This is a genomic window from Symbiopectobacterium purcellii (assembly GCF_019797845.1).
In the GTDB taxonomy this organism is placed as follows: domain Bacteria; phylum Pseudomonadota; class Gammaproteobacteria; order Enterobacterales; family Enterobacteriaceae; genus Symbiopectobacterium; species Symbiopectobacterium purcellii.
Genome location: NZ_CP081864.1, coordinates 3394921 through 3452591, shown reverse-complemented (window position 1 = coordinate 3452591; position 57671 = coordinate 3394921). Strand labels below are relative to the sequence as shown.

The window sequence follows — 57671 nt, the reverse complement described above, 5'->3', positions numbered from 1 at the left end:
TATGGTGGCTTGTCAACGCTATAAGAGCAATCTGTTTCAGTGTGGAATCTGGTGGAAGCTTGAGAAATCTGTCAGGCAATTTTCATTGTTGAATCTGCTTGAAAGTAATCCGGTGAGTACATTTTCTTATTCCCTGGAGCAGTATTCATTGTGCGCTAAACAAGAGATTGACTTATTCTCCGCTTCTGTCTCCACGGCAATGAGAGAACGACTGCCATTATTGTTTTTTGCAGACAACGATGTGGAGAACGTACCGCCGATACCAATCGGTGATAATGAATTCGCAATGAGGATGGCTATTCAATATGCTCAAAGAAGTTGAGACATCATATGCCAATATGCTGCAAGAAAATGTGCTGCTAACAAACAAAAATCGTGTAGCACATAATCTGAGAATCAGCGTCGTGGCGCAGGCCAGGGAACATGCCAAAAAGATCATCAGCGATGCCAGTCGTGACGCCGAGGCAATACGCCAGCAGGCCTATCGCAATGGTTATGAACACGGCGTGGTGACGTCAATCGAAACAGTAACCGGTTTTATTCAGGATAAACAAGGCATTGTGAATGAACTCTATGGACAGGTACGCCAACGGGCAAAGCGCTTGTTGAGTGACACTGTCAATAAGGAAAGCGTGATCTGTGCCTTGTTTGAGAGTTGGGCCGATGAGATTGATGGCCGAGATGACAAAACGCCTTTTTATATTCTGCTGCCCAGCGACAGACGCCGCTATAAACGCAGATTAATGGCCTATATTGATAGTATGCACCGGGGAGGCGTTATTTTTGAGTATCATCAAGATTTGCGATATGTATTCAAGTATCGCGATCAACTGGTTGAATTTTTACCAGAGACGTTTGTTGATAATCAAATAGATACATTTTTTGACACGCAATCAATGCATGAAAGTTGTGAACAGCTTTCTCAGCAAACACTGGAAAAGCTTTACGCGCAACTTGGGACGTATTCACCGTTGCGTGAGATGTTGATATCGGATGATGATGATAATTAAGGAAAATAAGTGATGACAACGATTAATTCTTTATTAAATTCCACCACTGTGCTTTATGAAAATGATGGAAATATCAAAGAAATCAGCGAGATGGTCAAAGAACTAAGCGATGAGGAGCGCAATAATTATGCCATGCGGTTTATGTACAACGAGTGGATGCAAAAAGTCTTGTTATCAGATGGGCTCGATCCTGATGAAAATTATGACTGGTAAGCCCGTTTTTTTCGCTGCCAGCACTTTATTCTTATCGCTGTTGTTAGTAGGATGTCAGTCTGCGACACGCTCAGTTCCAGATAGCGCTGGGAGTAATAGCAGAAACAGTATCAGCCTTGACGGTGCAGGAAAAGCATGTCGTAGCGATCCCCTTTATAGTGCTTCAGGCGGGCCCAATGAGCTCTACGCTGAAATGACTGAATGCGTTCGTGCTCAGAAGTTCGACCGAGCCGTATTCCTTTATGCCCTGGCGGGAAGCTACACATGGTTCGATGCAAACCGTATTGGTACACAATATGCCAAGATGGCACATGGAAAACTCTTAGGTGAAGCCTTGGCGCAATTGTCCGAAAAGCAGGTGAGTCAATTTTGGGAGCGGATTCGTGCGACGATGCAAGATCCCGCCAAGAAATCCATGATATGTGACAGGGTGAAGCAGGCTGGCATGCCTTCGCATAGCATAGATTACATGCGTGTTGATAAGTCTTCGAGCGTGCCTGCCAAACCGAAAGAGCAGTACCAGTGGGATATGGCTGTCGATAATTACCTATTATGTAAGTAATATTGCCACTTGGCGATATTAAATTTTAATTTTTCCTATCTTTGTAGTATTTTATATTTATGAAGGTGTTGTTTTTTTTACTCGGGATTTTTAGTGCATTGGCCTGGACTTACCAATGAATTCGGTGATTAAAACTATCGATTCTCGTATATTATCTGTGACGTTGGCTCTGCCACTTTTGTTCTGCTGATATGCCTGAAAACGTTTTAAGCAGTATTTCATCTGTTTGCCCTAAAAAACCGAAGTAAAGTCATTACCGCTTGTGGGAATAGCACCTGTTAGGTGAGTTTATGTGTTATTCCTTTATTGCGCAAAGTTATGCCTCTATTTCGTAAGGAATAGTAAAAATGGAATTTCATCAATTTATATTTGAAGGTTTTTCTTTTCATAATGGTCAATTACTGACAAAAGATAAAGGCGCTATCTATTTAGCGCCTAAAGAGAGTGCGGTATTGTCCTTTATGCTACAAAACTCACATACCGTTATTTCAAAAGATGCAATAATTGAACATGTGTGGAAGGGGGGATTGGTCTCCGATGAGTCGTTGACGCGGTGTATTTATGTCTTGCGCCGCACGTTGGGTCACTCAAGAAAAAACAGATTCATCGATAACATCTACGGCAAGGGCTATCGTTTTGTCCCTGAGGTTCAAATCGCCAATCTCCCTACGAAAACGGCTCAGCCTGCCTTACCCGTGAGCCACAATGACATGACCGTCTCTGATGCTCCCGCTGAAAATAGAGCATGCAATATTGCATTGTTTATCTTTGAAATGCAGCATCGGTACCAAGCTATTTCACTTCACGATCAATTGATTGATTGGTTGCATTGTCTGGATTTGCCCATTAACGTTGTTTCGTCTTGTCTGACGCGTAGCGTCCAGGATTACAGTAGCTATCTGTCTGCAATCGAAAAGTCACAGGCAGACTATTATATTTCTGGTATGGAAATTCGGCATGGTGAAAAATCTATCATCCGTATTGAACTGACGCGTGCAAAGGACCACTCGGTGTTATATCGAGAAGGTGTCCATTTCACGAGCGATCATCACATCAATTACCGGCTGTTATGCAGGGCTATTCTTACGCTTCTGTCTGCGATTGATCCATCGATGGGGACGGATCCGGCAACGATCAATGCGCATCCTTTGAGCGCTAAAGTGGCGCAGCATGATGCATTGCAATTCTCACTTTCAGCGCTTGAGAAATTTATTCCTCAAGCAGTGAAATTAAGACGACATGGTGAAACCAGTATCAGTGACAGTATCAGTGAACTGTGTCGCATTGCCGGTTCTTACTATGCAGTAGCCAATCTGGGCTTGATGGATTATGAAAGTGTCCGACATGAAATGATGATCATTGTCGGCAAGATATTAGCGATTGAGCCTAATAACGTCATTGCCCTTTCTTTACAAGGGTTATTGCTTTGCGCTGAAAATAACAAGGAAGCAGCAAGTAAATTTCATTTGGCCATGTTATTATCACCCACTGTTGCAGAGGTGTATTATTATTATGCTTGTCATCTGGTGCGACAAGGTGATTTAGATAAAGCAATGCAGATGAATAATATGTGCATGGATCTCAATGACGCCTTTTATTCTCCTAAAATATTGTGTGTGATCATCAATTATCTCCTCGGTAATATCCAAGAGGCCGTGAGGTATGGCGAAGATACACTCAATACTGATTCCCCCGGAAATACGATAATGCGGGGATTGCTGGCGTTACTCTATGCGCGCCTTGGGGAGTTATGTAAAGCTCGGGCCATGGTAAAGGATATTGAAAAATATAAATGATCTTGTGAATTTATCGAGTATTGCTATAACGAAGTTGCTGGCGTTGTGTACCCAGGCACAACAAAACATTCAGCAATAAGCGCTGAACAAATGGGATTCTCGAGAGCCCATGCTGGGAATTCATTTTCCTTAGTATCTTGGATGATGTAAGGCCTGTGCTGATAATGAAGAGAGGGGGTTATTATTGATTTTAGTCTGTGAATTGAGATTAAATACCATTTAAAAATAGTGATGTCATCATTCGGTATTGTCTCCTTTCTTTGGGATTGCATTTATGGGGATGGTCGGGCGTGTTGATAGGGGATGGCCTGAATTTGTTAACTTACCGCCGAGTTTTCTAGGAAAGAAATCTCATCTTTCAACGCAAACTAAATGTGTATCACAATAAAATGATTAAGATACACGGTTTAATGCTATTTGTGCTATATAGCGATGTGAAGTTATAAAAATATAGGTGGATATTATATGGATATACATTACATCTGCTCTGCGTTTAAAACTGCCTACCAGATAGAAGATCTTGATTTCCTCGAGTTTGAAAGTAGTTTAGTGTTGTTTTCAAAAGAAAAAAGGATGATCTTCGAATTCCACTGCCAACCGGATAAAGCTGATGTGAAAAAGTGCATAGATGCATGGCTCTATCAGCGGGTTTTTGTACAAAGGATGCAGAAAAATTCTGAGCATGGGCTGGAAGTGAAGGAAATAATTAGGAAAATGACACATTAATTTTATTTAAGATTCAAGGTCGGGACGTGTTTTTTTTACTTAAAATTCAGTCTGTTATTTTAATTCTTGATGTTTCTTAATGAGAATGTTGATTTTTAATAACGTATTCTTTGGCCGAAATGAACTCAATGCAAGGTAATTGCTATGTTTATCATGATGATGAGCGTGTTTCATTCTTTTTGATATCCATGGCTGTGTTGCGTAAATGTAATCAAGAAACGCGGTTTGTTGACGATATTGCCTCTAGGCATCTATTCCTAGACCAAAGAGGCAAACCATGTTCAAAAACGTTAAAGTCATCACAGGGATTTCGATTGCCTTTGCTGTCTTTATTTTATTACAGATAATCACCAGCATACTGTTTTACTCCTCAGTAAATAACGATAAGCAAAACTTCCAAAAATCTGAAATCTTGAACTTTCAGCAAGAACAGCTTACTGATAGTTTTCAATCGCTTGTAAAGACTCGCGTTGTCATCACTCGCGTGGCCATCCGTTTTTTGAAAAACCAGAAAGATGAGAAATCCATTGCGGCAATCAATGCGCTTCTGGCAACCGCCAGCACGACGCTTGATACGGCCGAAAAACAGTTTAATCGCTATCAGTCTTCCCCCCGACTCGAAGGGCAAAGCGATGCCATTGCCAAAAAAGTTGAGAATGATTATCGCCAACTGCATGATATTTTTAAAATGTCGATCCAGTATCTGCAACGTGGCGACTATGACGCCTATGGCAATCTTGATGCTCAACTGGCGCAAGACAATTTAGAGCAGAGCTATAACACCTGGAGGGAGCAGAATAACAGGTTGGTCAGTGCCGGGCAGCGTGAAAATCTCTCCAGCTTTGTGTCAATGCAATGGACGATTGGGAGCATTGCGCTGGCATTGATTTTGGTTGTTGTGAGCGCGTGGGGTCTGCTACAACGCATTCTCTTCCAGCCGCTGAGCCGCGTTATCCATCATATTCGCGCGATATCCGGAGGCGATCTTACGCAGGCCATTGAGGCAGAAAGTAAGAATGAAATTGGCCAGCTCGCTTCACGTTTAAAAGAGATGCAAAGTTCCTTAATCACTACCGTGGGAGACGTTCGCACCAGTTCTGACAGTATCTATACCGGGGCCAGCGAAATCTCAGTGGGCAGTAACGATCTGTCGTCAAGAACCGAGCAGCAGGCTTCCGCATTGGAAGAAACGGCTGCAAGCATGGAACAGTTGACGGCAACAGTAAAACAGAACACCGACAATGCGCGACAAGCAGCTGCTTTGGCTAAAAATGCATCAGAAACAGCGCAGAAAGGTGGGAACGTCGTGAATACCGTTATTACCACCATGAAAGACATCTCTGAGAGTTCTACACAAATTGCGCATATTACCAATGTGATCGATGGCATCGCGTTTCAAACCAATATTCTGGCTCTGAATGCGGCGGTCGAAGCGGCGCGTGCCGGTGAGCAGGGGCGCGGGTTTGCAGTGGTGGCCGGAGAGGTGCGCAATTTAGCCCAAAGAAGCGCTCAAGCAGCAAAAGAGATAAAAAGCTTGATCGAAAATTCGGTTAGCCGTGTCAACACGGGGTCTGAGCAAGTCCAGGATGCGGGGGAAACCATGAAAGAGATCGTCACTGCGGTAACGCGTGTGACTGATATCATGGGCGAGATCGCTACCGCGTCAGATGAACAGAGCAGAGGCATTGAGCAGGTCAGTCAGGCTGTCGCAGAAATGGATGGGGTAACTCAGCAGAATGCGGCATTGGTAGAGCAATCTGCGGCAGCGGCAGTAGCGCTGGAAGATCAGGCTAACTATCTGCGTCAGGCCGTTGCGACCTTTAAAATTACTGAGGCAACGCGCGCTCAGGGGACGGCACAATCCTCGCAACGGGTGGTCTTGCCCGCCTCATTACCGGCATCCGCAAAGGTGCAGACCAAATCAGACAGTGGCAATTGGGAAACGTTTTAAACCTGTTGAACGCTGACCTTTTTCCCACCGTAGTATTCAGCAACTTACGGCGTTAGCGAGGGGGGATTTTATTCCCCCTTCTTCTCGGTCATTTGACCTATTTGCAGCATTTCATCCGCCCACAACGTGGCATCAAGCACGATGTGTATCATCTGTTGCTCGGTGATCTTCAGTTCCGTGATAAGCGTATTAACGTCTTGCCAATTCTGTTTTTCATATTCCGTTGCCAACATCAGGTAACGTGCATAGGTGCCGGTGTTTTCAAGCAGTGCCTGTTTTACCTCATTAGGCAGCTCTATTTCCGAGAGTAAAAGTGGCATCGGGCAGTCAAGGATGGCTTCCAGCGGGGAGAACAGGCCGCATAAAAACGCATTGATCGGGTCATCTTTCTTATTCTGATGTAGCGAAATCAGTTCACAGCACTTCGCTCTTAACAAACTCAACCGATACAGCTCAAAGGATTTATCTTTATCGCTTTGGCTGGTTATCGTGACCAGTGAGAGAAATCGGCGTAACTCTTTTTGTCCCAGCAGCATGGCAATGTAGCGGAAATTAGCCTGAAGTGGCATCAGGCTTAATTTGCTGCGCAGCCTGATATTATTGACATACCGCATTGCTTTGTAAGCGAGTGATACATCTTTGCTGAGCAGTTTTTCGATCTGTTCATAATTTAATTCTTGTTTGTTCACTTCGCTAAGTAGCTGTACTACGTTGTAATTATTCACAGAGAGTCGACGTGACTGGATGATCTCTGGTTTGCTAAAAAAGTACCCCTGAAAGAGGGAAATGCCTAATTGCTTTGCCTGTGAAAATTGTTCATGCGTCTCCACTTTTTCCGCGAGAAAGGTGATGTGTCGGTAGGGCAGTTTGTTGATGTAGGATGCAATGTCAGCAAAGGATGACAGCGTGAGATCGAATTTGAGCACATCAATGTAAGGTAGAAAACGATCCCATTCAGGTGCCATCAAAAAATCGTCCAGCGCGAGCTTAAAGCCTCGCTTTTTCAACCGTTTTACCGAGGCCAGCAAGGTGTCATCAGGCGGTGCATTTTCCAGAATTTCCAGTACCACCTTTTCTGGCGGTAGCGCCTCAACGAGACCATTGGTGAGCATCTGATGTGGAACGTTGATATAGCTGATGTGATCGTCAACCAGTCGACTTAGTGAATTCGTTAAAAACTGTTCCGTTATGATTTGTGCGGTGGCGTATTCCGGGGTGACATCAGGGAACGAATTGCGAATACCATCTCGGAAGAGCAGTTCATAAGCGACGGGCTGGAGGTTCTTATTTAAAATAGGCTGACGCGCAACAAATGAGTACATAGTAACCCTCTAGATAGGCTTAGTGACTATTTTATTATTTTTCAATTGACTAATCTTCTTTCTAGACGTTTAACCTGATTCCTATCTGGCAGTGCCCGACCCTGGACAATTTACATGTCACTAACCCTATATCGGCCAGAAACTGCTTTAATATTAGTCTTGTCAGGTAAGAATTACCGTAGTCTTACAAATATTTGACGTTGTTAGGGGATAGAACGCACCGAGAATCGGCGTGCAGTGGCGAAACACATGCCATGTATGGACAGGGGAAAGGGGGGGAAGGAGGCTGTCACTGGCAGGATCATGACGGCGACGACAACCTCCTTGGCAAATATCAGGCAATCTTTCTACTTTGTAGTGCGATACCGAGTGGCGGTGTCGTGACTGTCGGGTTTGCTCCGCCAGAGGGGCGTGACGCATTTACCTGGAATACGCTCATCAAGGAGACCAGGTGCTGCGCCTGATCGCGTAAACCGTCGGCAACGCTGCTTGATTCTTCCACCAATACCGTATTTTGCTGGGTGACGAGATCCAGTTGAGTGACAGCATCATTAATTTGTCTGACGCCTTGCTCCTGTTCTTGTGTGGTCACGCCAATCTCATTCACGCTCACCGCGACCTGGCGCGATTGTTTTACCAGTTCGTCAATGGTAGCCCCGGCCTGACTGACCAACTGTGAACCGTTATTAACACAGCTTACGCTATCCTGGATAAGCGTTTTAATTTCCTTTGCCGCGGATGCGGAACGTTGTGCCAGAGAACGAACTTCTCCAGCCACTACGGCAAAACCGCGCCCTTGTTCCCCGGCTCGCGCGGCTTCCACTGCGGCATTGAGCGCCAGTATATTGGTTTGGAAAGCAATACCATCAATAACGGCAATGATTTCATTGATCTTGTTTGAGCTTTGGCTAATTTCACTCATGGTTTGTACGATATCGGCGATGGCTTCACCGCTTTTGGCTGCAATACTGCTAGCCGTATCCGCTTGTTGCGTTGTGCTACGCACGGTGTCCGCATTTTGATGAATGGTTTGGCTGATTTGCTCAATCGATGCGGCGGTTTGTTGCAGGCTAGCCGCTTGCTGTTCAGTACGTTGACTCAGATTGGTACTGCTTGCTGCAATGTCGTTAGCCCCCACAGAGATAGATTCACTGCTCTCGCGGACTTCCAGCACGATATTGCGTAAATTATCGCGCATCTCTTGCATGGCGGTGAGCAGGCTGGTTTGATGCCCAGAGGGAATCGTAATGTGTGTGGCCAGATTACCTTGCGCTATTTGTTGGACAACCTGCATGGCGTAAGTCGGTTCGCCGCCCAGTTGCCTTTTAATATGCCGTGTCGTCAACCCGGCAATGGTCAGGCCCAATAGCGCTGCGATAGCGGCCAAGATCAACTGTATATTGCCAGACAGGCGTGCTCCCTGGGTCGATTCGGCAGCCGCCTGCGTGGTGCTGTCTTGTTGTTGTTGGATCATGGCTGAAATTTCTTGAAACAGCCGCATTTGTATCGGCTGTAACTTCTCTATCGCAAGGGATTGCGCATCCAGCAGTTGACCATTTTTTGCCAGATTCACGGTTTGCTGCGTGATTGCGATATAGTCAGCGTAGGTTTTGTTAAAATTATCGAGGGTGGCGAGCAAGTTCGGCAGCGAGATTTCTTCTTTTAACCGAGTCAGTAGCAGATTGTTGCCTCCCAACATTTGTTCGACGACGGCTTCGCTTTCTGCCTGACTGTTAATATCATCCTGGAATGCCATGATTAATGCGGCTTTGGTGGCACTGTTTAAGTTATCCTTTAAATCCTGCATTGAAATAAGATTGGTTAAATGGTGTTTCTCATAATATTCAATGTGATCGCTTGTTTTACTCAACGCAACCCGTCCAAAGGCGGCAACCAGCAAGCCGATGACAATAATGGCAGAGAAGCCAGCGCCTAGTAGAACACCGAGAGAGATATTTTTCATTGACCGCATATATTCCTCATGATGCTTTTTGATAATTATCGTTTTATGGCGACGATTCGTGTGGTATTACCACTCCTTTCACCTGTTGTTATCATACCCAACGCGCTGATGTTAGATAATACGAAATAGAAATGGCTCAATGCGTGTCAAATACGCTCTTTGTTACGTGTTTTTTTCTGTAATGAGGGGGATTTGTTTCTTTTGTGTAGTCGGGCGCGCGGCATTTCGATTGGGGGGCAATCAACAACGGCGATGTTATATGCGGTGTTGGAATAAATACCCGTGTTGTTAGTCCATAACGCTCATTGGTTATTGCTCTTTATCGTACCTGTACCGACCAAATTATGACAAAGTAGAATAATCGCGCGTCGAGGTATAATGGCACGTGTATACCCGTCATACTTCAAGTTGCATGTGCGTTGGCGGCACTCGCTTACCCGAATCACTTACTTATGTAAGCTCATCGGGATTCGCTTCCTTTCTGCCTGCAACTCGAATTATTTAGGGTATATATGTTGTACTGATTGCTATCGGTTTTATTGATAATGTCGTACCCGTATACCGGCTATACCAGCGCGTCATGGCGTAATAAACCTAATAATGGATGAAAAATGAAAGTATTAACGTTTGGGGAAATGATGTTGCGGCTTAAGCCGCAGGGCAATAACCGTATTATGCAGTCTGATGCATTTGAAGCGGCGTACGGTGGTGCAGAAGCTAACGTGGCGGTTTCTCTGGCTCTGCTGGGCAATGATTCTGCTTATCTTACCAAGCTGCCGGAAAATTTGCTGGGCGAGACGGCGCTCGCGACGTTACGTAAATACGGCGTTGATACGCATAAAATATTGCGTGGCGGTCCCCGCCTGGGAATCTATTTTTTTGAAAAAGGGGCCAGCGTCCGTTCTACCAATGTGGTTTACGATCGCGCAGGCAGTGCATTTGCTACGGCCAACCAAACGGAGTTTGATTGGGAAACACTGCTGCAAGACGTTGATTACTTCTATTTTTCGGGCATTACGCCAGCAATTTCTGCTGAATTGGAACATGCCGTGACCACCGCTTGTGTTTACTGCCAACAGCATAACATTCCGGTGGTGTGCGATATGAATTATCGCGGCAAAATGTGGTCTCCGGAAAAAGCGCAGCGCGTCATGTCAAAACTGATGAACTACGTGAGGATTTGCATTGCCAACGATGAGGATTTTGAAGCCACGCTGGGTATAAAGGCCTTTGATGGCGATATGTCACGTGGCATCGAACAGATTGATGCGTTCAAAGAGGGGATGATGGAGGTAACGCGCCGTTATCCGGGATGTAAAATGGTTGCCAGCGTACTGCGCAATATTCGCTCGGTCGAAGACAGTCAATGGATGGGGCTGTTGTTGAGCGATGGCGAGTTTCATGAAACGACGCGCTATAACCTGCATGTGATGGAAGGTGTTGCGGCCGGTGATGCCTTTGGTGCCGGGTTGATGCACGGTATCCTGCATCAGTTTGACGCGCAGGAGTCCATCGATTTTGCGATTGCGGCCAGCGTTTTGAAATTGACGATCAGCGGTGACTTGAACCTGGTACAGGAATCGGAGATCCGTGGCGTGATGAAAAAAGGTGGGGGCGCGAGCCTCAGCCGCTAACGGTTTTTGCTGCGATTCGCAAGCCGCGTGACGTTCTGGGCATGAAAGTTATTGTGCATAACGTTAATTGCGCATAAAACCAAGGGTGTGTGGGTTCAACACCCCTTGGTTTTTTACGTTGAGGTAAGGATGAATAATAACGTTTTGGTCGTGGTTGATATGCAGGTCGGCGTGTTGGCGATGCCACGCTACGATAGGGCGGGTAAGGCCGCATTGATCAATCAGCTGATTGATGTTGCCGACGTTGTTATTTTCATCCAGCATGCCGAAGGGGACATGGGCGTTGGTAGTGATTTATGGCAGATCATCCCAGAATTACACCAGCCAGAGCATGCGCACTATGTCACTAAAACCGCCTGCGATGCGTTTTGGAACACGACGCTGGATGCACTATTGCAACGGATGGGAACCCGTGCCTTTACCGTTTGCGGCTGTGCAACCGATTATTGCGTAGACACAACAATCAAAGTGGGGGCCAGCAAAGGCTATGCGATCACCGTGGCAGCAGATGCGCACACCACGGCGGATCGTACTTATGCCAGCGCCCAGGAGCTTATTGGTCAGCATAATGAGGTGTGGGCGGGACTGAGCCTGCCTGGGAATCCCATCGCTGTTATCCCCACCGCAACCCTTCTGAGCGCATGGCGTTCGCCGCGCTGAACTAGCGCGCCTGGGCTGTCAGTAAATCAATCTGCGCGGCGGCGGCGACACGGTGTAGGTATTCATTCACACGTGGCCCATAGTGAAGACCTTTCACGATAGTCAGCGATCGTAGGATTGGGAACAGGATAAAGTCCGTGGTGGAGACCGTTTTGTCCGCTGGGAGTAAGGTTTCCAATTCTGCCAATTTTTGCTCTACGTCGCGAATCAGCGCGGGGGTCTCTGCCAGAAGCGCCGATAAGTCGCCAAACGCTTTTTCTTCACGTTGTCGGAACGCCTGACGAGCGGGTTGTGTTGCCAGCTCGGCAAACTCACCTTCGGTGAAACGCGGAACTGCCAGTTTAAACACAACGCCAGAGGCTGATTTGCACCATGCTTCAATCGCACTGTCCACCGGTTGGTCTGCGACCTGCGGTGCTTTCAGGCTATCCACATAGTGAACAATGTCCATGCTTTCAGGCATGAAGCTGCCATCCTCTTTTTGCAGAATAGGGACGACCTTGCGACCAACCATTCGCGTTGGCGTTTCCACATCCCCCTCCATGATGATCGCCAGTTCAAACGGAGTGTTCTTCAGTCCAAAAATCATTCTGGCTCGCACACAGAACGGGCAATGCTCATAGGTAAATAATTTCATGCATGGTTCCTTGATGATGATAAAACCTGTCTGTCTGACGCCCTAACGCGTTATTGGTCAGACTAATACCAGAAACAGGGGGAGGTAAAGTCAGTGCGTGCGGATCGCCGCTGTTGACGTTCAGAATGTAACTGCATATGAAACAGCAAGGAAAAGGATAACGACGGGGTTGCACTGCTGGCACGGCGAACACAGGGATAGTGATAATTCCCTGATGATGCAAATCGTTATGTTTGAAAACCACGCTTTACATCCCTCGGGCTAACCTTACTTCGCACAGACACTTCTATACATTTCATCTGTTATTGTCTCTACATCCCTTTTCAATGTTGTGATTTCCATCCCTGTCAAGAGAGTCACTTTTCCCGCCCTCGAGGCGGGTTTTTTTTATCTGTTATTTGGCTGGCAGGGTCGTCACGATTTCCAGCATGCCGTTGATGACAAATTGAACCCCCATACACACCAGCAAGAACCCCATCAAGCGAGCAATGGCCTCAATACCGCTTTTACCCAGCAGGCGCACAATGTAACCAGAACTGCGTAGGCACACCCAGAGGATCACGCTGGTCATCAGGAAGGTGAGTACGGGTGCAACCGCGACCACCCAAGGGGTGATGGCAATTCCGCTTTTGATTTGCGACGAGGTACTAATAATGAGCGCGATGGTACCAGGTCCTGCTGTACTGGGCATGGCCAGTGGAACAAAGGCAATGTTCACCCGGTTTGCCGAAGGGCTTCGGTTAATTTCATCCGCCTTGCTGGCGGCTTCAGGCCCGTGTTCTCGTTGGTGGGGGGGTAAGAGCATTCGAAAACCGATGAAGGCCACGATCAGTCCACCGGCGATGCGCAATCCGGGAATAGAGATGCCCAGCGTATTCATGATCAGTTGCCCACCATAAAAGGCCACCATCATGATGATAAATACGTACAGTGAGGTTTGAAATATTTGCCGGTTGCGCTCCCCCTCACTCATGTCGCTCGACAACGCAAGAAATACCGCAATGGTGGTCAACGGGTTGGCCAAGGGCAAAATTAATACCAGGCCCAGACCAACGGTCTTAATGAGTTCCAGCATAGGGCCTCCAATGCATATTGGGCACTGCTCTTTTGGCGATAACGCAGACAGTGGCAGCGTATTCAGGCGAGTTACGCTGACGGTAATTGTTGCTCATCGGCCATCTTTTTAAAGCGCTCCAGCGTTTGTTTCAGCATATCGTTTGAAAATAACGTAAAGAGCTGGCCTACTTTTCTGCCAATCAGTCCACCCGGCGGTGTAAATCGAATCCACAAGGTGACATTCACTTCGCCATTGGGGGCGGGTGAGAATGTCAGCCTCCCTTCATTCGGAACCAGTGCGCCAGGGAGGGAACGCCAATGCATGGCTTCTCCCGGTTTCTCTTCCACGATGCGTGCTCGCCACTCTAACAGCGAACCGAGCGGCGTATTGGCGCGCCACAGGGAATCCGTCTGGTTAAGGATAGTGATCGTCGCAAAATGGCTCATCAGCACTGGCAGCGTTTCCGGCTTGCGCCACAAGGCATACAGTGCATCGGCAGAATGCGCGATAGTGATGCTCCCGCTTAAGGCATCAGGAGCGCGCTTGCTGGCAAAACCTAATGATTTAAAGAAAGAAGATGGCACGCAGGATCCTCAGTGATGTGGACTTACAGCTTACAACATTGCTGGTTATTTTTGCCGCTTCTTTCCACTTAGGCAAGGTTTACCCTGTTTCTGAGAGCGGTGAAGCTAACGTAAAGGTAAGAACATCAGACGTTCACTGTAATAGATGTCGCCCAGTTTCATCGCATCCGGCTCCTGCCCATATTGGCAAAAACCGGCCTTTTGATACAAGCGATACGCTGCCAAATTGGAGGACGTCACGCTCAGTAGCAATATGTGAGCCCGCGTGCGGGCGTGCGAAATGGTGTGATTGAGCAATTGCAGGGAAACGCCATTGCCCCGGTAGTCTGGTGCCACATACATGCCCCACACAATAGCTTTGTGGGCAGATTTCAGCTTCTGGGGACGTGTATAGCAGCACAGGCCAATCAGGCGCGCTTCGGGAGTGAAAGCACCGAAAATGACATTCTGCCTGATGCGTGCATCGAACCATGCGTCACTTTTCTGACTTTCTTCCTCCCAGGACGTCTGATAAGCATCAGGGTGATTCAACAGGCTTTCGAGTCGTAGCTGTTTGAAGGCAGGACAATCTGCCGTTCGTAGGCGTCGGATGGAGGGAAACGTCATGAACATTCTCCGCATCAGAGGAAAAAAGCCCCGAGGCGGGGCAGCATGTCGTTTACAAGCTATCATCTGTTATTATTATCTGCACACGATAATCGCGCGGTGTGACATTTTTATGACGGGTGAGTGGAGCGGATATAAAACAGCGTGAAGGAATACCGCATTTATTTTGTTATTATTTTCTGTTTTGTTGCGATATATCAATGCTGTTATTTTCGCTTGCTTTTATCGGTGATAAAACGCACCTGTATTTCGCTGAGATAATTAACATTTAACCTTACTCTTTACGGATTATTTACTTATTTTCCCTCTCGTGTTAATTTCCCTCCGCTTTTTTTGCGATAGGGGATTAATAACATGAATAATCCATTCACAGCGGCATGGAGTCGCAACGGTAACCTCCTGTGCCATGGGCACTGGATTATTACGTTTCAGTCCATGGCCTTTACCCTGCCTATGTCGTTTCAGGAAAAACATCTGGGAACGCTGGGAATATATTCAATCATCGATCCTGAGGATGAATTATATCGTGAAGGATTGGATGAAGATGAGTGGATTGTAGAAAATGTAGACTGGTTAGCCGACTGTTTCGAAAATAACCAGGTTCCTATTGAAGAGTGCTATTTCCGATTTTTTTATCAGGCAGTCAATCCGCAGGATTGGCGTTGTACCAGCTGCGCAGGTTGCATGTAATTCCACCAAACCCAGTGAACCCTTTTGTTCCCCTTCGTGTTTTAATCCCCACGGCTATCTCTGCTCTGCCGTCCCCTTTACTTTCTTATCGAATTCTGGAATAAGGCACGCAACAGCGTGGCAGGGTAGGGCGAACCCGTGTGAAAATGATACGCTGTGATGCTATACCCGTCATACTTCAAGCTGCAGGTGCGTTGGCGGCGTTCACTCACCCGAATCACTTACCTGAGTAAGCGCATCGGGATTCGTTCGCTTGCCGCGTTACGAGACGCATAAAGGCGTCTCGACCTAAAGGGCCAGCGCGAGCGCTGTTCAAAGCGTAAACGTTTTGTCCTGCAACTCGAATTATTTAAGGTATATACCCTCAATCAGCGTGGATACGTGGAGTGAACATGGAAACCGAGATTTTGCAGTTAAGCGCCCAGATTGGTGCGCGCTTGACGGCGTTGGGTGCAAAGGTGACCTGTGCAGAATCCTGTACGGGAGGCTGGATAGCGAAATCGATTACTGATGTAGCGGGGAGTTCCGGCTGGTTTGACTATGGATTTGTTACTTACAGCAATCAGGCAAAACAGCGCCTCATCGGTGTCAGTGAAAATACTCTCACCCATTATGGTGCGGTGAGTGAGCAAACCGTGCGGGAAATGGCGCAGGGTGCCTTGCGCGCAGCGGGGGCTGATTATTCACTTTCAGTGAGCGGCATTGCAGGCCCTGACGGCGGTTCTGATGAAAAGCCCGTTGGCACCGTCTGGTTTGGCTGGTGCGACAAGCACGGTAACCTACTGGCGCGTGAAATGCTGTTTCTTGGCGACAGGCATGCTGTACGACTTCAGGCCGTGCGTTTCGCACTTCAGATGCTTTTGGATGGATTTCTGCAAAAATAATCTTGATGCTGTATGTGTATACAGTATAATGCTGTTAATGATTCGGTGACACGCCTGTTTGATTACATACCAGTGTCAGTCACATAAAGCGCGCGGCCGTGTAGCGAGAGCGTTACGCCGCATGACAGGAGTAGAAATGGCTATTGACGAGAACAAACAAAAGGCATTGGCGGCTGCGCTGGGCCAGATCGAAAAGCAATTTGGTAAAGGTTCTATCATGCGTCTGGGCGAAGACCGCTCAATGGATGTTGAAACGATCTCTACCGGCTCCCTGTCACTCGATATTGCCTTGGGGGCCGGTGGGCTGCCAATGGGGCGCATCGTTGAAATCTACGGACCAGAATCGTCAGGTAAAACCACATTAACGCTGCAAGTTATCGCTGCTGCGCAGCGTGAAGGTAAAACCTGCGCATTTATCGATGCTGAGCATGCGCTCGATCCGATTTATGCCAAAAAGCTGGGTGTAGACATCGATAACCTGCTGTGTTCTCAGCCTGACACCGGCGAGCAGGCGTTAGAAATTTGTGATGCGTTGACGCGTTCAGGCGCGGTTGACGTGATCATCGTCGACTCCGTGGCGGCACTGACGCCGAAAGCGGAAATCGAAGGTGAAATCGGTGATTCTCACATGGGGCTGGCGGCTCGCATGATGAGCCAGGCAATGCGTAAGCTGGCCGGTAACTTGAAGCAGGCGAATACGCTGCTGATTTTTATCAACCAGATCCGTATGAAAATTGGCGTTATGTTTGGTAACCCGGAAACCACCACCGGGGGTAACGCACTGAAGTTTTATGCTTCTGTACGTCTCGATATCCGCCGCATTGGCTCCATCAAAGATGGAGAAGAAGTGGTGGGCAGCGAAACCCGCGTGAAAGTGGTGAAAAACAAAGTGGCGGCACCCTTTAAACAGGCTGAATTCCAGATCATGTACGGCGAAGGGATCAACATCCACGGTGAGTTGGTCGATCTTGGCGTGAAACATAAGCTGATTGAGAAGGCGGGTGCCTGGTATAGCTACAACGGTGACAAGATCGGGCAAGGCAAAGCGAATGCTTGCAATTACCTGAAAGAAAACCCGGCAGTGGCGGCCGAATTGGATAAAAAGCTGCGTGAAATGCTGCTGCACAATAAAGATCATGTGCCAGCACCAGCAAGCGAAGCGGGTTTCTATGATGATGCAGAAACTGCAGGCAATGAAAATAACGGCGAATTTTAAAACGCGTTAAGTCACTTGCAAGGAGCATGACAAGCAGTATCTACCGTTTGTTGTGCTCCCTCACCAACATGTACCTTCAATGACACCATCAACCCCCTCTGTCAACGCACTGACCATCGCCATGCGCCTGTTAGCGGTTCGCGATCACAGCGAAGGGGAGCTACGTCGCAAGTTGACGGCTCGCGTTGATCCGTCATTTGACGCTGTGGATATTGATGCCGCCTTGGCATATTGTCATGAGCACGGCTGGTTGGATGATGCGCGATTTGCCCTGCGCTACCTGCATGGGCGAAGCCGAAAGGGCTATGGCGCTCAGCGTATTGTGGCAGAATTACGTCAGAAAGGCCTTTCGCATTCTGTCATTTCATCCGCATTGCTGGAATGTGAAATTGACTGGTTTGCCTTAGCGCAGCAGGTCGCAACGCGTAAATTTGGTGATGTGCCGCCAATTGACTGGAAAGAAAAAGCAAAACAGCAGCGATACTTGTTAACTCGCGGCTTTTCGCATGATGAAATTCAGGACATTTATACGAATTTTTCGCATTGAATGCATCCGGTGTTTTACTTCCCTCCGAAGAAAATTTATCTTATTCCCACTTTTTGTTCGTGAGTTGCACGGGTAGCGTCACTCTGCTGCACTAGCCTTGCCCACGATCTGTTCTTTTAGTTTCATTCCAGGACAATTATGAGCAAGAGCACCGCTGAGATCCGTCAAGCGTTTCTCGATTTTTTCCAGAGTAAAGGACACCAGATCGTTTCCAGTAGTTCGCTGGTGCCGAATAACGATCCGACATTGCTGTTTACCAACGCGGGAATGAACCAGTTCAAGGATGTTTTCCTGGGGCTGGACAAGCGCAACTACGTGCGTGCTACCACGTCACAACGCTGCGTGCGTGCAGGCGGTAAGCATAACGATTTAGACAACGTCGGGTACACCGCGCGTCACCACACGTTCTTTGAAATGCTGGGTAATTTCAGCTTCGGTGACTACTTCAAGCGTGATGCCATTCAATATGCATGGGAACTGCTGACCGGTGCGCAATGGTTTAACCTGCCCAAAGAGAAATTATGGGTAACGGTATATGCCACCGACGATGAAGCCTATGACATCTGGGCAAACGAAGTCGGCGTACCCGCCGAGCGCATTATCCGTATTGGCGACAATAAGGGCGGTCAATACGCGTCTGATAACTTCTGGCAGATGGGCGATACTGGCCCGTGTGGTCCGTGTTCGGAAATTTTTTACGATCATGGCGACCACATTCAGGGCGGCCCTCCGGGAAGTCCGGATGAAGATGGCGATCGCTATATCGAGATCTGGAACCTGGTATTTATGCAGTTCAACCGTCAGGCTGATGGCACCATGGTTCCGCTGCCTAAACCGTCTGTCGATACTGGGATGGGGTTGGAGCGTGTTACTGCGGTATTGCAACACGTCAACTCCAACTACGAGATCGATGTCTTTACCACATTGATCCAGGAAGCGGCGCGCATTATTGGTACGCAGGATTTGAGCAACAAATCCTTGCGTGTTATCGCTGACCATATCCGCTCCTGCGCATTCCTGATCGCGGATGGTGTGATGCCATCTAACGAAAACCGTGGGTATGTGCTGCGCCGTATTATTCGTCGCGCAGTGCGTCACGGTAATTTCCTCGGTGCCAAAGACGCCTTCTTCTATAAATTGGTTGCACCATTGATTCAGGTCATGGGTGCTGCGGCTGATGAATTGAAACAGCAGCAAGCCGCCGTTGAACAGGCGCTGAAAGCGGAAGAAGAGCAGTTCGCTCGTACGCTGGAACGCGGCCTTAGCCTGCTAGACGACGAGATCAAAAACCTGAAAGGGAACGTGCTGGACGGTGAGACGGCGTTTCGTCTGTATGACACTTACGGTTTCCCGTTCGATTTAACGGAAGACGTGTGTCGTGAGCACGAACTGACGGTGGACAAGGACGGTTTTGAGCGTGCGATGGAAGCACAACGCCAGCGCGCGCGTGAAACCAGCGGGTTCGGTGTCGATTATAACACCCTGATTCGTGTAGATGTTGCCACGCCGTTTACGGGATACGACAAGACGCAGCAGCAAGCTACGGTTATCGCGCTCTATCAAAACGGGCAAGCCGTGGATGCGATCAACGCCGGTGAAGAGGGGGTGGTTATCCTCAACGAAACACCGTTCTATGGTGAATCAGGCGGTCAGGTCGGTGATACCGGGACACTGCATAATGCCAACGTGCGCTTTACCGTTGGGAACACCCAAAAGTTTGGCCAGGCAATCGGTCATCTGGGTGCTCTGACGCAGGGTACGCTACGCGTCAATGATACGGTGAATGCTGACGTCGACAGTGAGCGTCGCGATCGTATTCGTCTTAACCACTCCGCCACTCACTTGCTGCACGCTGCACTGCGTCAGGTACTGGGCGATCACGTTGCGCAGAAAGGCTCGTTGGTTAACGATAACTACCTGCGCTTTGACTTCTCGCAACCGGAAGCCATGACGGCAGAGCAAATCCGTCAGGTGGAAGATATTGTCAACGCGCAGATTCGTCGTAACCACGACGTTGACACTAACGTGATGGCGTTGTCGGAAGCAAAAGCGAAAGGTGCAATGGCTCTGTTCGGCGAGAAGTATGAAGACCATGTGCGTGTATTAACCATGGGCGACTTCTCCACTGAGCTGTGCGGCGGTACGCACGCCAAACGCACCGGAGATATCGGTCTGTTCCAGATTATCTCTGAATCCGGTACCGCGGCGGGTATTCGACGCATTGAAGCCGTAACGGGGAGCGGGGCATTGGCTGCACTGCATCGTCAAAGTGACGTATTGCAGGATGTGACCCAACTGGTCAAAGGCGACAGTCATAACGTGGCGGAAAAAGTACGTTCCCTGCTGGATCGTACGCGCCAGTTGGAAAAAGAGCTGCAACTGTTGAAAGAACAGCAGGCAGCCCAGGAAAGTGCCTCGCTCTCCTCGAAGGCGAAGGAGATCAAGGGGGCGAAACTGTTGGTAACACAGTTAGATAACACCGACCCGAAATTATTGCGTACTATGGTGGACGATCTGAAGAACCAGCTCGGTTCAGCCATCATTGTGCTGGCAACTGTTTCAGAGGATAAAGTCAGTTTGATTTCCGGTATCACGAAGGATTTGACCGATCGGGTTAAAGCCGGTGAGCTGATTGGCTTTATTGCTCAGCAGGTCGGTGGTAAAGGGGGCGGGCGTCCTGATATGGCACAAGCCGGTGGGAACAACCCTGCAGCTTTACCTTCAGCGCTATCTAGCGTTGAAACATGGGTAACGGATAGGCTATAACTATAAATAGTGTGTTATCTCAACGAAACGCCAAAATATTTATTTTGGCGTTTTCCCCTTAGAGCAGGGACGTATTCTGGGGGGAAATAGCGATCTGCCGAGCTTGTGTTGGTTAGCGGAGCATGCCGTAGCCCTTTGTTGTGATAACAAATGTCGTGATAAAACAGCGAAAACGGCTGACATCGACTAAACTAAAAGTAACGATACACTGGAGTAAGATGGCGGAGTGCGTTTCCCCATTTAGGTTTATGTTTTCACGGCGCATGATGGAGAATGGCGGGGAGACAAAGAGACCCGACTCTTTATAATCTTTCAAGGAGCAAAGAATGCTTATTTTGACTCGTCGAGTTGGCGAAACCCTCATGATTGGCGATGAGGTGACGGTTACCGTGCTAGGGGTAAAGTGCAACCAGGTTCGTATTGGTGTTAATGCGCCGAAAGAAGTTTCTGTTCACCGCGAAGAGATTTACCAGCGGATCCAAGCGGAAAAGTCGCAACCGACGTCCTACTGATTTACCAAGCGTCTCGCCATTTCGGCGGGACGCGTTCGTTTTAGCTTCCCTGTACATCCTCCCATGCCGTTTTAGTTGCCGATGAGTGCGTTTTTTCAGAGGCATCAATAGCTGTTGACGCTGTTGATAAAATAGACTTTTCGCTGTGAATCTGCGTGTGTTGGGTGTGATTTGTTCAAACAACCACGAGTTAGGAAAAATTGTTTGACTTATAAGTCCGGGAAAGTAATATGTGCGCCACGCAGTACCGGTGAGCACGATGAAGGAAACATCATCATCGCAGTTTAAAGGTAAGCGTATTGGTGAGGTGGCCGAGAGGCTGAAGGCGCTCCCCTGCTAAGGGAGTATGCGGTCAAAAGCTGCATCGAGGGTTCGAATCCCTCCCTCACCGCCATTTACTGCGCATCCATAGCTCAGCTGGATAGAGTACTCGGCTACGAACCGAGCGGTCGGAGGTTCGAATCCTCCTGGATGCACCATAATGCTGATGATAAATGAAGAAAATCGTTCTATCGGTCAAGGGTTATGTAAGCAGTGAATGTTGAGGTTTTTGCACGTCATAAGCAGACGTCGCTTGATACAAAGAATTTTTATGCATCCATAGCTCAGCTGGATAGAGTACTCGGCTACGAACCGAGCGGTCGGAGGTTCGAATCCTCCTGGATGCACCATTCCTCTTGTTGTGACGTTGATTATCTTCCGCTTGTTCTCTGATTTCACCCTCGCGTTACCTACACTCGCTTCACATATTTCAGCCAACGGTTGATACCCAAATAACCCTGCTTTTTGTAGTTTTATTGAACCAGCGACATCATTTTGACTTTGCGCTAAAGTAACGGCTCTTTTGCGCTATTCACGGAGTCACGATGTACGATCGTTATCAAGGTCTGATTTTTGATATGGATGGCACCATCCTCGATACCGAGCCCACACACCGCGCTGCCTGGCACCAGATTCTGGGCAAATACGGCATGACCTATAATGCTCAGGAGATGGTGGCGTACAATGGTGCTCCCATTGAGAAAATCGCAGCAGTGATCCTGGCCCGGCATAACGTGGATATGGATCCAAAGGCACTGGCGACTGAAAAGCTGGCGCTGGTGGAAGAGATGCTGTTTGATACCGTTAAGCCGCTGCCCTTGATTGAGGTAGTGAAAGCGTATCAGGGGCGTCGACCGATGACGGTTGGCACCGGTAGCCCACGCCATCTGGCTGACAGGCTGCTACGTCATCTTGGCTTGCGCGACTACTTTGTTGGTATTGTCGGTGCCGAGGATGTGCTGCATCATAAACCGTTTCCTGACACCTTCCTGCGCTGCGCCCAGCTCATGCAGGTAGCGCCTGAAACCTGTGTCGTTTTTGAAGATGCGGATTTTGGCATTGAGGCTGCGCAGCGTGCAAACATGGCTGTTGTCGATGTGCGCACGCGGTGAGTGCCTTTTGGGGGCTGGTTTCTCTCTTCTGGAGTAGTTTTCTCAGTGCGACATTATTGCCCGGCAGCTCTGAAGTGCTGCTGGTCTCTTTATTGGTGGCGAAGGTTACCGGCGCGGTGCCGCTGATTGTGGTGGCGACGATAGGCAACACGCTGGGCGGCATGACCAATCTGGTATTGGGGCGTATTTTGCCACAGCCAAAACCGCGTACCGGCACGTCGACGGCACTACGCTGGTTGCAGCGTTATGGTCCGGCAGCGTTGTTGTTGAGTTGGGTGCCGGTTATTGGTGATGTGCTGTGCGTGGCTGCGGGATGGCTGCGCATGCCCTGGTTGTATTCCACGCTTTTTATCTGTATCGGGAAAGCGCTGCGTTATATCGTGGTGGCCATCGTGGCATTACAAGGAATGACTTTGTGGTCATAACGTGTAGCACTGTATTTTAGTAGAGATGATACGATTTCATTATGCGAACAATCATTACATCTAACAGCGGGAGGTCGATTTGATCCCGGATATATCACAAGCGTTGACCTGGCTTGAACATCACCCTGATGCGGTGAAGGGGATTCAACGCGGTATTGAACGCGAAACGTTACGCGTACAGCCCAATGGACATTTGGCACAGACAGGACACCCAGAAAATTTAGGGGCGGCATTAACCCATCCCTGGATCACAACGGATTTCGCAGAAGCCTTATTAGAATTTATTACGCCTGTTGATCAGGATGTCGATCACCTGTTGGCATTCTTACAGGACATTCACCGCTATGTCGCGCGTAACATGGGGTCTGAGCGGTTGTGGCCGTTCAGCATGCCGTGTTTCATTCCCGATGAGACCAATATCGAGCTGGCTCAGTACGGCACATCGAACGTTGGCCGGTTTAAAACGCTCTACCGCGAGGGGTTGAAAAACCGCTATGGGGCGTTGATGCAGACTATTTCCGGTGTGCACTACAACTTTTCGCTGCCGCTGGCATTCTGGCAAGCGCGTGCGGGCGTGGCTGACGCTGAAAGTGGCAAACAGGAGATATCTGCCGGCTATTTTCGTTTGATCCGTAACTACTACCGTTTCGGATCGGTGATTCCTTACCTGTTTGGCGCATCGCCTGCCATCTGCTCTTCTTTTTTACAGGGGAGAGAAACGGCACTGCCGTTCGAACGTGGCGAAAACGGGCTCTATTATCTTCCCTACGCCACCTCGTTGCGTTTGAGCGATCTGGGCTACACCAATAAATCGCAGAGCAACCTGGGCATCACGTTTAACACATTGGATGAATATGTAGCAGCACTGAAGCGCGCGATCAAAACGCCGTCAGCGGAATATGCCGCGATGGGTGTTAAACAAGGCGACCGCTACTTGCAGCTCAATACTAACGTGTTGCAGATTGAAAATGAGCTGTATGCGCCGATCCGTCCTAAACGTGTAACGCGCAGTGGCGAAACACCCTCTGATGCGTTGATGCGTGGCGGCATTGAGTATATTGAAGTGCGCTCATTGGATATCAATCCCTTTACGCCGTCAGGCGTTAGCGCCGAGCAGGTGCGTTTCCTCGATCTGTTCCTGATCTGGTGCGCATTGGCTGATGCGCCGGAAATGGATAGCGCTGAACTGCAATGTACCCGTAAAAACTGGAACCGCATTATTCTGGAAGGGCGTAAACCGGGTTTGACCGTCGGTATGGGATGTGAAACGCGACAGCATCCCTTGGCTGAGGTTGGGCATGCGTTGTTCCGCGATCTGCGCCGTGTGGCAGAAGTGCTGGATAGAGAACACGAACAGCCCTATTATCAGCAGGTTTGCGACGCGCTGAGCGTAGGGTTCGATAAACCGGAAAATACGTTCTCTGGGCGTCTGTTACCGTTATTGAAAGCGCAGGGCTGCGGTAATCTTGGCTTGACGCTGGCAGACCGCTATCGTGAGCAGCTTAGTCAGGAGCCTTTGGCCGTGTTGACGGAGGCGCAGTTTATTGCCGAGAGCGAACGTGCCTGGCAAAAACAGCGCGCGCTGGAGGCGCAGGATACGCTGTCGTTCGAGGACTATTTGGCAGCGACTCAGGCTTAAGCGGACAGTAGATAAAGAAAAGGCCACGGTATAAGCCGTGGCCGAAAAACATCTCTGAGAAATAGGGATGATGATAATAAATGCGCGTCTTTCATAGAGCCAGACTCGTTGGGAACCAAAAAGTTTCTTGGAAAGATGAAAAAAGTCATTTTTTTTATGAGGAGGTGGCAACATGCCGTTATTAGATAGCTTCACCGTAGACCATACCCGCATGGCAGCACCGGCGGTTCGAGTGGCTAAAACCATGACAACCCCTCATGGCGACACCATTACCGTGTTCGATCTGCGTTTCTGTCGCCCGAACAAAGAGGTGATGCCGGAGCGTGGTATTCATACGTTGGAGCACCTGTTTGCCGGTTTCATGCGTAATCATCTCAACGGTGATGGCGTCGAAATCATCGATATTTCTCCGATGGGCTGCCGTACAGGATTCTACATGAGCCTGATTGGCACACCGGCAGAGCAACGCGTGGCTAATGCCTGGAGCGCGGCGATGGAGGATGTGCTCAAAGTGACCGATCAGCGCAACATCCCTGAACTGAACGAGTTTCAGTGCGGCACCTATGAGATGCACTCTCTGGAAGAAGCTCAGGACATTGCACGCCATATTCTGGCGCATCCGATTGGCGTCAATCAGAACGACGATCTGGCGTTGCCAAAAGATAAACTGGCCGAGCTGCATATCTAGAAAAAATAAAAAAGGCACCTTTCATCAGGTGCCTTTTTTTTGCATGCCGTTACGGATGACGCGTGTTACTGAGCAACGATTACTGTGCAACAAAGTGCTGGATAACCCGGCTGCCGAAGTAGGCCAGCGTCAGTAACAGCGTGCCCACCATGCTGAACCATACCACGCGGCGCCCGCGCCACCCTTCATGGTAATGTCCCCACAGCAGCAGAATATAGTTGAACCAGGCAAACAGGGAGAACAGCGCCTTGTGCAGATTCTCTTTGTTATCGATAATGTTATCCATGTAAAACAAGCCGCTACATAACGTCATCGTCAGTAGGATCACGCCAATTTGCGTGACATGAAACATCTTGCGCTCAATGCTCAACAGTGGCGGCATTTCAGAAACGATGCTCAGCTTTTTATTTTTGAGCAGGTAATCGATCAGTGCTAATTGCAGCGCATACAGTGCGGCAATAATCAGGGTGGCATAAGAGAACAATGCCAGCCCGATATGGAACAGCAACCCCGGTGTTTTTTCCAGATGCGTGATAAATTCACCGGGCATAAAGCTGGCAAAAGCCAGATTAATAAGCGCAAACGCGTAAACGATAGGCAACAAAAACCAGCCACGATTGCGCGACGCAACAACCGTCATCACGGTACATATCATCAGGCTGATGGTAGAGCCGATATTTAACAGGCTAAGATTTTGCCCGGTTTGCACATCAAAAATGCGGTGATAGAGCGTAATGGCGTGGCAGATCAGGGCCACTGTCGCAGAGATCATCGCCAACCGACGGTAGGCACTCTGTTTGCGCAATAGGCCAGGAATAATCAGTCCCAGACTGATTGAATAGGCGACTAACGCTGTAATGGCAAAGAGTGGCATAGTGATCAACACATTGAGCGGCTGTTGAAGTGATAGGGAATGCCAGTATAGCGGTTGTCTCGTCACGCACCAACCGGTTATCGTCGTGCTTCACAGCAATCGTTTCGTCTTTCATGGTATAATCAGCCATATTTGTCCAAAGTGTCGCGTATGCGGCCCGCCTTTCGTTGAGCACAAGATAATGTTTGATAACTTAACTGACAGACTCTCGCGCACATTGCGCAACATCAGTGGCCGCGGACGGTTGACTGAAGACAACATCAAAGACACCCTGCGCGAAGTGCGTATGGCCTTACTTGAAGCCGATGTGGCGCTCCCCGTGGTGCGTGATTTTATCAACCGGGTCAAGGAGAGTGCTGTCGGGCATGAGGTCAATAAAAGCCTGTCGCCGGGTCAGGAATTCATCAAGATCGTCAAAAACGAACTTGTTGCCGCGATGGGCGAAACCAACGAAGCCCTGAATCTGGCGGCACAACCGCCCGCCGTGGTGCTGATGGCGGGTTTACAAGGTGCGGGTAAAACCACCAGCGTGGGTAAGCTGGGCAAGTTCCTGCGTGAAAAGCACAAGAAGAAAGTGCTGGTGGTTTCCGCAGACGTATACCGCCCTGCGGCGATCAAACAGTTGGAAACGCTGGCACAAACGGTTGAGGTGGATTTCTTCCCCTCCGACGCGCACGAAAAACCGCTTGATATCGTCAACCGCGCGCTGCAACACGCCAAGCTGAAGTTTTACGATGTGCTGCTGGTGGATACGGCCGGTCGTCTGCACGTAGACGAAGCGATGATGGACGAAATCAAGCAGGTGCATGCGGCGATCAAGCCTGTTGAAACGCTGTTTGTGGTTGATGCCATGACCGGTCAGGATGCAGCTAATACCGCAAAAGCCTTTAATGAGGCACTGCCGCTCACCGGTGTGATTTTGACTAAAATTGATGGTGATGCGCGCGGTGGTGCGGCGCTGTCAATTCGTCATATTACGGGCAAACCGATTAAATTCCTCGGCGTCGGCGAAAAGACTGAAGCGCTGGAGCCATTCCATCCGGAACGCATTGCGTCGCGTATTCTCGGTATGGGCGATGTGCTTTCCCTGATCGAAGATATTGAAAGCAAAGTTGATCGTTCTCAGGCGGAAAAACTGGCGAAAAAGCTGAAAAAGGGTGACGGTTTTGATTTAACCGACTTCCTCGATCAACTGAAGCAGATGCGCAACATGGGTGGCATGGCCAGCATGATGAGCAAGTTGCCGGGCGTGGGACAATTGCCGGACAACGTAAAATCCCAAATGGATGACAAAGTGCTGGTGCGTATGGAAGCCATCATTAACTCGATGACGCAACAGGAGCGCGCCAAACCGGAAATCATCAAAGGGTCACGTAAACGTCGTATCGCCACCGGGTCAGGCATGCAGGTGCAAGACGTCAATCGCTTGTTAAAACAGTTTGACGACATGCAACGCATGATGAAAAAGATGAAAAATGGCGGTATGGCAAAAATGATGCGAAGCATGAAAGGCATGATGCCACCGGGTTTTCCGGGGCGTTAACAGCGATTTTTTTGCTCTTGGCGGCGCAAGTTGACGCTTTAGATTGCTTTTTGCGCCAAAATGAGTAAAATTTTCGGGCTTTTTATATGACACCTGGGCCCCGTTCCTCGATGGGGCCCGGCTGTTTTATTAACTAAAGAGGATGTTATGGTAACAATTCGTTTGGCACGTGGCGGCGCGAAAAAACGCCCGTTCTATCAAGTCGTCGTGACTGACAGCCGCAATGCACGCGACGGTCGTTTCATCGAGCGCGTCGGTTTCTTCAACCCGATCGCAGCCGGTAAAGCCGAAGCTCTGCGTCTGGATCTGGACCGTATTGCACATTGGGTTGGCCAAGGTGCAACTATCTCTGATCGCGTTTCTGCGCTGATCAAAGATGCTAAAAAAGCTGCGTAATCTGCTGCGGTGGTGACAATGAGCAAGCAACTTAACCCGTCATCCCCTGTTAATCCCATCGTGATGGGGAAAATGGGGTCAACGTATGGTATTCGGGGTTGGCTCAGAGTGTTTTCCTCCACCGAAGAAACCGAAAGCATTTTTGATTATCAGCCTTGGTATATCCAGTCTCAGGGATCCTGGCAAATTGTCGAGATCGAAAGCTGGAAACACCACAATCAGGACCTGATCATCAAAGTAAAAGGTGTTGATGATCGCGATGCGGCAAATTTATTAACGAACGCTGAGATCGTTGTAGATTCTGCCCAGCTTCCTGATTTGGAGGAAGGTGATTATTACTGGAAGGATCTTTTTGGCTGCGAAGTCATCACATCCGCGGGATATCAGCTGGGAAAAGTCATTGATATGATGGAAACCGGTTCTAACGATGTGTTGGTGGTCAAAGCTAACCTGAAAGATGCCTTCGGCGCGAAGGAACGGTTGATTCCGTTTCTGACCGGACAGGTTATCAAGCACGTAGACCTTTCTACGAAAACGATTGAAGTAGATTGGGACCCGAGTTTTTGAGCTCTGAATCAAACGAACGAACTGAGTGGAACGAGAAAATGTGGATTGGGGTGATTAGCCTGTTTCCCGAGATGTTTCGCGCAGTGGTTGATTATGGAGTCACTGGTCGGGCAGTAAAAAATGGCCTGCTGAACGTAACGTGTTGGAATCCTCGTGATTTCACTTACGATCGGCATCGTACCGTGGACGATCGCCCTTATGGTGGTGGACCCGGTATGCTGATGATGGTGCAACCCTTGCGGGATGCCATTCATGAAGCAAAGGCCGCGGCAGGCGACGGTGCCAGGGTGATTTATTTATCACCGCAGGGCCGTAAGCTGGATCAAGAGGGCGTACGGCAGCTCGCAACGCATCAGAAGTTGATTCTGGTGTGTGGCCGGTATGAAGGGATTGACGAGCGCGTAATCAGAACCGAAATTGATGAAGAATGGTCAATCGGAGATTACGTTCTCAGTGGCGGTGAGTTGCCAGCAATGGTGCTTATCGACTCGGTATCTCGTTTTATTCCCGGCGTGCTGGGGCATGAATCTTCTGCGGAAGAGGACTCCTTTGCGGATGGGCTGTTGGATTGTCCGCACTTCACTCGTCCTGAAGTGCTGGAAGGTGTGGAGGTACCCCCGGTGTTACTGTCGGGAAACCATGCTGAAATACGTCGCTGGCGATTAAAGCAGTCGCTTGGCCGAACCTGGCTTAGAAGACCTGAACTTCTGAAAAGCCTAGCTCTGACTGACGAGCAAACGGCGTTGCTGACTGAGTTCCAGCGTGAACATCAGCCCGAGCAACGAGAGGATTAGGGCGTTGCACTTCGGTGCGCGTACCCATGTATCAGTTTACCTAGGGTAAGAGACATATTATGAGCAACATTATTAAGCAGCTTGAACAAGAGCAGATGAAACAGGACGTACCTGCATTTCGTCCGGGTGATTCCGTTGAAGTGAAGGTATGGGTCGTTGAAGGTAGCAAAAAACGTCTGCAGGCATTCGAGGGCGTGGTTATCGCTATTCGTAACCGCGGTCTGCACTCTGCATTCACTGTTCGCAAAATTTCCAACGGCGAAGGCGTAGAGCGTGTATTCCAGACTCACTCTCCGGTTGTTGACAGCATCACTGTGAAACGCCGTGGTGCAGTACGCCAGGCCAAACTGTATTACCTGCGTGAGCGCACTGGTAAGTCAGCTCGTATCAAAGAGCGTCTTAACTAAGAGTTCGCTAACGCGACATCCAAAAGCTTTTAGTTATAAAGGGTTTAGCCAATGGCTAAACCCTTTTTTTATTTGTTGAAATACGTTATTTATCCGTGTCCTTCAGTGACAAATTGTGCACACCTCATTTTACTTCTGGATACCTAGAACATTAGGGTCAATACCTTCTGTTAATTATTTTTATAAATATTATATTTCCTATTCTATTCATGTTTTTAGAAGGGGGTAAAATGATTAATCAGACTTCAACTTTATCATCTTACTGCAATAGCTTGAACACATATAAACAAGATGTCATTGGTGATCGGGTTAGTGTCTTTAGAGATGTTGTAGATTCGTCAAAAAACAAAGTACATCTCAGTGATGATGCGAAAAAAATATTGAACGTGATAACGCTAGGTTTGAGTTATTATATCATTCAATTCATAGAAGGACGTTTGAGTGAAACCGCATTAGCTGACTATATAGAAATTACGGAAACATTGATAAATGCCTTTGATACTGAGCCGCAATATATAAAGATCCCTTTAGGAAAAGGAAAACACATTGAGTTTAATCAAACAGCAAGCGAGGGGGAAAATTTCGAAACGATAGTCACTGAAATACACCCTAAAATGTTCAGGGCACTGAAATATAAAGATCAAGAATTAAAAATTAACAAATCATTGTCACAGATAGCAGAAATGTTGGTAGCCGATGTAATACATAACAAAGAGAGACTAGAGAGTCGATTTACTAGTCTTATCACTCGCGCTGAATTTATACATGAACGCTTGGTGAAAAAACAAGAAGAAAGTACAGTGGCTCCGGATACGAACTTGTGCCATGATATTACTCATCCGATGAAGTATGAGAAAAAAACAGTATGTGCTAAATTAAATGAACTGCACACTGATGGAACGTCCTCATTGGCCTATTTAAGTAAAGGAAAGACGTTTTTGGGGATGAAGTTTGATGAGCATAAAGTGTTAGGTGTAACATCCTTGAGTGGAAAGAAATACATCTTTAGTCTTTCTCATGGAGAACTAAAAAATATAGGTCATGAGGATGGCGTCTGTTATTTTAAATTAAGTATCGGGCGGAAAAAAAAGTCTGAAGGTTTACTAATGGTTTATAATGAATTGGTCGATATAGCAAATAAATACGGACTTACGGACCATAATATTAAAATTTTTGCTAAAGAAAAGAATCCTGACTTGAATTTCAAAATAAATAATTCAGGAGGGTATTTGAAACATGTTGACGATAACAACCCATTTTTGGAGAATAAAAAACCGTTAAGTTATAAGACTCGTTAATGTCGTATCTATCCTTGTAACCTGTAAATCAATGAGCGCTAGAAAACGTCATTCTCAGTAATATTATTTAGTACCATCAGTTATTACTGGCAATGTTTTTTTGCCAACTGGATTTGAGTTGATCAGCATTTTCTACACTGTCACAGCTGGCGGGAAAATCTTTTCCCGCTTTTCCCCACTCCTCCAGTCGGGTTGCATGGCACAATGTGGCTTGTCCATCCTGATAACCCTGTAAGTAATGTGAGCGATCAATGGCTGTATCACCAGACCATTCCACCAGTGCATCGTTGTCTTTCACCACGTTTCCGGCCATGGCATCGTTGAGTCCCATGTTATACCAGACGGAATGGGACTTTTCCGGTGACGGTGTTTGAGAGGTTTGACAACTGGCAAGCAACAATGTCAGGCATAACACGTATCCGAGTCTCATCCCATTATCCTTATCAGAGGGCGGTTTCTGTCGGTATCAAGCAATACCCAGCTTCTCTTTCAAACTTTTTAAATAGCGTCGGCTCACAGGAATATGTTTACCGGTGTGGGTAATGACTTCTGCACCACCGTTATCCATCAACTGTATCTCCTGAAGCAGCTCTGTGTTCACCATATATTGGCGATGACAGCGTACAAAAGGCGTTTTCTCTTCCAGCGTTTTTAGCGATAGCTGGGTATAACCTGACTGATTAAGCCCTACTACATGGACGCCACTCAGTTCTGAACAGAGGTATTCCACTTCCTCAATTTTAAGAAGAAAAATACGGTTGTGGCCGTGGCACGGGATATGCCTCAGTTGGGGATCCGCAATAAGTTGTACATTTTTATTTACGGAGGTGCCGCGACGAAGATGATTGAGGGTTTTTGCCAGGCGCTGGTTGTCCAGCGGCTTAAGCAAATAATCAAAGGCATGTTCCTCAAAAGCGCGCACCGCGTATTCGTCATAGGCGGTGACAAAAACAACGTAAGGCATGCTGTCAGGATCGAGCATGGCAACCAGTTCCAACCCACTGATTTTCGGCATCTGGATATCAAGAAAGATCACATCCGGTTGAAGCCGGTTAATCATCGGTATCGCTTCCAGTGCGTTGCTGCACTGCGCTATCACCTCAACATCATCTTCTTTATCCAGTAGTAGCAACAACTCTTCACGAGCCAGTTGCTCGTCATCAATTAGGATGGCTCTCAGCATGCTTTCCTCCTGTTGCATTGATTCTATCACTATTTGCATTGAGATAAGCGAGGAAAGCCGGTGGCAAGCAAAGCAAACGTGTTATTCAGGTGTGTAATGTATTAGTAATTTTAAATTTACACTCTATGGGTTGAAAACTTTACATGGTGTGGTATCTTGAACTCAATGTGGCGGAGGAAAGCGCGCTACGCTACTCAAGAACTGTCCAGGAAAATGAACATGCAAAAAGATTCGCTCAACAACATCAATATTGCCGATGAACAAGTACTGATTACGCCCGATGAGCTTAAAGCAAAATTTCCCCTCAATGTGCAAGAAGAGCAGGCCATTGCCACGGCGCGCCGAACCATTTCCGATATTATCCACGGTCGTGATAACCGTTTATTGGTGGTGTGTGGACCCTGTTCCATTCACGACACGGATGCTGCGTTGGAGTATGCCCGCCGTTTGCATACGCTATCAGCAGAATTGAGCGATCGGTTGTACATCGTAATGCGCGTTTATTTTGAAAAACCGCGTACTACCGTTGGTTGGAAAGGTCTCATCAATGACCCTTATATGGATGGCTCCTTCGATGTAGAGGCGGGTTTACACATTGCACGCGAGCTGCTGCTGAACCTGGTAAATATGGGGCTGCCTTTGGCGACAGAAGCATTGGATCCCAACAGCCCACAATATCTGGGCGATCTGTTTAGCTGGTCAGCGATTGGTGCGCGTACCACTGAATCGCAGACGCACCGCGAAATGGCTTCTGGTCTCTCGATGCCGGTGGGTTTCAAGAACGGCACTGATGGTAGCCTGGGTACGGCCATTAATGCGATGAAAGCAGCAGCAATGCTGCACCGTTTTGTGGGGATTAACCAAACCGGCCAGGTGTGCCTGCTGCAAACCCAGGGTAACAGTGACGGCCATGTTATTTTGCGTGGTGGCAAACAGCCTAACTACAGTGCACAAGACGTAGCGGAATGTGAAAAACAGATGCAGGCTGCGGGCTTAACGCCTTCACTCATGATAGATTGCAGCCATGGCAACTCGAATAAAGATTACCGTCGCCAACCGCAGGTAGTGTCATCCATTGTTGAGCAAATTAAAGCGGGTAACCGTTCCATTATTGGCATGATGCTGGAAAGTCATATCCATGAAGGTAATCAGTCATCGGAGCAACCGCGTTCGGCAATGCAATATGGCGTATCGGTGACGGATGCTTGTATCAATTGGGAAAGCACCGATGCGTTGCTGAGATCGGTGCATCAGGAGCTAGGGGCGGTACGCCGTTCATCGTTGGGAGAATAACAGAACATGGTTGCAGAACTGACCGCGTTGCGGGATCAGATTGATGAGGTGGATAAGGCGCTGCTGGGGTTGTTGGCGCGTAGGCTGGCACTAGTGGCAGAAGTCGGAGAAGTAAAAAGCCGCTATGGTCTCCCTATCTATGCTCCCGATCGCGAGGCTGCGATGCTGCGTTCTCGCCGTGAAGAGGCTGAGGCCCTCAACGTGCCAGCGGATCTTATTGAGGATGTTCTGCGCCGGGTGATGCGAGAATCCTACGCCAGTGAAAATGAAAAAGGCTTTAAGACCCTGTGTCCGCAACTGCGACCTGTTGTCATTGTGGGAGGGCGTGGGCAGATGGGACGTATGTTCGAAAAAATGTTGCGTCTGTCCGGCTATGAAGTAAGGCTGTTGGAAAAAGAGGACTGGCCGCAGGCTGAGAGCCTGTTGGCGGATGCTGGCATGGTGATCGTTAGCGTGCCCATTCATGTGACAGAACAGGTGATTGCACAGTTACCGCGCCTGCCGGAGGATTGTATTCTGGTGGATCTGGCGTCGGTGAAAAATGGGCCGTTGCAGGCGATGCTGGCGGCACATTCTGGCCCGGTCGTGGGCTTGCACCCGATGTTCGGACCAGACAGCGGTAGCCTTGCCAAGCAGGTCGTGGTGTATTGTGACGGTCGCCAGCCTGAAGCTTACCAATGGTTGTTGGAGCAAATTCAGGTATGGGGCGCCCGGCTGCATCGCATCAGTGCGGTTGAACACGATCAAAATATGATGTTTATTCAGGTGTTGCGCCACTTTGCCACGTTTGCCTACGGGTTGCATTTGGCGGAAGAGAATGTGCAGCTTGAGCAGTTACTTGCGTTGTCTTCACCGATTTACCGGTTTGAGTTGGTGATGGTCGGGCGGTTGTTCGCACAAGACCCGCAGCTTTATGCCGATATCATCATGTCATCCGAAAATAATCTGGCCTTGATCAAACGCTATTACGCCCGTTTCGGCGAAGCGATTGCACTGTTGGAAAGCAAAGACAAAGCGGCCTTTATCGCCAGCTTCAAGAAAGTGGAGCACTGGTTTGGCGATTATGCCCAGCGCTTTCAGGTGGAAAGTCGTGCCTTGCTGAAACAGGCTAATGATAGCCGCATTTAGATAGCCGCGATGGTGCTCCCAGCCAAGCGGCTGGGAGCGCTATACTCAGTGCATCTCAACGGGAACGACGTTCTCACTGGGGTAACAGCCGAGCACTTTCAGCGAGCGCGTAATGCCCGATAGCTCTTTCAGTGCTTTTTGTAAGTCATCCCCGCGCAAGTTAGCCTGCACATCAATATAAAACATCTCTTCCCAGGGATTACCGTAAATAGGTCGAGATTCCAGTTTTGTCATAATAATGCTGTGTTCGCGTAGCACCAGCAGTGCTTCCACTAATACCCCCGATTGCTGACCCGTCGCCATAATCAAGGTGGTTTTGGCAGGGACTTGCTCAGAGACATCAATCGGCTTACGTGCCAACACGATAAAGCGGGTGGTGTTTTGGGTCTGGTTTGCCAGGTTATGTTCCAGCACGCGCAGTTGATAAAGTAATCCACCGGCCTCGCTGCCGAGCGCAGCGGCGTGGGGAGAATTCAATGAGGCAACTTTTTCCATCGCAGCCGCGGTGCTTTCACAATACTCGATTTTCCACTGTGGATAGCGCTGGATAAAATGGCTGCACTGTTGGAAGGGTTGTGGATGGCTGTAGACGGTCGTGATTTGGCTTAAGTCAGTGTCGGTAGCGACCAGCATACAGTGATCGATAGGGTGGGTGAGTTCGCCCACAATCGACAGCCCGGTATGTTGCAGAAGGTCGTACACATCATTGATTGCACCCGACGTGGTATTCTCAATGGGCAGAACGCCGTAGTCCGCCTGACCGGTTTCCACCATCGCGAAGATATCCTGAAACTTCTGGCAGCCGCACTCAACCAACTGTTCAAAATGGCGTGCAGCATATTGTCGGGCCGCCAGATGGGAGTAGGAACCTTTAGGGCCAAGAAAGGCGACACGCGCCGAGTGGGCTCCGGTGGGGTTAAGATGGTGCTGCAACAGCGCCTGCTGCGTTAGCACTGAGTCCTCAATAATCAGTTGGAACAGGCGCGTGATATAGTGCCCATCAAGATGATGGGGATTTGCTGCCTCGATAAGCTTATCCAGCAAATCTCTTTCTCGTTCTTTGTCGCGAATCGGGCGATGCGTATGTAATTTTGCGCGTGCCACTTCCAATGCCAACTCTCGCCGTTCGGCCAGCAGTTCAAGCAGTTTTAAATCCAACTCAGTGATGCGCTCACGTAAGGCCAGTAAAGGGTTGTCTGTCATGGTTGTGTTACCTGTAAGCTCATTTTTATCCATACAGTGCGTATAAATAAGTGCATAAAAAAAGCCCCCTGTTCAGGAGGCTTTCTGGTTCGTCTTCGTATTCTTTCAATATGACGAATCGCCTCCCAATCAGGGGAAGGTAAAAAAGAATACGAAGAAAAACGGTGTATGGCTCATTGGTTACCTGTTAAGCGCCAGCGCTTTCGTGGGGAAAAATTACCCCTGTAAAGTAACTGTTGGCTTTTCGTTCTGTCAACTAAAAAGCGAAGGCGTCTTATCCTCAGAAACAAAAACGCGCCCTGACGGCGCGTTGTTGGCTACTGTTATTTGAAGATTTGGGTTACGACAACTCAATATCTGCGTCTTTGGCACCGGCCGTTGTTGCCCGACGTGCTTCTCCCTTATGCTGCATCTTGTTCAGTTGGCGCTCCAGTTTCGCGAGCAGCTCATTAATGGCAGCGTACATATCCTCGTGCTTGGCGCTGGCAACCAAGGGACCATTGGGCGTACTGATGGTCGCGTCGGCAACAAAACCCACCGGTTCTTTGGATAAAATAATATGTGGGTTAATCAGGTGAGTTTGCCATTTATCCAGCTTGGTTAGACGGTCTTCGACATGCTGACGTATTGCGGGGGTGATTTCCATTTGCTTACTGGTAATGTTGATCGTCATATAACATACCTCTCTGCTTTTGCCGTCTCACTTAGATAACTTCAGCATAGCGGTAAATGGGATAAAAATCGTGATCTACATCACTTTTATTTGGCTGGTCGGATCACCTCGTTGCAATTTGTGAGGCACATAGAGGAAGCGTGACGCAAGGCTTGAGACCTGATGCAACTGGTGGCATTATCAATGAGATCGATGGCGTCCAGACAGGGTCAGTGGCGGGATGATGCTCGGATACTGTTCCGACGTTGGAATAAAAAAACGGCAAACCAAGGTTGCCGTTTTTTTATGTTTACGCGTGTGCTTAAGGCCGGGCCGTGTTGCTTTCTGGTTTAGCGGGATTAGCCTCGACGATTTTCGCGACTTTATCCGCCTGACCCAGCAGTCGGAGTTCTCTGTAAGCATTTTCCATCAACGGAAGCGCTCTTTTCGTCGCTTGCGTGTCTGGGAAATCACGCATCATTTGTTCTACACGATTAACAACGGCGACGTAGGCACCGCGTTTGGTGTAATATTCGGCGACGGAGAGTTCGTATTTAGCTAAACGTTCTTTCAGGAATACCAGACGTTTGCCCGCATCCGTGGCAAACTGGCTGCGGGGATACGCTTGCAGCAACTGGCGGAAGTCACGAAATGCCGCGCGTGCATATTGCGGATCGCGGTCAGAGCGGTCAACGCCGAAGAACCCCTGAAGTGCGCTATCATCCTGAGCCATGTTGGTTAAACCACGCATGTACAGCACATAGTCCACACTCGGGTGTGTCGGGTTAAGCCGCAGGAAACGGTCGATTGAGGCTTGCGCCATCGCCAGTTCTGCGGACTTGTAGTAAGCATAAATCAGGTCAAGCTGCACTTGCTGAGAATAGGGCCCGAAAGGATATCGGTTATCCAATGCTTCCAACTGCGTGATTGCTGCTTTAAAGTTACCGTCCTGCAATTTTTGTTGAGCGGTAGCATAAATTTCAGAAGGCGGACTGTCGGGAACCGTATCCTTGGAGCTGTTGGAGCAACCCGCCAGCGCCAGGCTCAACGTGGCTGCAGCCACCAGATATTTCATACGCATCATAACGTTTTGATTATCCTCAGAGTGTTATGCCGGGAGACTGGCCGTTACGCTCCCGGGTAAGACTAGCTACAATAGTACATTATTTTAAACGGCATCGCCGCGAAAACCCAACGTTAACGAAGAAGCTGCAACTATGGCACAACAAGTACAACTCACCGCAACGGTGGCTGAGTCTCAACTCGGTCAACGGTTAGATCAGGCTTTGGCCGAATTGTTCCCTGATTATTCACGTTCTCGCATAAAAGAATGGATCTTGGACGATCGGGTACAGATTAACGGCAATGTGATAAATAAGCCAAAAGAGAAAGTGTTAGGCGGTGAAGCCATTACGATTGATGCCTTGATCGATGAAGAGGTTCGCTGGGAAGCACAAGATATCGCACTGGATATCGTTTATGAAGATCAAGACATTCTGGTGATCAATAAACCTCGCGATCTGGTGGTTCACCCAGGTGCGGGCAATCCGGACGGTACCGTGCTGAATGCGTTGCTGCACCATTATCCCGCTATTGGTGACGTACCGCGTGCCGGTATTGTGCACCGCCTGGATAAAGACACCACGGGATTGATGGTGGTAGCGAAAACCGTGCCAGCGCAAACGCGATTGGTGGAATCGCTCCAGGCGCGTGAAATCACGCGTGAGTACGAAGCTGTTGCAATTGGTCGCATGACGGCGGGCGGCACGGTCAATGAACCGATGAGTCGCCATCCCACCAAACGCACCCATATGTCAGTGCATCCCATGGGAAAACCGGCAGTGACCCATTACCGCATTATGGAGCATTTCCGTAACCACACGCGTCTGCGTCTGCGTCTTGAAACCGGTCGTACACACCAGATTCGTGTTCATATGGCGCACATTAACCACCCGCTGGTGGGCGATCAACTTTATGGCGGCCGTCCTCGCTTGCCTAAGGGAGCATCAGAGGAACTGGTGACCGCACTGCGCTCATTCGATCGTCAGGCGTTACACGCGACCATGCTGCGCCTTTATCATCCGATCAGTGGGATAGAAATGGAGTGGCATGCTCCAATACCACAAGATATGGTTGATTTGATTGAGGTATTAAAAGCGGACGCTGAAGCGTTCAAAGATCAATATGACTGGTGATGAGAGGCTGATGACGAGCGAACTGATACTGCCTGACTGGCCTGCACCGCAACGTGTGCGCGCCTGTAGTACCACGCGAAGGGGAGGCGTGAGCCAAACGCCCTATGATTCGTTGAATCTTGGCGCGCACGTGGGCGATCGGCCAGAGACGGTATTGGATAATCGTCAGCGACTGGTCACACTGGCGGATCTGCCTGCTATGCCACAGTGGCTAAATCAAGTGCATGGAACGCAGGTGGTTTCATTAGCGTCTTCAGTGTCAGGCGTACCGACCGGCGATGCAGCGTACACCAATCAACCCGGTCTGGTGTGTGCGGTAATGACGGCAGACTGTTTGCCGGTGCTATTTTGCTCGGAGAGTGGTGATGAAGTGGCTGCCGCGCACGCGGGTTGGCGCGGCTTGTGTTCTGGTGTGCTGGAGGCAACATTGCATCATTTTCGCGCCCCCAGCTCGTCCGTGATGGCATGGCTTGGGCCGGCGATCGGGCCGCAGGCGTTTGAGGTTGGCCCAGAGGTGCGTGATGCGTTTATTGAACAGCACCCTGCTGCCGCAGACGCATTTATCGCTAAGGGTAACAAGTTTATTGCCGATATCTACCAGCTAGCGCGTTTGCGCTTGCAAGCTCAAGGTGTGACGAAAATTTTTGGTGGCGATGCCTGTACTGTGACTCAGGCCGACAAATTTTTCTCGTATCGCCGCGATGGAACCACTGGTCGTATGGCAAGTTTAATCTGGCTGATATAACCTACTGAATTAAGACGATCCATGGTAAGTAACTGCATTCCTCCTATTATTACTGGCAAAATAATCTTGAAATTTTGAGGGATGACCTGATTTAATCTCCAGTAGCAATTTTGACCAGTATGTATGGGAGGAGTTATGCGTCTGGATCGTCTTACCAATAAATTCCAGCTTGCCCTTGCGGATGCGCAATCTCTTGCGCTCGGTAAGGATCATCAGTTTATCGACCCGTTACACGTCATGAGTGCGTTGTTGCAGCAGGAAGGCGGCACGGTCAGCCCGCTGTTGACCACGGCAGGTGTAAACACGGTTCGCTTTAAAAACGACATTGAGCAGGCCATCGCACGCTTACCTCAGGTGCAGGGCGTTGATGGCGATGTGCAACCCTCCAATGAATTCGTCCGTACTCTCAATCTGTGTGACAAGATTGCACAGAAGCGCGGCGATGCATTTATCTCTTCCGAGCTGTTTTTGCTGGCGGCGCTGGACACGCGCGGCACGTTGAGCGATCTCCTTGCGCGGGCTGGAGCAACCAAAGAAGCCGTCTCTAAAGCCATTGACCAGGTACGTGGTGGTGAACAGGTGAACGACCAAAATGCGGAAGATCAACGACAAGCGCTAAAGAAATTCACCATCGATTTAACCGAACGCGCTGAACAGGGCAAATTGGACCCGGTGATTGGCCGTGATGAGGAAATTCGCAGAACCATACAGGTACTGCAACGCCGTACTAAAAACAACCCGGTGTTGATCGGTGAACCTGGCGTCGGGAAAACGGCAATCGTAGAAGGATTAGCACAGCGTATCGTCAACGGCGAAGTGCCTGAAGGGCTGAAACACAAACGTGTGCTGTCGTTAGATATGGGGGCATTGATTGCCGGTGCCAAATACCGTGGTGAATTCGAAGAGCGCCTGAAAGGCGTGCTAAACGATCTGGCAAAACAGGAAGGCAGCGTCATCCTGTTTATCGATGAGTTGCATACCATGGTTGGCGCGGGTAAAGCGGACGGTGCAATGGATGCGGGTAACATGCTGAAGCCTGCATTGGCGCGCGGCGAGTTGCATTGCGTCGGTGCGACCACGCTGGACGAGTACCGGCAATACATTGAGAAAGATGCTGCTCTGGAACGCCGATTCCAAAAAGTGTTTGTGGCGGAACCCAATGTTGAAGACACCATTGCGATTTTGCGTGGGCTTAAAGAACGTTATGAATTGCATCATCACGTCCAGATCACTGACCCGGCGATTGTGGCGGCGGCCATGTTGTCGCACCGCTATATTGCCGACAGACAACTGCCGGATAAAGCCATTGACCTGATTGATGAAGCCGCATCAAGCATTCGTATGCAGATGGATTCGAAACCGGAATCACTGGATCGCTTGGACAGGCGCATCATCCAGTTAAAGTTGGAACAGCAGGCGCTGAAAAAAGAATCTGACGAGGCCAGCCAAAAGCGGCTGTCCTTGCTGAACGAAGAGCTGGAGCAGAAAGAACGCGACTATTCCAAACTTGAAGAAGAGTGGAAAGCGGAGAAGGCCTCTCTCAGCGGCACGCAAAATATCAAGGCTGCGTTGGAACAAGCGAAGATCGAACTGGAGCAGGCGCGTCGTCAGGGCGATCTCGCCCGCATGTCGGAGTTGCAGTATGGGCGTTTGCCCGAGCTTGAAAAACAGCTAGCGGCGGCGACGCAGGCGGAAGGGAAAACCATGCACCTGCTACGCAACAAAGTGACCGACGCCGAAATTGCTGAAGTGCTTGCAAGATGGACGGGAATACCCGTCGCGCGCATGCTGGAAAGTGAACGAGACAAGCTGCTGCGTATGGAGCAAGAACTTCATCAGCGCGTTATCGGGCAAGATGAGGCCGTCACCGCCGTGGCGAACTCAATTCGTCGCAGCCGTGCGGGCCTTTCCGATCCTAACCGGCCCATTGGATCGTTCCTGTTCCTGGGACCGACCGGGGTGGGGAAAACTGAGCTGTGCAAAACGCTGGCGGCTTTCTTGTTCGACAGCGATGACGCGATGGTGCGCATCGACATGTCTGAATTTATGGAAAAGCACTCAGTGTCACGTTTGGTGGGCGCTCCTCCGGGATACGTGGGGTATGAAGAAGGGGGATACCTCACCGAAGCGGTTCGGCGGCGTCCTTATTCCGTGATCCTGCTTGATGAAGTTGAAAAAGCCCATCCGGATGTGTTCAACATTCTGTTGCAGGTGCTTGACGATGGGCGCTTGACGGACGGCCAGGGCAGAACGGTGGATTTCCGTAATACGGTTATCGTGATGACCTCGAACCTGGGTTCCGATCTTATTCAGGAACATTTCGGTGAAATGGATTATGTCGGGATGCGTGACATGGTTCTGGATGTGGTCAGCCATCGTTTCCGTCCGGAGTTTATCAACCGTATCGATGAAGTCGTGGTATTCCACCCATTGGGCCAGGCACACATCATGTCCATCGCGCGTATTCAGTTGCAGCGGTTGTACAAACGACTGGAAGAACGTGGCTATCAGGTCACGATGACTGAGGCGGCATTGCAACAATTGGGGCTGATTGGGTTTGACCCGGTTTACGGTGCTCGACCGCTCAAACGCGCTATTCAGCAGCAGATTGAAAACCTATTGGCCCAGGAAATCCTTTCGGGCAAATTGATTCCGGGGAAACCGGTCACTTTGGATGTTGAGGGCAGTGAACAGCATATTGTTGCCAGGCAGTAATTAACGTAATGTTTTTTATGAAGAAAAAGCTAAGCGGCACCGACGTGCCGCTTTTTTTATACGGGGTGACTGTGTTAAAAATAAGCGCTTAGAATTTTTTTTGCATTTAGCGCTTGTCAGCGCGAAAGAACTCCCTATAATGCGCCTCCACTGACACGGCAACAGCGACACGCGGTTGTGGTAACAGTAAGAAGTAAAACAGGAAAGCCGAACGCGAAATTGAAAAATTAACGTTGACTTTTCAGCGGTGCAGCGTAATATACGCCTCCCGCGCCACGGTTGATGTGGCAACGCTCTTTAACAATTAATCAGACAATCTGTGTGGGCACTCACAGGACTTTATCGTAAAGCCTACGGGCTTAAAAAAATAAAAGTCTTGAAGAGTGAACAAAAGTTAATTCATTACGAACTAACAGTAATAATTCTTTGAGCATCGCTTCTCTTGCAGAAGCAAATCAAACTTTAAATTGAAGAGTTTGATCATGGCTCAGATTGAACGCTGGCGGCAGGCCTAACACATGCAAGTCGAGCGGTAGCACAGGAGAGCTTGCTCTTTGGGTGACGAGCGGCGGACGGGTGAGTAATGTCTGGGAAACTGCCTGATGGAGGGGGATAACTACTGGAAACGGTAGCTAATACCGCATAACGTCGCAAGACCAAAGCGGGGGACCTTCGGGCCTCGCGCCATCAGATGTGCCCAGATGGGATTAGCTAGTAGGTGGGGTAATGGCTCACCTAGGCGACGATCCCTAGCTGGTCTGAGAGGATGACCAGCCACACTGGAACTGAGACACGGTCCAGACTCCTACGGGAGGCAGCAGTGGGGAATATTGCACAATGGGCGCAAGCCTGATGCAGCCATGCCGCGTGTGTGAAGAAGGCCTTCGGGTTGTAAAGCACTTTCAGCGAGGAGGAAGGCAGTAAGGTTAATAACCTTGCTTATTGACGTTACTCGCAGAAGAAGCACCGGCTAACTCCGTGCCAGCAGCCGCGGTAATACGGAGGGTGCAAGCGTTAATCGGAATGACTGGGCGTAAAGCGCACGCAGGCGGTTTGTTAAGTTGGATGTGAAATCCCCGGGCTTAACCTGGGAACTGCATTCAAAACTGGCAAGCTAGAGTCTCGTAGAGGGGGGTAGAATTCCAGGTGTAGCGGTGAAATGCGTAGAGATCTGGAGGAATACCGGTGGCGAAGGCGGCCCCCTGGACGAAGACTGACGCTCAGGTGCGAAAGCGTGGGGAGCAAACAGGATTAGATACCCTGGTAGTCCACGCTGTAAACGATGTCGATTTGGAGGTTGTGCCCTTGAGGCGTGGCTTCCGGAGCTAACGCGTTAAATCGACCGCCTGGGGAGTACGGCCGCAAGGTTAAAACTCAAATGAATTGACGGGGGCCCGCACAAGCGGTGGAGCATGTGGTTTAATTCGATGCAACGCGAAGAACCTTACCTACTCTTGACATCCAGAGAATTTAGCAGAGATGCTTTAGTGCCTTCGGGAACTCTGAGACAGGTGCTGCATGGCTGTCGTCAGCTCGTGTTGTGAAATGTTGGGTTAAGTCCCGCAACGAGCGCAACCCTTATCCTTTGTTGCCAGCGGTTCGGCCGGGAACTCAAAGGAGACTGCCAGTGATAAACTGGAGGAAGGTGGGGATGACGTCAAGTCATCATGGCCCTTACGAGTAGGGCTACACACGTGCTACAATGGCGTATACAAAGAGAAGCGACCTCGCGAGAGCAAGCGGACCTCATAAAGTACGTCGTAGTCCGGATTGGAGTCTGCAACTCGACTCCATGAAGTCGGAATCGCTAGTAATCGTAGATCAGAATGCTACGGTGAATACGTTCCCGGGCCTTGTACACACCGCCCGTCACACCATGGGAGTGGGTTGCAAAAGAAGTAGGTAGCTTAACCTTCGGGAGGGCGCTTACCACTTTGTGATTCATGACTGGGGTGAAGTCGTAACAAGGTAACCGTAGGGGAACCTGCGGTTGGATCACCTCCTTACCTAATGATACTGATTCTGTGAAGTGTTCACACAGATTGTCTGATGAAAATGCTGAGCAAAAAGCACCTGTTGATGAATGAGTCTCTGACTCATGCTGATACGAACCGATTAGAGCTGTTGTGTTAATCGGGTTTTCGTGTCCCCATCGTCTAGAGGCCTAGGACACTGCCCTTTCACGGCTGTAACAGGGGTTCGAATCCCCTTGGGGACGCCATACCGATAATGAGTGAAAGACATTATCACCGGTTCTGCGGAACCGACAATAACGTAAAGATGACTTACGAGTCGTGTTTACGATATTTGCTCTTTAACAATCTGGAACAAGCTGAAAATTGAAACGAGCAATAGTGGCTCACTACTACTATTGTGATTCTCTCAAGCTTTCACACCTGAAACATTTTCGGGTTGTGAGGTTAAGTGAATAAGCGTACACGGTGGATGCCTAGGCAGTCAGAGGCGATGAAGGGCGTGCTAATCTGCGAAAAGCGTCGGTAAGCTGATATGAAGCGTTACAACCGACGATACCCGAATGGGGAAACCCAGTGCAATTCGTTGCACTATCATGTCATGAATACATAGTGGCATGAGGCGAACCGGGGGAACTGAAACATCTCAGTACCCCGAGGAAAAGAAATCAACCGAGATTCCCCCAGTAGCGGCGAGCGAACGGGGAAAAGCCCAGAGTCTGAATCAGCTTGTGTGTCAGTGGAAGCGTCTGGAAAGTCGCACAGTAAAGGGTGATAGTCCCGTACACGAAGATGCACAGGTTGTGAGCTCGATGAGTAGGGCGGGACACGTGACATCCTGTCTGAATATGGGGGGACCATCCTCCAAGGCTAAATACTCCTGACTGACCGATAGTGAACCAGTACCGTGAGGGAAAGGCGAAAAGAACCCCGGCGAGGGGAGTGAAATAGAACCTGAAACCGTGTACGTACAAGCAGTGGGAGCACTCTTTATGGGTGTGACTGCGTACCTTTTGTATAATGGGTCAGCGACTTATATTCTGTAGCAAGGTTAACCGTATAGGGGAGCCGCAGGGAAACCGAGTCTTAACTGGGCGTTAAGTTGCAGGGTATAGACCCGAAACCCGGTGATCTAGCCATGGGCAGGTTGAAGGTTGGGTAACACTAACTGGAGGACCGAACCGACTAATGTTGAAAAATTAGCGGATGACTTGTGGCTGGGGGTGAAAGGCCAATCAAACCGGGAGATAGCTGGTTCTCCCCGAAAGCTATTTAGGTAGCGCCTCGTGAATTCATCTTCGGGGGTAGAGCACTGTTTCGGCTAGGGGGTCATCCCGACTTACCAACCCGATGCAAACTACGAATACCGAAGAATGTTATCACGGGAGACACACGGCGGGTGCTAACGTTCGTCGTGAAGAGGGAAACAACCCAGACCGCCAGCTAAGGTCCCAAAGTCATGGTTAAGTGGGAAACGATGTGGGAAGGCATAGACAGCCAGGATGTTGGCTTAGAAGCAGCCATCATTTAAAGAAAGCGTAATAGCTCACTGGTCGAGTCGGCCTGCGCGGAAGATGTAACGGGGCTAAACCATGCACCGAAGCTGCGGCAGCGACACTTAGGCGTTGTTGGGTAGGGGAGCGTTCTGTAAGCCGTTGAAGGTGAACTGTGAGGTTTGCTGGAGGTATCAGAAGTGCGAATGCTGACATAAGTAACGATAAAGCGGGTGAAAAGCCCGCTCGCCGGAAGACCAAGGGTTCCTGTCCAACGTTAATCGGGGCAGGGTGAGTCGACCCCTAAGGCGAGGCCGAAAGGCGTAGTCGATGGGAAACAGGTTAATATTCCTGTACTTGGTGTTACTGCGAAGGGGGGACGGAGAAGGCTATGTCATCCGGGCGACGGTTGTCCCGGTTTAAGCGTGTAGGTGGGTGACTTTGATAAATCCGGGTCACTGTTAACACTGAGGCGTGATGACGAGGTACTACGGTACTGAAGTGACAGATGCCCAGCTTCCAGGAAAAGCCTCTAAGCATCAGGTAACATTGAATCGTACCCCAAACCGACACAGGTGGTCAGGTAGAGAATACCAAGGCGCTTGAGAGAACTCGGGTGAAGGAACTAGGCAAAATGGTGCCGTAACTTCGGGAGAAGGCACGCTGTGCGAGGTGTAGGGATTTACTCCTGAAGCTTTGCGCAGTCGCAGATACCAGCTGGCTGCAACTGTTTAATAAAAACACAGCACTGTGCAAACACGAAAGTGGACGTATACGGTGTGACGCCTGCCCGGTGCTGGAAGGTTAATTGATGGGGTTATCCGCAAGGAGAAGCTCTTGATCGAAGCCCCAGTAAACGGCGGCCGTAACTATAACGGTCCTAAGGTAGCGAAATTCCTTGTCGGGTAAGTTCCGACCTGCACGAATGGCGTAATGATGGCCAGGCTGTCTCCACCCGAGACTCAGTGAAATTGAACTCGCTGTGAAGATGCAGTGTACCCGCGGCAAGACGGAAAGACCCCGTGAACCTTTACTATAGCTTGACACTGAACCTTGAGCCTTGATGTGTAGGATAGGTGGGAGGCTTTGAAGTGTGGACGCCAGTCTGCATGGAGCCAACCTTGAAATACCACCCTTTAATGTTTGATGTTCTAACCTGGGCCCATGATCTGGGCTGGGGACAGTGTCTGGTGGGTAGTTTGACTGGGGCGGTCTCCTCCCAAAGAGTAACGGAGGAGCACGAAGGTTAGCTAATCCTGGTCGGACATCAGGAGGTTAGTGCAAAGGCATAAGCTAGCTTGACTGCGAGAGTGACGGCTCGAGCAGGTACGAAAGTAGGTCTTAGTGATCCGGTGGTTCTGAATGGAAGGGCCATCGCTCAACGGATAAAAGGTACTCCGGGGATAACAGGCTGATACCGCCCAAGAGTTCATATCGACGGCGGTGTTTGGCACCTCGATGTCGGCTCATCACATCCTGGGGCTGAAGTAGGTCCCAAGGGTATGGCTGTTCGCCATTTAAAGTGGTACGCGAGCTGGGTTTAGAACGTCGTGAGACAGTTCGGTCCCTATCTGCCGTGGGCGTTGGAGAATTGAGGGGGGTTGCTCCTAGTACGAGAGGACCGGAGTGAACGCACCACTGGTGTTCGGGTTGTCATGCCAATGGCATTGCCCGGTAGCTACGTGCGGAAGAGATAAGTGCTGAAAGCATCTAAGCACGAAACTTGCCCCGAGATGAGTTCTCCCTTGTCCCTAGAGGACGCTAAAAGGCCGTTGAAGACGACGACGTAGATAGGCTGGGTGTGTAAGTGCAGCGATGCATTGAGCTAACCAGTACTAATGACCTGTGAGGCTTAACCTTACAACGCCGAAGATGTTTTGGTGGTTGTGAGTGGTGATGAAGAGAATCGTTACTCGTAATTCAGCTTGTTGACAGATTGGTCTTGCTGGCTCGAAAGGACGGGTGAGATGAAACAGAATATGCCTGGCGGCGATAGCGCGGTGGTCCCACCTGACCCCATGCCGAACTCAGAAGTGAAACGCCGTAGCGCCGATGGTAGTGTGGGGCTTCCCCATGTGAGAGTAGGGAACTGCCAGGTTTTTATATCGATTATCAGACGGTGTCTGGTAATGAAAAAGTATCGGTGGAGCGGTAGTTCAGTCGGTTAGAATACCTGCCTGTCACGCAGGGGGGCGCGGGTTCGAGTCCCGTCCGTTCCGCCACTAAAAAGAAAAGCCCTGAGCGATTGCTCAGGGCTTTTTACTTTCTCCTGTCATTTGCTTGCTCTGTAAAGATCTGTTATGCAGTGCAAGTCTTGCCGAATATCCCTGTCACTCAGGCCATTCTTTGCTTAAAGTAATAGCGTGTAGCACTGAAGAGACAAGCAGGTTCGTTGTGCGAAAAAAAACCTATGCGGTAAGGTACAGTGCGGGGCAGCCCGTAGAGAGAATTTTTTCCTCTGGTATACAGTATCCTGTTATGCAGGCACTGCCAGAGGAGCCGTTGCTTGAAAAAAACGATGTACTGCGTGTATTGGTATGGAACATCTACAAACAGCAGCGCCTGCACTGGCTTTCTGTATTACAAAACTTCGGTAAAGATGCGCATCTGGTTTTACTGCAAGAAGCACAAAGTACGCCTGAGCTGATTCGTTTTGCAACGGCGAACTATGTTGCTACCGATCAGGTTCCTGCCGTTGTTCTCCCGCAACACCCTTCGGGAGTGATGACGCAGTCTGCGGCGCAACCGTTATATTGCTGTCCGCTAAGAGAGAGAGAACCTCTGCTGCGCCTGTCTAAGTCGGCGCTGATTACGGTTTATGCATTGCAGAGTACTCAGCAACTGATGGTCATTAATATCCATGCGATTAATTTCAGCATCGGTGTTGAAGTCTATGGCAAACAGCTAGATGCGATTGGTGAACAGGTCAAACGTCATGCCGGACCTGTGGTCATGGCTGGGGATTTCAATGCCTGGAGCCGGCAGCGTATCAATGCGCTCTATCAATTTGCCAGTGAGATTGCTTTGCGCGAGGTTCGCTTTGTCGACGACCAGCGGCGTCGGACGTTCGGCCGCCCGTTAGATTTTGTTTTTTACCGTGGTTTGCATGTCATGCAATCTTCTGTTTTGGTTACCCAGGCGTCTGACCATAACCCGTTGTTGGTTGAATTTCAGTTGCCAGCATGACGTTAAAACAACACGAAAAAAACCACGATGGTTAACCACCGTGGTTTTTTTATAGGCTAAACAGCACTTAAGAGTCTGGTGATGTTGCCGTATTCACGAACAACGTTAACCGATCTCCAGGCTGAATATTCGCCTTTTTATTGATGACTGAATTCCACCGCATGACATCTGCGATATCTACCCCATGGCGTTTAGCGATACTCGCGAGAGAGTCTCCTTTACGCACCTGATAGGTAATGGAATTACTGTTACCTTTTTTACTGCCGGTAGAGGCTTGTGCCACCTGAAGCGATTGACCAACCTTCAGCGCGTTAGCGCTGGCCAGATTGTTCCACTTGCGCAGATCCTGCGCGCTGACCTTCAGTTTCGCCGCAATACCTGACAGGGTGTCGCCTGAACGAACCTTGTATTCGGTACTTGTGGATAGCTGCGCCAGTTTAGTGGGTTGTACAGCGGCGATATCGCCATCTGCCAACGAATCCTTCAACTGCTCAACATGAGCTTTAGGCACCATAATGTAATGTGGCCCGTTCGGCGCGGTCACGTCACGTTTGTAGCCCGTGTTGTAGCTCTTCAGTTTTGTTAGCGACAATCCCGCCATTTCAGCAGCTTGCGTCAACTCCATCTGTTGACCCAGGTCTACCTGCGCCAGTGCTCGACTTTCGTTGGGCTTAGGTAACTCAATGCCGTATTTTTTGCTATTCTTAAGAATATCGCTCAAGGCCAACATTTTCGGGACATAAAGTGACGTTTCACGTGGTAACGCCAATGCCCAGTAACTTGTTGACCTGCCTTTTGCCTTATTTGCTTTTACTGCTTGCAATACACGACCTTCACCGCTGTTATAGGCGGCGATGGTAAGTAGCCAGTCACCATCAAACATTGTGTTGAGGCGCTGCATCATGTCTAAGGCAGCCGTCGTTGATGCAACAACATCGCGACGACCATCATACCACTGGTTCTGTTTCAAACCGTAGTTACGCCCAGTGCCTGGCACAATCTGCCAGAGCCCTGCGGCATTGGCGGATGATGTGGCCTTGGGATCAAAAGCGCTCTCCACTATGGGTAGCAGTACCAGTTCCATCGGCATTTTGCGCTGCTTAATCTGCTCGACTATCCAGTACATGTACGGCTCTGCCCGTAATGTTACATCGTGGAGATAGCTCTTATTTTTTAAGTATCGTGTTTTTTGCTCGCGGATCCGGATGTTATCCGGAACCTCCATCTTCAGCTCGTCGCTAATGAAGTTCCACAGGTCGCGCTGCGCTAGGCCATTATTATCCAGCCAGCGCGCGGATGTCTCTCGACTTCCTGTGTACTTTCCTGCTTCACCTTGACCTGCTGAAGACAGACTCTGCCCATGTTGTTTCGGTTGAGAGGTGTCTTGGTAGACCCCTTGGCAACCTGCCAACAAGACTGAGGCGATAATAATCGCTTGAGCCTTCATATGTGTGTCAATAGTTTGCTTAAAAGACGAGCAATAATACTTTGATTAGCCGATCAGCACAACAAAAACCTTCAGAAGCAATCTTTCTTACCCCGTAATTGGGCGAAAACTTGCCAATCCTCTATGTTACCGGGTTTTATTTTTAATTTTTCTTTTAAATCAGTATCATGGCACCTAAGGAAAAGGTTGATTTTTCGTTCAAGACCAAGGGTGGTTGGCAATGTTGATTGAGATTTATCGCGTAATAGCCTGATTTCAGAAAGGTAAGCGGTAATATTGCATTCTTCAGGCCAGATAGTGTGAGCAAACTCAAGATTTGACAGGGTGTACTCATGTGCGCAGCAAATACGAGTGTCATCGGGCAGTTTTGATATTTTATCAATTGATTCATGCATTTGCCTTGGGGTTTCTTCGAAAATTCGCCCACAGCCAGCCGAAAACAGTGTATCTCCACAGAATAAATAAGGGGCTGAGTAGTACGAAATGTGACCTAAAGTGTGACCTGGTACAGAAAACACGGAGAAATCCGAATTAAGTAACTTAATGTGATCGCCATCGCGCAAAATGTGTGTCGCACCACGCTGCGCGGTCTCTTCGGGTCCATAAACCGGCAAGTCAGGGTAAGTCTTCTGGATATCAGGCACCCCCGCGACATGGTCACTGTGATGATGGGTGAGCAACACCGCTACCGGCGTGAGTTGATGTTTATGTAGCGCTTGCAATACTGGTTCTGCTTCACCGGGATCGACAATGACACAACGGTGCTGTGCGTCATGTAATAGCCAAATGTAGTTGTCCGAAAGTGCTGCAATACTGATAAGATTCATGTGATACCTCATTTATACCCGTCATACTTCAAGCTGTATGCACGTTGGCTGCGTTCACTCACCTGAATCGCTTACCTGACTAAGCTTATCGTGATGAATGAACCTCATCCCTGAGGTTCACCCTGTGGGTTAGCGCAGGCGCTGTTCAAATTTGTTCCTTACTTGCCGCCTTCCTGCAACGCGAATTATTTAGGGTATATTACGTGTTCTGAGATAGCTATTGGGTCTGAGGGAGAATACTAATCTATGAAGCCAGCGCATACGCCTCAGGCTTATTCTTTGCCAACGTGTTGGGAGGATATCCCTTGGGGCGCACATTACCAGCAGGCGCTTGAACATGCATTGGCAGCGTGGTGGCCGCGTGTGTTTGGCTTCCACCTACTGAAAGTGGGCGCGCTCAGCAACGCTATCGCGACGGACTCGTGTGCCATTTCTCATCAGGTTAATATCAATCCGTACGCTGCTGATGGTGTACATGTCTTGGCTGACCCTTACCAACTCCCCTTTTCTGAGAAGTCTATCGATGCCTGTTTGCTGGCGCATACGCTCTCTTATTCGTCGGATCCGCACCGTATTTTACGCGAGGTGGACCGGGTATTGATCAATGACGGCTGGTTATTGCTGAGTGGGTTTAATCCAATAAGCCTGCTTGGGGCTGGAAAGCTGACGCCCGGTCTTCGTCAATGCCAACCCTATTGTGCACGCATGTTCACGCAGATGCGTATGGTCGACTGGCTCAGCTTGCTCAATTATGAAGTGCTGTATCAGGGAACCTTCCACGTGGTGCCGTGGAAGATACCGCAGAAGATAACAACATCAGCGCCACACTCTGCGCCCTTAGGCTGTCTGATGCTCCTTGTTGCGCGAAAACGTACCATTCCGCTTACCATGTCTCCCTTGCGCCAGAAATTCAACAAACTACCGGTGCGCAGGGCTGTGGGGGCAACCAAGAGTTATCGTAAAGGATACCGGCCATTTTAAGCGGGTTATTCCGGCTGATACCCGGTATCGTCCTGCGTCGGGTGCGACGCCGCCTGGCGTGCCAGTTCATCACATTTCTCGTTCTCTGGATGGCCCGCATGGCCTTTGACCCACTCCCAACGCATCGTGTGTCGCTGAATGGCGGTGTCCAGGCGCTGCCAGAGATCGATATTCTTAACCGGTTTTTTATCGGCGGTTTTCCAGCCTTTAAGTTTCCAATTGTGGATCCAGCGCGTGATACCCTGCCGCACATATTGGCTATCGGTACTCAGTACCACCGTACACGGCGTGGTCAATGCTTCCAACGCCGCAATCGCCGCCATTAACTCCATGCGATTATTGGTCGTCAGGCGATAACCTGCACTCAAGGTTTTTTCGTGCTGTTTGTAGCGCAGCACAACGCCATAACCACCTGGGCCGGGATTTCCCAGACAAGAACCATCGGTGAAAATTTCTACCTGCTTTGTCATCTCTGGTAGACTCTGCCTTAATCATAAAAACCGTAAGTCTGACATAAAACGAAAGCGATGAGCACTGCAATTACACGACAGATCGTTCTGGATACCGAAACCACGGGTATGAACAGGCTTGGCGTTCATTATGAAGGCCATAAAATTATTGAGATTGGTGCGGTGGAGGTCATTAATCGCCGCCTGACGGGGCGCCATTATCATGTGTATATCAAGCCTGATAGACTGGTTGATCCGGAAGCGTTCATGGTGCACGGCATCAGCGATGAGTTTTTACAAGATAAACCTGCCTACGCTGAGATAGCTGAGGAATTTATTGAGTTCATTCGCGGTGCGGAACTGGTTATTCATAATGCCACGTTTGATATCGGCTTTATGGACTATGAATTTCGTATGCTGAATCGGGATATCCCGAAGACAGAGACGTTTTGCAAGATCACCGATAGCCTCATGGTCGCGCGTAAGCTGTTTCCTGGTAAAAGAAACAGCCTGGATGCATTGTGCGATCGTTATCAGATAGATAACAGCAAACGAACGCTGCACGGGGCGTTACTCGACGCCGAAATCTTGGCTGATGTCTACCTGGCCATGACCGGGGGACAAACCTCTTTGGCGTTTGCCATGGAGAGTGACACCCAGCAAGTGAGTGCAGAAAGTGAGAGCGTACAGCGAATTGCGCGCCAAGCGTCAACGTTGCCCATCATTTATGCTAGCCCGGAAGAACTGGCTGCACATGAAACGCGCCTCGATCTGATTGCCAAAAAGGGAGGCAGTTGCTTGTGGCGCCAATGATCATCATCCGGTTGATGATGATTACAGCATGACGCTGGAATTATAAACAAACAGTATGAATTGATTATAAAAAGCATTGACGCCATACCCAGATCACCTTAGTATTCATCCCGCTCGCAAGGGCATGTTAATGGGGAGCGGTAGTTCAGTCGGTTAGAATACCTGCCTGTCACGCAGGGGGTCGCGGGTTCGAGTCCCGTCCGTTCCGCCAATAACTAGAGAATGCTGATATAAGTTCGCTTATATCAGCATTTTTTTTTGCTTTCTCGCTGGGTGCTGAATTTATCAACAGTAAAGAAAACGAAATGGTGTAGTATTTCCTTCGATGAAAATGCAATGTATTAGCTACGATACTGGCTTTTAGCGCGGGTGAGATGAAATTTATTCATTGGTTCGTGTGAATGAGTGGGTTCGCTGCCGTGTTAGATATTATCGATTATAAGAATTTTAAACAGATAATTTATGTTATATTTTCTCTGTCTATGCCATGCCCCCTTTACTGAAAATCATGTGCATGACCTTCTGTCTGCGCGTGTTATTGCCGTTGAATGCTAATAAATTAAAAATAAAACAATATATTATCTCTGGTTGAGTGGTCTGGTATCACATGAGCAATGTTTATGTGGGCCGCTATCAATTCCATTACGCGACCTGCTTGTGTGTTTTTATTTATCGTTTCATTTCTCCTATCGATATTTTATTCTTTTTTCTTTGAATGTTTAGTGTTTATGACTAAATGTTGATTTCTCATTCATTTTATAATGAACCTATGTAGATAGGCCGTTTTTTTTATATTTTTATGATTAAGCATCTGTCTAACTTATTTTTGTTAGTTATTCTTATCATCTTTTTAAAGAAAGGTAATATTAATTGTTGTTTGTTTTATGTGTGTATTTTTCATAGGTAAGAAAAATCTTATTATTTTTTCTATTCTTGCTAGTGCTTTGTTACTTGATAGGTTGTGGCAATTGTTCTTTGGGTTTTCTTTATAAATATTGCCATTGTTAATGGCGAAAAAGAGATGCTATAAAATCCCCGCAATATAATGAGTGTTGAACATTACCAAGTCGAAAAGACCTGGTGAAAATAATAGCATTAATAAATGGAGAGAATTGGATATGCATTCTTTAGCAAATTATTTTCAGGGAAAGTCTATCGTGGGTTATATGTATTTTACTGAAGTAATGCAAAATTTTAAAAATGATCAGCGCGGGGTAACCGCTGTTGAATATGCTATTGTAGCCGCGGGTGTTGCTGCGGTGGTTACGGTTATTTTTGGTGAAAGTGGGCCTGTTAGAGATATGTTGTCAACAATTTTCAACAAGATCAAAACGAAAGTGGATGCTTCTATTTAATAGAGGTTATTGACTATCCTCTGGAAAGTTGAAGTGATACTTTAACCTGAAACAGGTACTTTATATCTGCATGTTTTTATTAAAGTGCCTGTTTCGAAAGCCTTTATTGATCTCATGCGGTAGCTATATGTCAAAAAAAAGAGGGGATTCTTATAATGGGTATTATACCTGATTGTTATTTTATAACAACAGAGAAAGCGGATTAGCGTTGAAATGAAAAAGAGCGCATTGATTATTTACCTGTTAATGATTCTGACTGGCAGCATTGGTATTTTATTCTATATGAAATCCGCACGTACGCCGACATCAGGAACGAGTGACATGCGGGGAGATTCTTTAGCAGAAACCATTGTCGTGGCCGTCGCCCAGCGAGACCTGTCTGCCAACAATGTTCTGAAGAAAGATGATTTTCAATTGAAAAATATATCTGTATCACCAGAAAGCACTGATATGCAGTTCAATATAAAACAAAATGACCTTATTCATTGGGCACTTAAAAGTGCGGTAGCCAAAGGCACCTACCTTCAACCAGCGGCGTTGGTTGAGCCAGGCAGTGATGATTATATCGCTATGTTTATCATGCCAGGAAATGTGCTTTACCCCTTTGAGTTAGATGCTTCTGAGCATTATCTGTTAACCAATTTAAAACCAGGTGCCAGTGTGGATATCTATCTTTCCTATGGACTCCGTCAAGACGATAACGGAAGTGAGGACATTATCTCGCCCGCGAGGTCGATTCGCGATACCCGGCTTAAACCCCTGATGATCAATAGGCGTGTATTGGCAATTCGTCGGATAAACCAGGATGAAAAAGAGAAGTCTCAAGAAAGTAGAAGCCAACTCCTGGTTGAACTGAGAGATTCAGAAATCAAACTGCTAAAAGGATTAGAAGGCAACGCCAAAATACTGCTATTTCCCACGGCCAGAAACCCGATTGACTTGCGTTCGAGAGGTAGTGAAACTCTATCCGGCAAAGAGGCAACATGGCCCGTCAGCAGTGCCCCCCTGTTTGATGAACCTCGCTCGCGGCCCACACACGAGTGGCGCGGTTAACAGGTATTGCCTGTTGGGGCATAAGGAAATTTTAACAGAGGAACAAGTTTGATGATGAAGCGCTTCTCATTTCACGCTCGCCTGATGCTAGCACTGATTTTATTGTGTCCGTTAACTGCAATGGCCGATCAACTCTTTTTAAAGCCTGGGCAGTCAAAAACATTACGAACCAAAGGGCGTGTTAATACGGTATTTATCTCAGATCCCTCAGTAGCGGACTATAAGGTATTGAATGAAAACACCATCGTATTGTATGCGAAAGTACCCGGTATTTCAGAGGTCACTGCCTATGATGCTGACACAAAAATTTTGGCTGATTTACAAATAAATGTTGATTCCTTCCTGGGGGATATCAATCAGCGCATTGTGGTTGAGTTTCCCGGTAGTCAGGTGGTAGTTAAGAGTTTTATCAGCAGTGAAGGTAAATCTTATATCCTGACGGGGACGGTACCCGATGAGGAAACCCGTGGTGCGGTATACCAGTTAGTGGGCAGCGTCGTAGGAAAGGAAGGCCGAGATCTGAAGGTGAATCATGGTTCTGAAGGTCAAAACAGTTCAGAAGTTTTCTTTATGACAAACAAAATCTATAGCAATGTAATAAACAGATTACAATTACCCTCATCCAATCAAGTTAATGTAAAGCTCAGCGTTGTTGAGGTAAGTAAAAAATTCACAGACACTTTAGGGATCGAATGGAGTAATTTAACCCTCAGTGGACTGATTAAAGGAAATGGGGTTATTAATGATCCTGGTGTTTTTAGTTTGATGGGTCTTAAACGTGGATTCGATGCAGAAAATATCAGCACGACAATCAGTGCTGTTAATAATGACAGTTTGGCTCGAGTACTCGCTCAGCCCAATCTCACCGTGTTGTCCGGTGAAGTGGCCAGCTTTTTAGTCGGTGGTGAAATCCCGCTCTTAGTACAAGGTAAAGAGAGTACAACCATACAATATAAAGAATATGGTATTCGATTAAATGTTGCTGCTAAAGTTGAAAAAAAACAGAAAATAAAACTGTTGGTTTCTAACGAAATTAGCAGTGTTTCAGGGAGTTATGCATACAATAATTACAGTATACCTCAGATAAAAACGCGGCGTTCCAGCTCTACGATCGAAGTGGCCGATGGTGATAGCTTTGTGATTGGCGGTTTACTCAATGAAGAGGATGTGGAATCACTGACCAAGGTTCCTTTCATTAGTGAGATTCCTATTCTTGGGGCGCTGGCGCGTAAATCTCACACGGAAAGAAATAAAACAGAATTGGTGGTCTTTGCGACGGTCGATCTGGTTAAACCCGTGTCTTCGGCATCACGACAGAAAATTAAGTTACCTGAATATCACCGTAGCTCATCCGTTCAATTATTTTTTAATAGTGGTGTAGATAAAAATACCCGTGAAGGACGGCTTGACAGTGATGCCCGCAGTTTTATGGAACGCGGTGGTTTTGCCAAATAGTCATGATTAACCAGGGTGCTATACATTGGAGTTGCACATGAAATTATTTTTTGATACCAAAACGAATAATAAAAATACAACATTGAAGTCGCAGAAGAAAAAATTTGCACAGCCAATTTTAATTA

The 57671-nt window shown here is 48.6% G+C and carries 53 protein-coding genes, 6 tRNA genes, 3 rRNA genes and 1 other annotated feature (2 of these 63 only partly in view); of the genes, 46 read left to right on the top strand and 16 right to left on the bottom strand.

From position 1 onward, the window contains the following. The 7 genes from K6K13_RS16190 to K6K13_RS16160 all read left to right on the top strand — a co-directional run. Positions 1 to 322, top strand: the 3' portion of a protein-coding gene (locus tag K6K13_RS16190) for an OrgA/MxiK family T3SS sorting platform protein (RefSeq protein ID WP_222157906.1). It extends 236 nt beyond the left edge of the window; 322 of the gene's 558 nt are visible here — the last part of the coding sequence; the start codon falls outside the window, past its left edge; it ends in the stop codon at positions 320 to 322. Next, entirely contained in the window at positions 306 to 1010 is a 705-nt protein-coding gene (locus tag K6K13_RS16185; RefSeq protein WP_222157905.1) for a hypothetical protein, read from the top strand. Before K6K13_RS16190 ends, K6K13_RS16185 begins: the two co-directional genes overlap by 17 nt. 12 nt (positions 1011 to 1022) lie before the next feature. Then, the gene (locus K6K13_RS16180) at positions 1023 to 1223 is read left to right on the top strand and encodes a hypothetical protein (protein ID WP_222157904.1); all 201 of its coding nucleotides are present in this window, start codon (positions 1023 to 1025) and stop codon (positions 1221 to 1223) included. Beyond that, positions 1204 to 1785 carry a hypothetical protein gene (locus K6K13_RS16175; protein ID WP_222157903.1) on the top strand — a complete coding sequence of 194 codons (582 nt, stop codon included), beginning with the start codon at positions 1204 to 1206 and terminating at the stop codon, positions 1783 to 1785. The genes K6K13_RS16180 and K6K13_RS16175 overlap by 20 nt, the downstream gene beginning before the upstream one ends. Before the next feature lie 347 nt (positions 1786 to 2132). Further along, a complete protein-coding gene (locus tag K6K13_RS16170; RefSeq protein WP_222157902.1) occupies positions 2133 to 3581 on the top strand; it encodes a winged helix-turn-helix domain-containing protein in 1449 nt (482 codons plus the stop codon). Between the two features lie 465 nt (positions 3582 to 4046). Then, positions 4047 to 4307 carry a hypothetical protein gene (locus K6K13_RS16165; RefSeq protein ID WP_222157901.1) on the top strand — a complete coding sequence of 87 codons (261 nt, stop codon included), beginning with the start codon at positions 4047 to 4049 and terminating at the stop codon, positions 4305 to 4307. 277 nt (positions 4308 to 4584) lie between these two features. Next, the gene (locus K6K13_RS16160; protein WP_222157900.1) at positions 4585 to 6258 is read left to right on the top strand and encodes a methyl-accepting chemotaxis protein; all 1674 of its coding nucleotides are present in this window, start codon (positions 4585 to 4587) and stop codon (positions 6256 to 6258) included. A gap of 68 nt (positions 6259 to 6326) precedes the next feature. On the opposite strand, the gene K6K13_RS16155 is transcribed toward K6K13_RS16160, so the two are convergent. Together K6K13_RS16155 and K6K13_RS16150 are read right to left on the bottom strand one after the other, a co-directional pair. Next, positions 6327 to 7580: an EAL and HDOD domain-containing protein gene (locus K6K13_RS16155; RefSeq protein ID WP_222157899.1), complete on the bottom strand. Its 1254-nt coding sequence runs from the start codon at positions 7578 to 7580 to the stop codon at positions 6327 to 6329. Positions 7581 to 7914: 334 nt separating this feature from the next. After that, a complete protein-coding gene (locus K6K13_RS16150) occupies positions 7915 to 9543 on the bottom strand; it encodes a methyl-accepting chemotaxis protein (protein ID WP_252120321.1) in 1629 nt (542 codons plus the stop codon). Positions 9544 to 10154: 611 nt separating this feature from the next. Between K6K13_RS16150 and K6K13_RS16145 the strand changes: the two genes are divergently transcribed. Next, a complete protein-coding gene (locus K6K13_RS16145) occupies positions 10155 to 11177 on the top strand; it encodes a sugar kinase (RefSeq protein ID WP_222157897.1) in 1023 nt (340 codons plus the stop codon). 129 nt (positions 11178 to 11306) lie between these two features. Next, positions 11307 to 11837 carry an isochorismatase family protein gene (locus K6K13_RS16140; RefSeq protein ID WP_222157896.1) on the top strand — a complete coding sequence of 177 codons (531 nt, stop codon included), beginning with the start codon at positions 11307 to 11309 and terminating at the stop codon, positions 11835 to 11837. Position 11838: 1 nt separating this feature from the next. On the opposite strand, the gene grxB is transcribed toward K6K13_RS16140, so the two are convergent. From grxB to K6K13_RS16120, 4 genes are all read right to left on the bottom strand, one after another. Continuing rightward, a complete protein-coding gene (gene grxB / locus K6K13_RS16135) occupies positions 11839 to 12474 on the bottom strand; it encodes a glutaredoxin 2 (protein WP_222157895.1) in 636 nt (211 codons plus the stop codon). Between the two features lie 394 nt (positions 12475 to 12868). Next, complete coding sequence (locus tag K6K13_RS16130) at positions 12869 to 13549, bottom strand: MarC family NAAT transporter (RefSeq protein ID WP_222157894.1); 681 nt, start codon at positions 13547 to 13549, stop codon at positions 12869 to 12871. Positions 13550 to 13620: 71 nt separating this feature from the next. Continuing rightward, positions 13621 to 14115 (bottom strand): SRPBCC family protein, encoded by a 495-nt coding sequence (locus K6K13_RS16125; RefSeq protein WP_222157893.1) that lies wholly within the window; start codon positions 14113 to 14115, stop codon positions 13621 to 13623. Between the two features lie 105 nt (positions 14116 to 14220). Beyond that, positions 14221 to 14721 carry a GNAT family N-acetyltransferase gene (locus tag K6K13_RS16120; RefSeq protein WP_222157892.1) on the bottom strand — a complete coding sequence of 167 codons (501 nt, stop codon included), beginning with the start codon at positions 14719 to 14721 and terminating at the stop codon, positions 14221 to 14223. A gap of 354 nt (positions 14722 to 15075) precedes the next feature. On the opposite strand from K6K13_RS16120, the gene K6K13_RS16115 reads away from it, so the two are divergent. From K6K13_RS16115 to luxS, 13 genes are all read left to right on the top strand, one after another. Further along, positions 15076 to 15411 (top strand): PM0253 family protein, encoded by a 336-nt coding sequence (locus K6K13_RS16115; protein WP_222157891.1) that lies wholly within the window; start codon positions 15076 to 15078, stop codon positions 15409 to 15411. Positions 15412 to 15803: 392 nt separating this feature from the next. After that, the gene (pncC, locus tag K6K13_RS16110; protein ID WP_222157890.1) at positions 15804 to 16295 is read left to right on the top strand and encodes a nicotinamide-nucleotide amidase; all 492 of its coding nucleotides are present in this window, start codon (positions 15804 to 15806) and stop codon (positions 16293 to 16295) included. A 136-nt stretch (positions 16296 to 16431) separates the two neighbouring features. Further along, complete coding sequence (recA, locus tag K6K13_RS16105; protein ID WP_222157889.1) at positions 16432 to 17511, top strand: recombinase RecA; 1080 nt, start codon at positions 16432 to 16434, stop codon at positions 17509 to 17511. Positions 17512 to 17590: 79 nt separating this feature from the next. Then, complete coding sequence (locus K6K13_RS16100; protein ID WP_222157888.1) at positions 17591 to 18058, top strand: regulatory protein RecX; 468 nt, start codon at positions 17591 to 17593, stop codon at positions 18056 to 18058. A gap of 138 nt (positions 18059 to 18196) precedes the next feature. Continuing rightward, positions 18197 to 20824, top strand: a complete 2628-nt coding sequence (gene alaS, locus K6K13_RS16095) for an alanine--tRNA ligase (protein WP_222157887.1) — start codon at positions 18197 to 18199, stop codon at positions 20822 to 20824. Between the two features lie 326 nt (positions 20825 to 21150). Continuing rightward, positions 21151 to 21336 carry a carbon storage regulator CsrA gene (gene csrA, locus K6K13_RS16090; RefSeq protein ID WP_222157886.1) on the top strand — a complete coding sequence of 62 codons (186 nt, stop codon included), beginning with the start codon at positions 21151 to 21153 and terminating at the stop codon, positions 21334 to 21336. 301 nt (positions 21337 to 21637) lie between these two features. Beyond that, a tRNA-Ser gene (locus tag K6K13_RS16085) sits at positions 21638 to 21730 on the top strand. An 8-nt stretch (positions 21731 to 21738) separates the two neighbouring features. Then, positions 21739 to 21815, top strand: a tRNA-Arg gene (locus tag K6K13_RS16080). 115 nt (positions 21816 to 21930) lie between these two features. Then, positions 21931 to 22007: transfer RNA gene (locus K6K13_RS16075), tRNA-Arg, on the top strand. A 195-nt stretch (positions 22008 to 22202) separates the two neighbouring features. After that, entirely contained in the window at positions 22203 to 22769 is a 567-nt protein-coding gene (gene yqaB, locus K6K13_RS16070; protein ID WP_222157885.1) for a fructose-1-phosphate/6-phosphogluconate phosphatase, read from the top strand. Next, complete coding sequence (locus tag K6K13_RS16065; RefSeq protein WP_222157884.1) at positions 22766 to 23194, top strand: YqaA family protein; 429 nt, start codon at positions 22766 to 22768, stop codon at positions 23192 to 23194. Before yqaB ends, K6K13_RS16065 begins: the two co-directional genes overlap by 4 nt. A gap of 79 nt (positions 23195 to 23273) precedes the next feature. Beyond that, positions 23274 to 24833: a glutamate--cysteine ligase gene (gene gshA / locus K6K13_RS16060; RefSeq protein WP_222157883.1), complete on the top strand. Its 1560-nt coding sequence runs from the start codon at positions 23274 to 23276 to the stop codon at positions 24831 to 24833. Between the two features lie 172 nt (positions 24834 to 25005). Then, on the top strand, positions 25006 to 25521 hold the full coding sequence (luxS, locus tag K6K13_RS16055; RefSeq protein WP_222157882.1) for an S-ribosylhomocysteine lyase: 516 nt from the start codon (positions 25006 to 25008) through the stop codon (positions 25519 to 25521). A gap of 79 nt (positions 25522 to 25600) precedes the next feature. On the opposite strand, the gene K6K13_RS16050 is transcribed toward luxS, so the two are convergent. Beyond that, complete coding sequence (locus K6K13_RS16050; protein WP_222161135.1) at positions 25601 to 26395, bottom strand: cytochrome C assembly family protein; 795 nt, start codon at positions 26393 to 26395, stop codon at positions 25601 to 25603. Positions 26396 to 26576: 181 nt separating this feature from the next. Between K6K13_RS16050 and ffh the strand changes: the two genes are divergently transcribed. The 6 genes from ffh to K6K13_RS16020 all read left to right on the top strand — a co-directional run bounded on the left by ffh (position 26577) and on the right by K6K13_RS16020 (position 31400). After that, positions 26577 to 27938, top strand: coding sequence for a signal recognition particle protein (ffh, locus tag K6K13_RS16045; RefSeq protein WP_222157881.1), 1362 nt, complete (start codon positions 26577 to 26579; stop codon positions 27936 to 27938). 147 nt (positions 27939 to 28085) lie between these two features. After that, the gene (gene rpsP / locus K6K13_RS16040) at positions 28086 to 28334 is read left to right on the top strand and encodes a 30S ribosomal protein S16 (RefSeq protein ID WP_196907624.1); all 249 of its coding nucleotides are present in this window, start codon (positions 28086 to 28088) and stop codon (positions 28332 to 28334) included. A gap of 18 nt (positions 28335 to 28352) precedes the next feature. Further along, on the top strand, positions 28353 to 28901 hold the full coding sequence (gene rimM / locus K6K13_RS16035; RefSeq protein ID WP_222157880.1) for a ribosome maturation factor RimM: 549 nt from the start codon (positions 28353 to 28355) through the stop codon (positions 28899 to 28901). Between the two features lie 38 nt (positions 28902 to 28939). Then, positions 28940 to 29695 (top strand): tRNA (guanosine(37)-N1)-methyltransferase TrmD, encoded by a 756-nt coding sequence (trmD, locus tag K6K13_RS16030; RefSeq protein ID WP_222161134.1) that lies wholly within the window; start codon positions 28940 to 28942, stop codon positions 29693 to 29695. Positions 29696 to 29754: 59 nt separating this feature from the next. Continuing rightward, positions 29755 to 30102, top strand: a complete 348-nt coding sequence (gene rplS / locus K6K13_RS16025) for a 50S ribosomal protein L19 (protein ID WP_222157879.1) — start codon at positions 29755 to 29757, stop codon at positions 30100 to 30102. A gap of 230 nt (positions 30103 to 30332) precedes the next feature. Then, the gene (locus K6K13_RS16020) at positions 30333 to 31400 is read left to right on the top strand and encodes a hypothetical protein (RefSeq protein WP_222157878.1); all 1068 of its coding nucleotides are present in this window, start codon (positions 30333 to 30335) and stop codon (positions 31398 to 31400) included. Between the two features lie 76 nt (positions 31401 to 31476). Here the strand turns inward: K6K13_RS16020 and K6K13_RS16015 are convergent, their stop codons facing one another. Further along, positions 31477 to 31830, bottom strand: a complete 354-nt coding sequence (locus K6K13_RS16015) for a DUF2799 domain-containing protein (protein ID WP_222157877.1) — start codon at positions 31828 to 31830, stop codon at positions 31477 to 31479. Between the two features lie 36 nt (positions 31831 to 31866). Then, positions 31867 to 32583, bottom strand: a complete 717-nt coding sequence (btsR, locus tag K6K13_RS16010) for a two-component system response regulator BtsR (RefSeq protein WP_222157876.1) — start codon at positions 32581 to 32583, stop codon at positions 31867 to 31869. Between the two features lie 219 nt (positions 32584 to 32802). Between btsR and K6K13_RS16005 the strand changes: the two genes are divergently transcribed. Both K6K13_RS16005 and tyrA read left to right on the top strand, forming a co-directional pair. Further along, positions 32803 to 33876, top strand: a complete 1074-nt coding sequence (locus tag K6K13_RS16005; RefSeq protein WP_222157875.1) for a 3-deoxy-7-phosphoheptulonate synthase — start codon at positions 32803 to 32805, stop codon at positions 33874 to 33876. 6 nt (positions 33877 to 33882) lie between these two features. After that, on the top strand, positions 33883 to 35004 hold the full coding sequence (tyrA, locus tag K6K13_RS16000; RefSeq protein WP_222157874.1) for a bifunctional chorismate mutase/prephenate dehydrogenase: 1122 nt from the start codon (positions 33883 to 33885) through the stop codon (positions 35002 to 35004). Between the two features lie 45 nt (positions 35005 to 35049). On the opposite strand, the gene pheA is transcribed toward tyrA, so the two are convergent. The 4 genes from pheA to bamD form a co-directional block, all read right to left on the bottom strand. After that, complete coding sequence (gene pheA / locus K6K13_RS15995; RefSeq protein WP_222157873.1) at positions 35050 to 36207, bottom strand: bifunctional chorismate mutase/prephenate dehydratase; 1158 nt, start codon at positions 36205 to 36207, stop codon at positions 35050 to 35052. Positions 36208 to 36261: 54 nt separating this feature from the next. Then, positions 36262 to 36385, bottom strand: a sequence feature (Phe leader region). Continuing rightward, a complete protein-coding gene (pheL, locus tag K6K13_RS15990; RefSeq protein WP_196907589.1) occupies positions 36337 to 36384 on the bottom strand; it encodes a pheA operon leader peptide PheL in 48 nt (15 codons plus the stop codon). Its footprint overlaps the feature before it by 48 nt. A 162-nt stretch (positions 36386 to 36547) precedes the next feature. Beyond that, positions 36548 to 36880 carry a ribosome-associated translation inhibitor RaiA gene (raiA, locus tag K6K13_RS15985; RefSeq protein WP_222157872.1) on the bottom strand — a complete coding sequence of 111 codons (333 nt, stop codon included), beginning with the start codon at positions 36878 to 36880 and terminating at the stop codon, positions 36548 to 36550. 301 nt (positions 36881 to 37181) lie between these two features. After that, complete coding sequence (bamD, locus tag K6K13_RS15980; RefSeq protein ID WP_222157871.1) at positions 37182 to 37943, bottom strand: outer membrane protein assembly factor BamD; 762 nt, start codon at positions 37941 to 37943, stop codon at positions 37182 to 37184. 133 nt (positions 37944 to 38076) lie between these two features. On the opposite strand from bamD, the gene rluD reads away from it, so the two are divergent. The 9 genes from rluD (at position 38077) to K6K13_RS15935 (ending at position 49166) form a co-directional block, all read left to right on the top strand. Then, positions 38077 to 39054 (top strand): 23S rRNA pseudouridine(1911/1915/1917) synthase RluD, encoded by a 978-nt coding sequence (gene rluD, locus K6K13_RS15975; protein WP_222157870.1) that lies wholly within the window; start codon positions 38077 to 38079, stop codon positions 39052 to 39054. A gap of 10 nt (positions 39055 to 39064) precedes the next feature. Next, positions 39065 to 39799, top strand: a complete 735-nt coding sequence (yfiH, locus tag K6K13_RS15970; protein WP_222157869.1) for a purine nucleoside phosphorylase YfiH — start codon at positions 39065 to 39067, stop codon at positions 39797 to 39799. Between the two features lie 135 nt (positions 39800 to 39934). Next, positions 39935 to 42514, top strand: coding sequence for an ATP-dependent chaperone ClpB (gene clpB, locus K6K13_RS15965; RefSeq protein WP_222157868.1), 2580 nt, complete (start codon positions 39935 to 39937; stop codon positions 42512 to 42514). Between the two features lie 464 nt (positions 42515 to 42978). Continuing rightward, a 16S ribosomal RNA gene (locus K6K13_RS15960) occupies positions 42979 to 44520 on the top strand. A 139-nt stretch (positions 44521 to 44659) separates the two neighbouring features. Beyond that, positions 44660 to 44735, top strand: a tRNA-Glu gene (locus K6K13_RS15955). 197 nt (positions 44736 to 44932) lie between these two features. Beyond that, a 23S ribosomal RNA gene (locus K6K13_RS15950) occupies positions 44933 to 47840 on the top strand. Between the two features lie 122 nt (positions 47841 to 47962). Beyond that, a 5S ribosomal RNA gene (gene rrf, locus K6K13_RS15945) occupies positions 47963 to 48078 on the top strand. Together the 16S, 23S and 5S rRNA genes with 2 tRNA genes alongside form the textbook arrangement of a ribosomal RNA operon. Before the next feature lie 47 nt (positions 48079 to 48125). Further along, positions 48126 to 48202 (top strand) — tRNA-Asp (locus K6K13_RS15940). A 172-nt stretch (positions 48203 to 48374) separates the two neighbouring features. Beyond that, on the top strand, positions 48375 to 49166 hold the full coding sequence (locus K6K13_RS15935) for an endonuclease/exonuclease/phosphatase family protein (RefSeq protein WP_222157867.1): 792 nt from the start codon (positions 48375 to 48377) through the stop codon (positions 49164 to 49166). Between the two features lie 67 nt (positions 49167 to 49233). Here the strand turns inward: K6K13_RS15935 and mltD are convergent, their stop codons facing one another. Both mltD and gloB read right to left on the bottom strand, forming a co-directional pair. Further along, on the bottom strand, positions 49234 to 50613 hold the full coding sequence (gene mltD, locus K6K13_RS15930; RefSeq protein WP_222157866.1) for a murein transglycosylase D: 1380 nt from the start codon (positions 50611 to 50613) through the stop codon (positions 49234 to 49236). A gap of 71 nt (positions 50614 to 50684) precedes the next feature. Beyond that, the gene (gloB, locus tag K6K13_RS15925) at positions 50685 to 51440 is read right to left on the bottom strand and encodes a hydroxyacylglutathione hydrolase (RefSeq protein ID WP_222157865.1); all 756 of its coding nucleotides are present in this window, start codon (positions 51438 to 51440) and stop codon (positions 50685 to 50687) included. Between the two features lie 246 nt (positions 51441 to 51686). Between gloB and K6K13_RS15920 the strand changes: the two genes are divergently transcribed. Continuing rightward, positions 51687 to 52421 carry a class I SAM-dependent methyltransferase gene (locus K6K13_RS15920; protein WP_222157864.1) on the top strand — a complete coding sequence of 245 codons (735 nt, stop codon included), beginning with the start codon at positions 51687 to 51689 and terminating at the stop codon, positions 52419 to 52421. 5 nt (positions 52422 to 52426) lie between these two features. Here K6K13_RS15920 and rnhA read toward each other — a convergent pair whose 3' ends face one another. Further along, complete coding sequence (gene rnhA / locus K6K13_RS15915) at positions 52427 to 52891, bottom strand: ribonuclease HI (protein WP_222157863.1); 465 nt, start codon at positions 52889 to 52891, stop codon at positions 52427 to 52429. A 57-nt stretch (positions 52892 to 52948) separates the two neighbouring features. Here rnhA and dnaQ point away from each other — a divergent pair, with 57 nt between their 5' ends. From dnaQ to K6K13_RS15885, 6 genes are all read left to right on the top strand, one after another. Next, positions 52949 to 53683 (top strand): DNA polymerase III subunit epsilon, encoded by a 735-nt coding sequence (gene dnaQ, locus K6K13_RS15910; RefSeq protein ID WP_222157862.1) that lies wholly within the window; start codon positions 52949 to 52951, stop codon positions 53681 to 53683. Between the two features lie 134 nt (positions 53684 to 53817). Beyond that, positions 53818 to 53894: transfer RNA gene (locus K6K13_RS15905), tRNA-Asp, on the top strand. A 907-nt stretch (positions 53895 to 54801) separates the two neighbouring features. Next, on the top strand, positions 54802 to 55038 hold the full coding sequence (locus K6K13_RS15900) for a Flp family type IVb pilin (RefSeq protein ID WP_222157861.1): 237 nt from the start codon (positions 54802 to 54804) through the stop codon (positions 55036 to 55038). A gap of 213 nt (positions 55039 to 55251) precedes the next feature. Further along, positions 55252 to 56091 (top strand): CpaB family protein, encoded by an 840-nt coding sequence (locus K6K13_RS15895; RefSeq protein ID WP_222157860.1) that lies wholly within the window; start codon positions 55252 to 55254, stop codon positions 56089 to 56091. A 51-nt stretch (positions 56092 to 56142) separates the two neighbouring features. Continuing rightward, complete coding sequence (locus K6K13_RS15890) at positions 56143 to 57546, top strand: type II and III secretion system protein family protein (RefSeq protein WP_252120320.1); 1404 nt, start codon at positions 56143 to 56145, stop codon at positions 57544 to 57546. A gap of 37 nt (positions 57547 to 57583) precedes the next feature. Further along, a protein-coding gene (locus tag K6K13_RS15885; protein ID WP_222157859.1) for a CpaE/TadZ family protein crosses the window boundary here: on the top strand, positions 57584 to 57671 show its beginning. Its footprint extends 1061 nt past the window's final position; 88 of the gene's 1149 nt are visible here — the first part of the coding sequence; it begins with the start codon at positions 57584 to 57586; the stop codon falls past the right edge of the window.

What these genes read in the sequence shown, in the direction of transcription:
- K6K13_RS16185 (WP_222157905.1), top strand. Translation starts at nt 306, where the DNA reads ATGCTCAAAGAAGTTGAGACATCATATGCCAATATGCTGCAAGAAAAT.
- K6K13_RS16180 (WP_222157904.1), top strand. Translation starts at nt 1,023, where the DNA reads ATGACAACGATTAATTCTTTATTAAATTCCACCACTGTGCTTTATGAA.
- K6K13_RS16175 (WP_222157903.1), top strand. Translation starts at nt 1,204, where the DNA reads ATGAAAATTATGACTGGTAAGCCCGTTTTTTTCGCTGCCAGCACTTTA.
- K6K13_RS16170 (WP_222157902.1), top strand. Translation starts at nt 2,133, where the DNA reads ATGGAATTTCATCAATTTATATTTGAAGGTTTTTCTTTTCATAATGGT.
- K6K13_RS16165 (WP_222157901.1), top strand. Translation starts at nt 4,047, where the DNA reads ATGGATATACATTACATCTGCTCTGCGTTTAAAACTGCCTACCAGATA.
- K6K13_RS16160 (WP_222157900.1), top strand. Translation starts at nt 4,585, where the DNA reads ATGTTCAAAAACGTTAAAGTCATCACAGGGATTTCGATTGCCTTTGCT.
- K6K13_RS16155 (WP_222157899.1), bottom strand. Translation starts at nt 7,580, where the DNA reads ATGTACTCATTTGTTGCGCGTCAGCCTATTTTAAATAAGAACCTCCAG.
- K6K13_RS16150 (WP_252120321.1), bottom strand. Translation starts at nt 9,543, where the DNA reads ATGAAAAATATCTCTCTCGGTGTTCTACTAGGCGCTGGCTTCTCTGCC.
- K6K13_RS16145 (WP_222157897.1), top strand. Translation starts at nt 10,155, where the DNA reads ATGAAAGTATTAACGTTTGGGGAAATGATGTTGCGGCTTAAGCCGCAG.
- K6K13_RS16140 (WP_222157896.1), top strand. Translation starts at nt 11,307, where the DNA reads ATGAATAATAACGTTTTGGTCGTGGTTGATATGCAGGTCGGCGTGTTG.
- grxB (WP_222157895.1), bottom strand. Translation starts at nt 12,474, where the DNA reads ATGAAATTATTTACCTATGAGCATTGCCCGTTCTGTGTGCGAGCCAGA.
- K6K13_RS16130 (WP_222157894.1), bottom strand. Translation starts at nt 13,549, where the DNA reads ATGCTGGAACTCATTAAGACCGTTGGTCTGGGCCTGGTATTAATTTTG.
- K6K13_RS16120 (WP_222157892.1), bottom strand. Translation starts at nt 14,721, where the DNA reads ATGACGTTTCCCTCCATCCGACGCCTACGAACGGCAGATTGTCCTGCC.
- K6K13_RS16115 (WP_222157891.1), top strand. Translation starts at nt 15,076, where the DNA reads ATGAATAATCCATTCACAGCGGCATGGAGTCGCAACGGTAACCTCCTG.
- pncC (WP_222157890.1), top strand. Translation starts at nt 15,804, where the DNA reads ATGGAAACCGAGATTTTGCAGTTAAGCGCCCAGATTGGTGCGCGCTTG.
- recA (WP_222157889.1), top strand. Translation starts at nt 16,432, where the DNA reads ATGGCTATTGACGAGAACAAACAAAAGGCATTGGCGGCTGCGCTGGGC.
- K6K13_RS16100 (WP_222157888.1), top strand. Translation starts at nt 17,591, where the DNA reads ATGACACCATCAACCCCCTCTGTCAACGCACTGACCATCGCCATGCGC.
- alaS (WP_222157887.1), top strand. Translation starts at nt 18,197, where the DNA reads ATGAGCAAGAGCACCGCTGAGATCCGTCAAGCGTTTCTCGATTTTTTC.
- csrA (WP_222157886.1), top strand. Translation starts at nt 21,151, where the DNA reads ATGCTTATTTTGACTCGTCGAGTTGGCGAAACCCTCATGATTGGCGAT.
- yqaB (WP_222157885.1), top strand. Translation starts at nt 22,203, where the DNA reads ATGTACGATCGTTATCAAGGTCTGATTTTTGATATGGATGGCACCATC.
- luxS (WP_222157882.1), top strand. Translation starts at nt 25,006, where the DNA reads ATGCCGTTATTAGATAGCTTCACCGTAGACCATACCCGCATGGCAGCA.
- K6K13_RS16050 (WP_222161135.1), bottom strand. Translation starts at nt 26,395, where the DNA reads ATGCCACTCTTTGCCATTACAGCGTTAGTCGCCTATTCAATCAGTCTG.
- ffh (WP_222157881.1), top strand. Translation starts at nt 26,577, where the DNA reads ATGTTTGATAACTTAACTGACAGACTCTCGCGCACATTGCGCAACATC.
- rpsP (WP_196907624.1), top strand. Translation starts at nt 28,086, where the DNA reads ATGGTAACAATTCGTTTGGCACGTGGCGGCGCGAAAAAACGCCCGTTC.
- rimM (WP_222157880.1), top strand. Translation starts at nt 28,353, where the DNA reads ATGAGCAAGCAACTTAACCCGTCATCCCCTGTTAATCCCATCGTGATG.
- trmD (WP_222161134.1), top strand. Translation starts at nt 28,940, where the DNA reads ATGTGGATTGGGGTGATTAGCCTGTTTCCCGAGATGTTTCGCGCAGTG.
- rplS (WP_222157879.1), top strand. Translation starts at nt 29,755, where the DNA reads ATGAGCAACATTATTAAGCAGCTTGAACAAGAGCAGATGAAACAGGAC.
- K6K13_RS16020 (WP_222157878.1), top strand. Translation starts at nt 30,333, where the DNA reads ATGATTAATCAGACTTCAACTTTATCATCTTACTGCAATAGCTTGAAC.
- K6K13_RS16015 (WP_222157877.1), bottom strand. Translation starts at nt 31,830, where the DNA reads ATGAGACTCGGATACGTGTTATGCCTGACATTGTTGCTTGCCAGTTGT.
- btsR (WP_222157876.1), bottom strand. Translation starts at nt 32,583, where the DNA reads ATGCTGAGAGCCATCCTAATTGATGACGAGCAACTGGCTCGTGAAGAG.
- K6K13_RS16005 (WP_222157875.1), top strand. Translation starts at nt 32,803, where the DNA reads ATGCAAAAAGATTCGCTCAACAACATCAATATTGCCGATGAACAAGTA.
- tyrA (WP_222157874.1), top strand. Translation starts at nt 33,883, where the DNA reads ATGGTTGCAGAACTGACCGCGTTGCGGGATCAGATTGATGAGGTGGAT.
- pheA (WP_222157873.1), bottom strand. Translation starts at nt 36,207, where the DNA reads ATGACAGACAACCCTTTACTGGCCTTACGTGAGCGCATCACTGAGTTG.
- raiA (WP_222157872.1), bottom strand. Translation starts at nt 36,880, where the DNA reads ATGACGATCAACATTACCAGTAAGCAAATGGAAATCACCCCCGCAATA.
- bamD (WP_222157871.1), bottom strand. Translation starts at nt 37,943, where the DNA reads ATGATGCGTATGAAATATCTGGTGGCTGCAGCCACGTTGAGCCTGGCG.
- rluD (WP_222157870.1), top strand. Translation starts at nt 38,077, where the DNA reads ATGGCACAACAAGTACAACTCACCGCAACGGTGGCTGAGTCTCAACTC.
- yfiH (WP_222157869.1), top strand. Translation starts at nt 39,065, where the DNA reads ATGACGAGCGAACTGATACTGCCTGACTGGCCTGCACCGCAACGTGTG.
- clpB (WP_222157868.1), top strand. Translation starts at nt 39,935, where the DNA reads ATGCGTCTGGATCGTCTTACCAATAAATTCCAGCTTGCCCTTGCGGAT.
- mltD (WP_222157866.1), bottom strand. Translation starts at nt 50,613, where the DNA reads ATGAAGGCTCAAGCGATTATTATCGCCTCAGTCTTGTTGGCAGGTTGC.
- gloB (WP_222157865.1), bottom strand. Translation starts at nt 51,440, where the DNA reads ATGAATCTTATCAGTATTGCAGCACTTTCGGACAACTACATTTGGCTA.
- K6K13_RS15920 (WP_222157864.1), top strand. Translation starts at nt 51,687, where the DNA reads ATGAAGCCAGCGCATACGCCTCAGGCTTATTCTTTGCCAACGTGTTGG.
- rnhA (WP_222157863.1), bottom strand. Translation starts at nt 52,891, where the DNA reads ATGACAAAGCAGGTAGAAATTTTCACCGATGGTTCTTGTCTGGGAAAT.
- dnaQ (WP_222157862.1), top strand. Translation starts at nt 52,949, where the DNA reads ATGAGCACTGCAATTACACGACAGATCGTTCTGGATACCGAAACCACG.
- K6K13_RS15900 (WP_222157861.1), top strand. Translation starts at nt 54,802, where the DNA reads ATGCATTCTTTAGCAAATTATTTTCAGGGAAAGTCTATCGTGGGTTAT.
- K6K13_RS15895 (WP_222157860.1), top strand. Translation starts at nt 55,252, where the DNA reads ATGAAAAAGAGCGCATTGATTATTTACCTGTTAATGATTCTGACTGGC.
- K6K13_RS15890 (WP_252120320.1), top strand. Translation starts at nt 56,143, where the DNA reads ATGATGAAGCGCTTCTCATTTCACGCTCGCCTGATGCTAGCACTGATT.